This is a genomic window from Kaistia defluvii (genome assembly GCF_040548815.1).
Lineage (GTDB): Bacteria > Pseudomonadota > Alphaproteobacteria > Rhizobiales > Kaistiaceae > Kaistia > Kaistia defluvii_A.
This window is the reverse complement of the sequence record NZ_JBEPSM010000002.1, coordinates 396,581-454,251: the sequence shown is the minus strand read 5'-3', so window position 1 is coordinate 454,251 and position 57,671 is coordinate 396,581. Positions and strand designations below refer to the sequence as shown.

The 57,671-nt window shown below is 65.1% G+C and carries 48 protein-coding genes; 22 read left to right on the top strand and 26 right to left on the bottom strand.

Going from position 1 to position 57,671, the window contains the following annotated elements:
• Positions 1-2 precede the first annotated feature (2 nt).
• The 7 genes from ABIE08_RS15135 (at position 3) to ABIE08_RS15105 (ending at position 5,853) form a co-directional block, all read left to right on the top strand.
• Positions 3-905, top strand: coding sequence for a carbohydrate ABC transporter permease (locus tag ABIE08_RS15135; RefSeq protein WP_354552281.1), 903 nt, complete (start codon positions 3-5; stop codon positions 903-905).
• Positions 906-1,751: a carbohydrate ABC transporter permease gene (locus ABIE08_RS15130; RefSeq protein WP_354552280.1), complete on the top strand. Its 846-nt coding sequence runs from the start codon at positions 906-908 to the stop codon at positions 1,749-1,751.
• Positions 1,752-1,757: 6 nt separating this feature from the next.
• Positions 1,758-2,861, top strand: a complete 1,104-nt coding sequence (locus ABIE08_RS15125) for an ABC transporter ATP-binding protein (protein ID WP_354552279.1) — start codon at positions 1,758-1,760, stop codon at positions 2,859-2,861.
• Positions 2,862-2,883: 22 nt separating this feature from the next.
• Positions 2,884-3,990: a mandelate racemase/muconate lactonizing enzyme family protein gene (locus ABIE08_RS15120; RefSeq protein ID WP_354552277.1), complete on the top strand. Its 1,107-nt coding sequence runs from the start codon at positions 2,884-2,886 to the stop codon at positions 3,988-3,990.
• 30 nt (positions 3,991-4,020) lie between these two features.
• Positions 4,021-4,755, top strand: coding sequence for an SDR family oxidoreductase (locus ABIE08_RS15115; protein WP_354552276.1), 735 nt, complete (start codon positions 4,021-4,023; stop codon positions 4,753-4,755).
• Between the two features lie 203 nt (positions 4,756-4,958).
• Positions 4,959-5,405, top strand: a complete 447-nt coding sequence (locus ABIE08_RS15110; protein ID WP_354552275.1) for a MaoC family dehydratase — start codon at positions 4,959-4,961, stop codon at positions 5,403-5,405.
• A gap of 79 nt (positions 5,406-5,484) precedes the next feature.
• Positions 5,485-5,853, top strand: a complete 369-nt coding sequence (locus ABIE08_RS15105) for a PRC-barrel domain-containing protein (protein ID WP_266330934.1) — start codon at positions 5,485-5,487, stop codon at positions 5,851-5,853.
• A 128-nt stretch (positions 5,854-5,981) separates the two neighbouring features.
• On the opposite strand, the gene ABIE08_RS15100 is transcribed toward ABIE08_RS15105, so the two are convergent.
• The 5 genes from ABIE08_RS15100 to tal form a co-directional block, all read right to left on the bottom strand.
• A complete protein-coding gene (locus ABIE08_RS15100) occupies positions 5,982-7,013 on the bottom strand; it encodes an NAD(P)-dependent alcohol dehydrogenase (RefSeq protein WP_354552273.1) in 1,032 nt (343 codons plus the stop codon).
• A 108-nt stretch (positions 7,014-7,121) separates the two neighbouring features.
• Complete coding sequence (locus ABIE08_RS15095; protein ID WP_354552272.1) at positions 7,122-8,138, bottom strand: 4-hydroxyproline epimerase; 1,017 nt, start codon at positions 8,136-8,138, stop codon at positions 7,122-7,124.
• A gap of 2 nt (positions 8,139-8,140) precedes the next feature.
• A complete protein-coding gene (locus ABIE08_RS15090; RefSeq protein WP_354552271.1) occupies positions 8,141-9,385 on the bottom strand; it encodes an NAD(P)/FAD-dependent oxidoreductase in 1,245 nt (414 codons plus the stop codon).
• A gap of 101 nt (positions 9,386-9,486) precedes the next feature.
• Positions 9,487-11,412, bottom strand: coding sequence for a glycoside hydrolase family 127 protein (locus tag ABIE08_RS15085; RefSeq protein WP_354552269.1), 1,926 nt, complete (start codon positions 11,410-11,412; stop codon positions 9,487-9,489).
• Positions 11,413-11,657: 245 nt separating this feature from the next.
• On the bottom strand, positions 11,658-12,629 hold the full coding sequence (gene tal, locus ABIE08_RS15080; protein WP_354552268.1) for a transaldolase: 972 nt from the start codon (positions 12,627-12,629) through the stop codon (positions 11,658-11,660).
• A gap of 209 nt (positions 12,630-12,838) precedes the next feature.
• Here tal and ABIE08_RS15075 point away from each other — a divergent pair, with 209 nt between their 5' ends.
• Positions 12,839-15,277 carry a beta-mannosidase gene (locus ABIE08_RS15075; protein WP_354552267.1) on the top strand — a complete coding sequence of 813 codons (2,439 nt, stop codon included), beginning with the start codon at positions 12,839-12,841 and terminating at the stop codon, positions 15,275-15,277.
• A gap of 71 nt (positions 15,278-15,348) precedes the next feature.
• On the opposite strand, the gene ABIE08_RS15070 is transcribed toward ABIE08_RS15075, so the two are convergent.
• Together ABIE08_RS15070 and ABIE08_RS15065 are read right to left on the bottom strand one after the other, a co-directional pair.
• Positions 15,349-15,672, bottom strand: a complete 324-nt coding sequence (locus ABIE08_RS15070; RefSeq protein WP_354552803.1) for a twin-arginine translocation signal domain-containing protein — start codon at positions 15,670-15,672, stop codon at positions 15,349-15,351.
• 106 nt (positions 15,673-15,778) lie between these two features.
• Positions 15,779-16,978, bottom strand: a complete 1,200-nt coding sequence (locus ABIE08_RS15065) for a hypothetical protein (protein ID WP_354552844.1) — start codon at positions 16,976-16,978, stop codon at positions 15,779-15,781.
• Between ABIE08_RS15065 and ABIE08_RS15060 the strand changes: the two genes are divergently transcribed.
• On the top strand, positions 16,928-18,529 hold the full coding sequence (locus ABIE08_RS15060) for a thiamine pyrophosphate-binding protein (protein WP_436409558.1): 1,602 nt from the start codon (positions 16,928-16,930) through the stop codon (positions 18,527-18,529). The genes ABIE08_RS15065 and ABIE08_RS15060 overlap by 51 nt on opposite strands.
• Here the strand turns inward: ABIE08_RS15060 and ABIE08_RS15055 are convergent.
• The 3 genes from ABIE08_RS15055 to ABIE08_RS15045 all read right to left on the bottom strand — a co-directional run bounded on the left by ABIE08_RS15055 (position 18,526) and on the right by ABIE08_RS15045 (position 22,330).
• Positions 18,526-20,211, bottom strand: a complete 1,686-nt coding sequence (locus ABIE08_RS15055; RefSeq protein WP_354552265.1) for an ABC transporter permease — start codon at positions 20,209-20,211, stop codon at positions 18,526-18,528. The genes ABIE08_RS15060 and ABIE08_RS15055 overlap by 4 nt on opposite strands.
• 64 nt (positions 20,212-20,275) lie before the next feature.
• Positions 20,276-21,310 (bottom strand): Fe(3+) ABC transporter substrate-binding protein, encoded by a 1,035-nt coding sequence (locus ABIE08_RS15050; protein ID WP_354552264.1) that lies wholly within the window; start codon positions 21,308-21,310, stop codon positions 20,276-20,278.
• Between the two features lie 246 nt (positions 21,311-21,556).
• Positions 21,557-22,330, bottom strand: coding sequence for a 16S rRNA (uracil(1498)-N(3))-methyltransferase (locus ABIE08_RS15045; protein ID WP_354552263.1), 774 nt, complete (start codon positions 22,328-22,330; stop codon positions 21,557-21,559).
• A 187-nt stretch (positions 22,331-22,517) separates the two neighbouring features.
• Here ABIE08_RS15045 and xseA point away from each other — a divergent pair, with 187 nt between their 5' ends.
• Entirely contained in the window at positions 22,518-24,017 is a 1,500-nt protein-coding gene (gene xseA, locus ABIE08_RS15040; protein WP_436409570.1) for an exodeoxyribonuclease VII large subunit, read from the top strand.
• Positions 24,018-24,242: 225 nt separating this feature from the next.
• On the opposite strand, the gene ABIE08_RS15035 is transcribed toward xseA, so the two are convergent.
• The gene (locus ABIE08_RS15035) at positions 24,243-26,156 is read right to left on the bottom strand and encodes an acetoacetate--CoA ligase (protein ID WP_436409557.1); all 1,914 of its coding nucleotides are present in this window, start codon (positions 26,154-26,156) and stop codon (positions 24,243-24,245) included.
• A gap of 269 nt (positions 26,157-26,425) precedes the next feature.
• Here ABIE08_RS15035 and ABIE08_RS15030 point away from each other — a divergent pair, with 269 nt between their 5' ends.
• A complete protein-coding gene (locus tag ABIE08_RS15030) occupies positions 26,426-28,237 on the top strand; it encodes an AsmA family protein (protein ID WP_354552259.1) in 1,812 nt (603 codons plus the stop codon).
• A gap of 5 nt (positions 28,238-28,242) precedes the next feature.
• Here the strand turns inward: ABIE08_RS15030 and ABIE08_RS15025 are convergent, their stop codons facing one another.
• From ABIE08_RS15025 to ABIE08_RS15000, 6 genes are all read right to left on the bottom strand, one after another.
• On the bottom strand, positions 28,243-29,589 hold the full coding sequence (locus tag ABIE08_RS15025; protein ID WP_354552258.1) for an MATE family efflux transporter: 1,347 nt from the start codon (positions 29,587-29,589) through the stop codon (positions 28,243-28,245).
• Positions 29,590-29,609: 20 nt separating this feature from the next.
• Complete coding sequence (locus ABIE08_RS15020) at positions 29,610-30,230, bottom strand: DUF2239 family protein (RefSeq protein WP_354552256.1); 621 nt, start codon at positions 30,228-30,230, stop codon at positions 29,610-29,612.
• Between the two features lie 91 nt (positions 30,231-30,321).
• On the bottom strand, positions 30,322-31,143 hold the full coding sequence (locus ABIE08_RS15015) for an ABC transporter permease (protein ID WP_354552255.1): 822 nt from the start codon (positions 31,141-31,143) through the stop codon (positions 30,322-30,324).
• 63 nt (positions 31,144-31,206) lie between these two features.
• Positions 31,207-32,121: an ABC transporter permease subunit gene (locus tag ABIE08_RS15010; RefSeq protein ID WP_354552254.1), complete on the bottom strand. Its 915-nt coding sequence runs from the start codon at positions 32,119-32,121 to the stop codon at positions 31,207-31,209.
• A gap of 3 nt (positions 32,122-32,124) precedes the next feature.
• The gene (locus ABIE08_RS15005) at positions 32,125-33,294 is read right to left on the bottom strand and encodes an ABC transporter ATP-binding protein (RefSeq protein ID WP_354552253.1); all 1,170 of its coding nucleotides are present in this window, start codon (positions 33,292-33,294) and stop codon (positions 32,125-32,127) included.
• 69 nt (positions 33,295-33,363) lie between these two features.
• Positions 33,364-34,464 carry a polyamine ABC transporter substrate-binding protein gene (locus ABIE08_RS15000; RefSeq protein ID WP_354552251.1) on the bottom strand — a complete coding sequence of 367 codons (1,101 nt, stop codon included), beginning with the start codon at positions 34,462-34,464 and terminating at the stop codon, positions 33,364-33,366.
• Between the two features lie 211 nt (positions 34,465-34,675).
• On the opposite strand from ABIE08_RS15000, the gene ABIE08_RS14995 reads away from it, so the two are divergent.
• The 6 genes from ABIE08_RS14995 (at position 34,676) to ABIE08_RS14970 (ending at position 42,056) form a co-directional block, all read left to right on the top strand.
• Positions 34,676-36,076: a glutamine synthetase family protein gene (locus ABIE08_RS14995; RefSeq protein ID WP_354552250.1), complete on the top strand. Its 1,401-nt coding sequence runs from the start codon at positions 34,676-34,678 to the stop codon at positions 36,074-36,076.
• Between the two features lie 228 nt (positions 36,077-36,304).
• Complete coding sequence (locus ABIE08_RS14990; RefSeq protein ID WP_354552249.1) at positions 36,305-37,687, top strand: aspartate aminotransferase family protein; 1,383 nt, start codon at positions 36,305-36,307, stop codon at positions 37,685-37,687.
• 7 nt (positions 37,688-37,694) lie between these two features.
• Positions 37,695-38,972: an NAD(P)/FAD-dependent oxidoreductase gene (locus ABIE08_RS14985; RefSeq protein ID WP_354552248.1), complete on the top strand. Its 1,278-nt coding sequence runs from the start codon at positions 37,695-37,697 to the stop codon at positions 38,970-38,972.
• Positions 38,973-39,198: 226 nt separating this feature from the next.
• On the top strand, positions 39,199-40,131 hold the full coding sequence (locus ABIE08_RS14980) for a substrate-binding domain-containing protein (RefSeq protein ID WP_266330908.1): 933 nt from the start codon (positions 39,199-39,201) through the stop codon (positions 40,129-40,131).
• Positions 40,132-40,294: 163 nt separating this feature from the next.
• Entirely contained in the window at positions 40,295-41,266 is a 972-nt protein-coding gene (locus tag ABIE08_RS14975) for an ABC transporter permease (protein WP_354552246.1), read from the top strand.
• Between the two features lie 4 nt (positions 41,267-41,270).
• On the top strand, positions 41,271-42,056 hold the full coding sequence (locus ABIE08_RS14970; RefSeq protein WP_354552245.1) for an ATP-binding cassette domain-containing protein: 786 nt from the start codon (positions 41,271-41,273) through the stop codon (positions 42,054-42,056).
• A gap of 76 nt (positions 42,057-42,132) precedes the next feature.
• On the opposite strand, the gene ABIE08_RS14965 is transcribed toward ABIE08_RS14970, so the two are convergent.
• Positions 42,133-43,203, bottom strand: coding sequence for an NAD(P)H-dependent flavin oxidoreductase (locus tag ABIE08_RS14965; RefSeq protein ID WP_354552244.1), 1,071 nt, complete (start codon positions 43,201-43,203; stop codon positions 42,133-42,135).
• 155 nt (positions 43,204-43,358) lie between these two features.
• Between ABIE08_RS14965 and ABIE08_RS14960 the strand changes: the two genes are divergently transcribed.
• The 5 genes from ABIE08_RS14960 to ABIE08_RS14940 all read left to right on the top strand — a co-directional run bounded on the left by ABIE08_RS14960 (position 43,359) and on the right by ABIE08_RS14940 (position 48,460).
• Positions 43,359-44,318 carry an NAD-dependent epimerase/dehydratase family protein gene (locus ABIE08_RS14960; RefSeq protein WP_354552242.1) on the top strand — a complete coding sequence of 320 codons (960 nt, stop codon included), beginning with the start codon at positions 43,359-43,361 and terminating at the stop codon, positions 44,316-44,318.
• A gap of 276 nt (positions 44,319-44,594) precedes the next feature.
• Positions 44,595-45,380, top strand: coding sequence for a CerR family C-terminal domain-containing protein (locus tag ABIE08_RS14955; protein ID WP_354552241.1), 786 nt, complete (start codon positions 44,595-44,597; stop codon positions 45,378-45,380).
• Position 45,381: 1 nt separating this feature from the next.
• Positions 45,382-46,344 carry an HlyD family secretion protein gene (locus tag ABIE08_RS14950; protein ID WP_354552240.1) on the top strand — a complete coding sequence of 321 codons (963 nt, stop codon included), beginning with the start codon at positions 45,382-45,384 and terminating at the stop codon, positions 46,342-46,344.
• 2 nt (positions 46,345-46,346) lie between these two features.
• A complete protein-coding gene (locus ABIE08_RS14945; RefSeq protein ID WP_354552238.1) occupies positions 46,347-47,327 on the top strand; it encodes an ABC transporter ATP-binding protein in 981 nt (326 codons plus the stop codon).
• A complete protein-coding gene (locus ABIE08_RS14940; protein ID WP_354552237.1) occupies positions 47,324-48,460 on the top strand; it encodes an ABC transporter permease in 1,137 nt (378 codons plus the stop codon). The genes ABIE08_RS14945 and ABIE08_RS14940 overlap by 4 nt, the downstream gene beginning before the upstream one ends.
• 186 nt (positions 48,461-48,646) lie before the next feature.
• On the opposite strand, the gene ABIE08_RS14935 is transcribed toward ABIE08_RS14940, so the two are convergent.
• The 8 genes from ABIE08_RS14935 to zwf all read right to left on the bottom strand — a co-directional run bounded on the left by ABIE08_RS14935 (position 48,647) and on the right by zwf (position 57,579).
• Positions 48,647-48,979, bottom strand: coding sequence for a 2Fe-2S iron-sulfur cluster-binding protein (locus ABIE08_RS14935; RefSeq protein WP_354552236.1), 333 nt, complete (start codon positions 48,977-48,979; stop codon positions 48,647-48,649).
• A gap of 6 nt (positions 48,980-48,985) precedes the next feature.
• Complete coding sequence (locus ABIE08_RS14930) at positions 48,986-49,513, bottom strand: DUF934 domain-containing protein (protein ID WP_354552234.1); 528 nt, start codon at positions 49,511-49,513, stop codon at positions 48,986-48,988.
• Position 49,514: 1 nt separating this feature from the next.
• Complete coding sequence (locus ABIE08_RS14925; protein WP_354552233.1) at positions 49,515-50,267, bottom strand: phosphoadenylyl-sulfate reductase; 753 nt, start codon at positions 50,265-50,267, stop codon at positions 49,515-49,517.
• The gene (locus tag ABIE08_RS14920) at positions 50,254-51,912 is read right to left on the bottom strand and encodes a nitrite/sulfite reductase (protein ID WP_354552232.1); all 1,659 of its coding nucleotides are present in this window, start codon (positions 51,910-51,912) and stop codon (positions 50,254-50,256) included. The genes ABIE08_RS14925 and ABIE08_RS14920 overlap by 14 nt, the downstream gene beginning before the upstream one ends.
• 3 nt (positions 51,913-51,915) lie before the next feature.
• A complete protein-coding gene (locus ABIE08_RS14915; protein WP_354552230.1) occupies positions 51,916-52,236 on the bottom strand; it encodes a DUF2849 domain-containing protein in 321 nt (106 codons plus the stop codon).
• A 22-nt stretch (positions 52,237-52,258) separates the two neighbouring features.
• A complete protein-coding gene (gene cysG / locus ABIE08_RS14910; RefSeq protein WP_354552229.1) occupies positions 52,259-53,701 on the bottom strand; it encodes a siroheme synthase CysG in 1,443 nt (480 codons plus the stop codon).
• Positions 53,702-54,020: 319 nt separating this feature from the next.
• A complete protein-coding gene (gene edd, locus ABIE08_RS14905; protein WP_354552228.1) occupies positions 54,021-55,835 on the bottom strand; it encodes a phosphogluconate dehydratase in 1,815 nt (604 codons plus the stop codon).
• A 262-nt stretch (positions 55,836-56,097) separates the two neighbouring features.
• The gene (gene zwf / locus ABIE08_RS14900) at positions 56,098-57,579 is read right to left on the bottom strand and encodes a glucose-6-phosphate dehydrogenase (protein ID WP_354552227.1); all 1,482 of its coding nucleotides are present in this window, start codon (positions 57,577-57,579) and stop codon (positions 56,098-56,100) included.
• Between the last annotated feature and the right edge of the window lie 92 nt (positions 57,580-57,671).

Sequence of the window (57,671 nt, the reverse complement as noted above, 5' to 3'; positions counted from 1 at the left end):
TCATGCGTTTCTTCCGAAGCCGGCTCTCGCCTCCGGTCCTGCTGCTGATGCCGGCCTTCGTCATCATCACGCTGGTGGTGGCAGTGCCGCTCCTGTTCTCGCTCTATACGAGCTTCACCGGCTATCGCCTCGTCAAACCGGACTCGCTCTGGCAGTGGGTCGGCCTGCGCAACTACCAACGGCTGCTGACGGACGTCGATTTCTGGTGGGCCTTCGGCCGCACGCTGGTCTTCCTGACGATCGCGCTCAATCTGGAACTGGTGCTGGGCCTCGGGATCGCGCTGCTGATCGACAAGCTGACCGCCGGCCAGCGCATCATCCGCACCATCATGATGTTCCCGATGATGTTCTCGCCGATCCTGGTCGGCTTCCAGTTCAAATACATCTTCAACGACAATGTCGGCCTGGTGAACAACGCCATCCAGTCGCTCGGCTGGGAGAACGTCACGATCCCCTGGCTGGTCAACCCGGTCACCGCCAACCTCGCCATCCTGATGGCGGAGGTCTGGATGTCGACGCCGATCTTCGCGATCCTGCTGCTGGCGGGCCTGATGGCCATGCCGCGCGATCCGATCGAGGCGGCCAAGGTCGACGGCTGCAATCCGTGGCAGGTCTTCCGCCACATCACGCTGCCCTACCTCATGCCCTTCGTCTACATCGCCATGGCGATCCGCTCACTCGACGTGGCGCGCGCCTATGACATGGTCAAGATCATGACCAATGGCGGCCCGGCCGGTCGCACCGAACTGCTGTGGACGCTGATCGCCCGCACCGGCTACCAGGACGCCCGCATGGGCATGGCCAATGCCATGTCCTACGCCTCGATCCTGCTGTCGGTCTATTTCACCGTCTATTTCTTCCGGAAGCTCGCCGCCGCGCGACGCACCATGGGCGGAGTCGCTTAAATGGAACGCTCCTGGCAACGCTGGCTCATCCGCCTCGCCGTCTTCATCGTCATGGCGATCATCTGCGTCCCGGGCCTTTGGATCGTGATGACGGCCTTCCGCGACAATGTCGAGGTGATGGCACGTCCCCCGGTCTGGATCCCCGAACGCTGGACGCTGGATAATTTCCGCGCGATCCTGGGCCTCTCGGATAGCCAGCAGGGCATCCCGGTCATCCGCTACTTCATGAACTCGGTCATCATCTCGGTGACGAGCACGGTCCTGGCGGTGCTGATCGGCATGATGGGCGGCTACGCCTTCGCCCGCTATCGCTTCAAGGGCAAGAACGTCGCCTTCCTCTGGCTGATGCTCTCGCGCACCGTGCCGGGCATCTCGCTGTCGCTGCCGGTATTCATGATCTGGAGCCGGGTGGGCCTGATCGACACGGATTTCGGCGTCATCCTCGTCTATCTGGCGCTCAACATCCCGTTCACGATCTGGCTGATCGACGGCTTCTTCCGGCAGATCCCGCTGTCGCTCTCGGAAGCCGCCCAGGTCGATGGCTGCACCCGCTGGCAGGCGTTCTGGAAGATCGAATTCCCGCTCGCCAAGTCGGGCATCGCGTCGGCCGGCATCTTCGCCTTCCTGACCTCATGGAACGAGTTCGCCCTCGCCTCCCAGCTCACCCGGACCACGGCATCGAAGACGCTGCCGGTCGGGCTGATGGATTTCACCGCACAGTTCACGGTCGACTGGACCGGCATGTGCGCCATGGCCGTGATCATCATCGTGCCGGCGCTCATCCTGACCTTCATCGTGCAGAAACACCTGATCGCCGGTCTCACCTTCGGCGGCGTCAAAGGATAATTCGATATGGCAGAGGTCAGACTCGAAAAGCTCGTCAAGAGCTACGGCAAGGTCGGCGTCGTTCACGGCATCGATCTCACCATCGCGCATAATGAGTTCGTGGTGCTGGTCGGCCCGTCGGGCTGCGGTAAGTCCACCACCCTGCGCATGATCGCCGGCCTGGAAGAAATCAGCGGCGGCACCATCTCGATCGGCGACCGCGTCGTGAACGATCTGGCGCCGCGCGAACGCAACATCTCGATGGTGTTCCAGAACTACGCGCTCTACCCGCACATGACTGTCAAGGAGAACCTCGGTTTCTCCCTGAAGATCGCCAAACAGGACGCCGCGACCATCGAGAAGCGCGTGGCGGAAGCGGCCGAAATCCTCGGCCTGACGCCGTTGCTCGAGCGCACGCCGGGCGAACTCTCCGGCGGCCAGCGCCAGCGCGTCGCCATGGGTCGCGCCATCGTGCGCCACCCGGACGTGTTCCTGTTCGACGAGCCGCTCTCCAACCTCGACGCCAAGCTGCGTGGCCAGATGCGCGTCGAGATCAAGAAGCTGCACCAGAAGGTCAAGACGACGATCGTCTACGTCACGCACGACCAGGTCGAGGCGATGACGCTCGCCGACCGCATCGTCATCATGAAGGACGGCCATATCGAGCAGGTCGGCACGCCGGCCGAAGTGTTCGAACAGCCGAAGAACACCTTTGTCGCTTCCTTCATCGGCTCACCGCCGATGAACCTGCTCGACGCGACGGTGGGGACCGATGCCGGCCGCAAGGTCGCAAGGCTCGCCGACGGCGTGACGCTCGCCCTCCCCGCCGCAGCCGCCGACAAGGTCACGGATGGCCAGGCGGTCACGGTCGGCTTCCGCGCCGAGGCGTTCTCGCCGGTCGGCTACGGCCTCTATGGCGACAATGAAGTGGCGACCATCGAGCGCACGATCATCCTGCCGGAGCCGCTCGGCACGGAAACCTTGCTTTACACCGAACTCGGCGGCAAGGAAGTTCAGGGTAAGATGCTCAACCCCCGCTTCGTCAAGCCGGGCGAGCAACTGACCTTCCATCTCGATCTCTCCCGCCTGCATGTCTTCGACAGGGCGTCGGGCAAGAGCGTGCTGGTCTAGAAGAGAGATAAGGGGAGGAACTATGGCAAAGATCGTTCGCGTCGAAGGCCTGATGGTCGACCTGAAGCCGAAGGTGAAGCGGGTCGATGCGATCCAGTCCTTCGTCAGCCAGGAAACGCCGATCATCCGCATCACCGATGCCGATGGCGCGGTCGGCACCGGCTACAGCTACACGATCGGCACCGGCGGCCCGGCCATCATGTCGCTGATCGAGAAGACGCTGGCGCCGGCCCTGATCGGCCGCGAAGCCGGCATGATCGAGCAGATCTGGCGCGATCTCCTGTTCATGACGCATGCGACCTCGGTCGGCGCCATCACTTCGCTGGCGCTTGCCGCCATCGATACGGCGCTCTGGGACCTGAAGGCACGCAAGGCGGACCTGCCGGTGCACATCCTGGCCGGCGGCGCACAGGACAAGATCCGCCTCTACACGACCGAAGGCGGCTGGCTGCATTTGCCGGTTGAATCCATCATCGAGGACACGCTGCGGGCCAAGGAGAATGGCTTCGGCGGCGCCAAGATGAAGGTCGGCCGGCCGATCCACGAGGACGTCGCCCGCCTCAACGCCGTGCGCGAGGCGGTTGGCCCCGGCTTCGAGCTCTTCACCGACGCCAACCAGGCCTTCTCGGTCGACGAGGCGATCCGGCGGGCGCGCCACTACGAGGCCGCCGATATTGGCTGGCTCGAAGAGCCGCTGACGGCCGACGACGTCGACGGCCATATCCGGCTTTGCGAATCCACCTCGATTCCGATCGCGGTCGGCGAGAGCCTCTATTCCAGCCTGCATTTCCGCGACTACCTGCAGCGCCGCGCCTGTTCCATCGTCCAGGTCGACGTCGCCCGTATCGGCGGCATCACGCCCTGGCTCAAGGTCGCGCATCTGGCCGAGACGTTCAACGTCGTCGTCTGTCCGCACTTCCTGATGGAACTGCATGTCGCGCTCTGCGCCGCGGTGCCGAATGCACGCTGGGTCGAATACATCCCGCAGTTGGACAGCCTGACGACAAAGGGCATGACGATCGCGGACGGATATGCCATTCCGAGCGCCGAGGCCGGACTCGGCATCGCCTGGGACTTTGATGCCATCGGCCGCCAGACGGTCGAGGGATCGAATTTCCTGACCACATGATTTGACGACGAACCAAAGGGACGGACGACAATGGGCGGCAAGCTCGCAGGCAAGGTCGCGCTGGTCACGGCAGCGGCACAGGGTATCGGACGGGCGATCGCGGAGCAGGCAGCGGCCGAAGGCGCCATCGTCTGGGCGACCGACATCAACGAGACGGCGCTTGCCGAACTCAACGGCGTCGAGAACATCACGACGCGCAAGCTGAACGTGCTGTCCAACGACGACGTGAAGGCGCTGATCGCCGAGATCGGCACGATCGACGTGCTGTTCAACTGCGCGGGCATCGTCCATGCCGGCACGCTGGAAGAGGCTACCGAGACCGATCTCGATTTCGCCTACGACCTGAACGTCAAGTCGATGTGGCGCACCATTTCCGCTGCGCTGCCGGGCATGCTGGCGCAGAAGGACGGCTCGATCGTCAACATCTGCTCGGTCGCCGGCTCAATCAAGGGCGTGCCGAACCGCTTCGCCTATGGCGTGACCAAGGCAGCGACCGTCGGCCTGACCAAGTCGGTCGCCGCCGACTACGTCGCAAAGGGCATCCGCTGCAACGGCATCTGCCCCGGCACGGTCGAAAGCCCTTCGCTGCAGCAGCGTCTGCGCGACCAGGGCGACTATGAAGCCGCCCGCAAGGCCTTCATCGCCCGCCAGCCGATCGGCCGCATCGGACAGCCGAGCGAGATCGCAGACCTCGCCATCTATCTGGCAACCGCGACCTATACCACCGGCCAGATGCACATCATCGACGGCGGCTGGGTCAACTAGGACCAGCAAGTCCTTCACGCTACACGACGGCGGCAGGGCGTCCTCACGGCCAGCGCCCCTCCGCCGTCATCCCCGCGAAAGCGGGGATCCATCCAGACGGAACCTTTACGTCACTCACCCCGGCTGGATGGATCCCGGGTCTTCGCCCGGGATGACGGAGCTTTTTCCGGTACAGGCGCCGCGTATACCGCAAGAGAACCACCATGATCGTCGAGCAGTACTTCGAAGACTACGAAATCGGATTCTCGCGCCGCACGATGGGGCGGACGATCACCGAGACCGACATCGTGCTGCATGCCGGCCAGACGGGCGATTTCTTTCCGCACCACATGGACGCCGAATGGTGCGAGACGCAGGACTTCAAGCAGCGCGTTGCCCACGGCACGCTGATCCTCTCGGTCGCAGTCGGCATGACGGCGACGACGATCAATCCGCACGCCATGTCTTATGGCTATGACAAGGTGCGGTTCGTGAAGCCCGTCTTCATCAACGACACGATCACCGTCGAAGCGAAGATCACCGAGAAGCGCGATCACCCAAAGCGCACAACCCACGGCATCGTTTCGGAACTGGTGACCGTCACCAAGCAGACCGGCGAGACGGTGCTCGCCTGCGAGCACATCTATCTCGTGGCGAAGCGGCCGGCCTGATCCAAAGCTCCGATTTATCGGAACCAAGCTCTTCCATCGACGTTTTACCACCATGGACACGCAAACATGGAGGAAAGAGATGGAACAGATTCATACCACCAACTCCCTGATCGGCGCGACGAAGGTCGACGGTACCGCAGTCTACAATACGCAGGGCGATCGGCTCGGTGATATTCATGACGTTATGATCGACAAGCAGAGCGGCCGTGTGGCCTATGCCATCATGTCCTTTGGCGGTTTCCTCGGCCTCGGCGAGAAGTACCATCCGCTGCCGTGGAATACCTTGAAGTATGACACGACGCAGGGCGGCTACGTCGTCGGCCTCACCAAGGAACAACTCGAAGGCGGACCCGCCTATGACGAGGGCGATGAACCCGCCTGGGGCGACCGCGACTACGAGAAGAAGGTGCATGACTATTACGGCATGCCCCCTTACTGGATGATGTGATCCGGCTTCCAAGCCGACATAAGAAAAGGCCCCGGAGCAATCCGGGGCCTTTTTTGGTTTCGGATAGCGAACTCTTTCTTCACGTCTCCCTGAGGGAGAGATGAAGGCATAGCGCCCTTTCCACCAACCTACAGCGTGATCTGCAGCTTCACGTCGTTCGGGTTGGCCGAGGCGGCACGCTCGAACGCGGCGATCGACTCTTCGAAATCGTAAGTGCCGGTAATCAGCGGCGCCAAATCGACCTTGCCGGACGCGATCAGCGCCAGGGCGCGATCAAACACGTTGGCGTAGCGGAATACCGTCTCCATCCGGACTTCCTTGGCCGAGGCCGAGACGATATCGAGCGCGATCGGCTCGACGGGCAGGCCGACAAAGACGATGCAGCCGCCTGGACGGACATAGTTGAAGATGCCGTCATAGGCGCGCGGGCTGCCCGAAGCCTCGAACACGATGTCGACGCCCCAGTTCTCCGTCTCCGCCGCGATCTTCGCCTTCAAGTCATGCTCGCGGATGTTGACCGGGATGACGCCGTCATATTGGCCGGCGATGGCCAGCTTCTCATTGACGAGATCGGAGATATACACGCGGCTGCAACCCCCGGCGAGCGCCGCCAGCGCCACCATTATGCCGATCGGTCCGGCGCCGATGACCAGCGCCGTGTCACCCGGGACGATCTTCGCCTTGGTCGCAGCCTGCATGCCGATGGCAAAAGGCTCGACCATCGCGCCCTCGGCGAAGGAGACGTTGTCTGGCAGCTTGTAGGTGAAGGCGGCGGGGAACACGACCTGCGGCGTCAGGCAGCCATGCACCGGCGGCGTCGCCCAAAAGGTGACGCTCGGATCGACATTGTAGATGCCGAGCTTGGAAGCCTTGGAATTCAGGTCGGGAACGCCCGGCTCCATGCAGACGCGGTCGCCAACCTTGAGGTTCTTCACCTCGGAGCCGATCTCCAGCACCGTCCCGGAGGCCTCGTGGCCGAGCACCATCGGCTGCTTGACGATGAACGGGCCGATCGCGCCATGGGTGTAATAGTGCACGTCCGAGCCGCAGACGCCGACCGTGTGGATGGCGATGCGAACATCGCGCGGACCGACCTCGAGTGGCAGGTCGATGTCGCGGAGCGAGAGCTTGAGCTTTTCTTCGAGAACGAGGGCACGCATGGCAGCGGATCCAGATTGGCGTCGGGACTGTCGTTTTAGCGAAGCGGCGCCCCGCCCGCTACGAGTGCGATGTCGCGGACATCACACTTCTTTGCAATTCGCGCGCGGCTAGCCTTCGCCGTCGACCACCTGGAAGCCGGCCCAGAAGGGGTCCCGGTCATCCACGAAGATGGTGTTGTAGCCCGTCACCCGCGCCCAGCCCTCGATCGTCGGGATGATCGCCGGCTTGCCACCGACCGTCGTCTGGCGGGCAACGCGGCCTGTGAAGGTCGAGCCGATGATGCTCTCATGCACGAAGGCCTCGCCCTCCTGCAGCCTGCCCGTGGCGAAGAGCTGCGCGACGCGGGCCGACGTGCCGGTGCCGCAGGGCGAGCGATCGATGGCCTTGTCGCCATAAAACACGGCGTTGCGGCCGGACGAGCCCGGATTCTTCGGCTTGCCGGTCCACAACACATGGGTGAGCTTGTTCAGCGCCGGATTCTCCGGATGCACGATGCTATGCCGCGCGTTGAAGGCCGTCCGCAGCTTTGGCGAGAGGCGGACGATATCGGACGGCTCCAGATCCGACAGGTCCGCATAGTTCGGCTGCGGCTCCACGATCGCGTAGAAATTGCCGCCATAGGCGACGTCGACGGTCAGCGTGCCGATGCCCTCTACCTCGACCTCGTAGCCGCGCCCAAGCAGGAAGGACGGCACGTTGGTCAGCGTGACGCTGTCGACATAGGGGCCGTTCTGGACATAGCGCGCCTCGACAAGACCGGCCGGCGTTTCCAGCCGCAGAAGTCCCGGCGTTTTGGGGGTAACGAGACCGTGCTCGATGATCGTCGTCACCGTGCCGATGGTGCCATGGCCGCACATCGGGAGGCAGCCGGACGTCTCGATGAACAGGATCGCGACGTCGTACTCGTCGCTCGACGGCGGATAGAGGATCGAGCCCGACATCATGTCGTGGCCCCGCGGCTCGAAGCAGAGCGACTTCCGGATCCAGTCGAACTCGGCCAGGAAATGCTGGCGCTTGTCGAACATGGTGGCGCCCTTCAGCACCGGGATCGAACCGCCGGTGACGACGCGGACCGGATTGCCGCAGGTGTGGCCATCAATGCAGACGAAGGTGTGACGAGCCATGCTCAGAACCTTTTTACGAAGCGCTCGGGAGAATAAGGGGCAAGGTCGATATCGGGCCGCCGGTCGGCGATCAGGCTGGCGACGAGTTCAGCCGTCGCGGCGGCCTGGGTCAAGCCATGATGGGCATGGCCAAAGGCATAGACGATGCGCGGATCGCGCGAGGCCCGGCCAATGACCGGCAGTGAATCCGGCGTCGACGGACGAAAGCCCATCCAGCGCGTGCCACCGGAAAGCTCGGCCTCGGGCAGGAAGCGCTTCAGCTTGCCCAGTATAGCATCGACGCGCTTGAAGTTCGGAGTGGCTTCGAGCCCGGCAAACTCGACGCTGCCGCCAACACGGTCGCCGCTGTCGAGCGGCGTGGTGACGAAGCCCTCCCCCTCGAACATCACCGGGCGGGTCAGCCCCAGCCGGCCGGAAGGCAGCGTGACGTTGTAGCCGCGCTCGGTATCGAGCGGCACCTTGTCGCCAAGGGATGCGGCGAGCGGCTTCGACCAAGCGCCGGTCGCCACGACCATGCGGTCATATTGCGCCAGCGTATCGAACGAGGTGCGGACCGTCACCAGATCCCCGCCCGCTCGGACATCGACGACCTCGAACTTGCGAACTTCGGCGCCGCGTTCGATCGCGGCCTGGGCGAGCGCGCGGGTGAAGTCCAGCGGGTCGGAGACATGACAGCCGGTGGGATAAAGCGCGCCGGCGACAGCGCGCGGGCCGAAGGCCGGTTCCAAGGTACGGAGCGCCGCAGCATCCAGCCTCTCGACCGCGATGCCGAGCCTGCCCTGGCGCTCGAACAGCGGCTGCGCGGCACGAAAGCCGCGCTCGTCGGCCCAGACCGAGAGCAGGCCCTTTTCACGCAGGTGATGCGCAAGGCCAACGGCCTCCAGCCGCTTCCGCCAGGCTGGCAGAGCCCTTCCATTCAGGGCAGCGATGGCCTGCGTCGATGCCTCGATGCGAGCGGGGCGACTGGCGCTGATGAAGCGGGCAAGCCAGGGCATCAGCGCCGGCAGATAGGCAGGCCGGATCGCCAGCGGCCCGAGCGGATCAAGCGCCCAGCGCGGCAGGTTGCGCCAGGCCTTTGGCGAGGCGAGCGGCAGGATATCCAGGTGCGCGATCCAGCCGGCATTGCCCGCCGAGGTTCCCGCCGCGATCCCCTCGCGGTCGATCAGATCGACGAGATGGCCTTCATCGAGCAATGCATGGGCGATGGCGACGCCGATGATTCCGGATCCGATAATGCCGACGCGCATAAACTCTCCTCAAGATCCGGCCCAAAGGTTTCAAGCTCGACCAACGAAGCGCGGGCAAGGCCTGCCACCCTACCCGCTCCCCGCCGCAAAGGAATCGGGTTTCAGCGTCCGTCGCGCAGCCAGACCAGCATCCCGCCGGGCTCGCGATTGGCCCAGGCAAAATAGGGAATGGCGGTGATGGTACCCGGAACCGTTTCGGCCGGCTTCGGCCGATAGAGGGTGTCCTGCCAGTCGCCAGTCTGGTCGACCGTGGCCGGCACCTCGAGCGTCACGACGCCGCCGAGCAGGTCAGGCTGGTAGGCCGCCTTCGCCTCACCGGAAGCCAGCCGCATGCGCTGCGGCGGCGCGGCATTGTCGGCCTCCTCGACGCAATAGAGCACCGGCCCTCGCTTGAGCGCGACGCGGTCGGCATCCATGCCGACGTCGGGATGGGCATGCAGCGCTTCGACCGGCATGTCGAAATGCAGGCGGACCTCGTCACCGGTGGCCCATTCGCGCCGGATGCCGAGATAGCCCTTTCGTGTCAGCGCATCGACATCGACCGGAGCGCCATTGACGCTGGCGGTCGCGCCGCGGCACCAGCCGGGAATGCGCAGCCAGAGGGTTGCCGACACGGGAGCATACGCCTCGATAGAGAGGCGGATATCACCGTCCCAGGGATAGGCCGTCTGCTGCGTCAGCCGCACCGCCCGGCCCGCGACCTTCATCTCGATCGTCGAGGCGGCGTAGAGATGGACAGCGATGTTCTCGTCGTCATGACTCGCGACATAGCCGCCGAGCGAGGCGAGGAGGCGGGCGAGATTGGTCGGGCAGCACGGGCAATAGTGCCAGCGCCAGCGCCGATGCTGGCCGTGACTTTCCAGCGGATTCTCGTAGAAATACTGGTCGCCGCCCAGCGACACGCCGGACAGCGCGCCATTGTGCAGCACCAGTTCCATGTGATCGGCGAAGCGACCATCGAGGTCGATCGCCGCCATGCGATGGCCCCAGAACACCAGCGAGACGGCGGCGCAGGTTTCCGCATAGGCGGTCTCGTTGGGCAGGTCGAAGGAACGGGTGAAGCCCTCGTTCTCGACGGCCGGCCCCATGCCGCCGGTGACATAGAGCTGGCGGCTGGTCAGGTGCCGCCAGAGCTTGTCGAGCGCCGCCTTCAGGCTGGCGTCATTATCCTCGGCGGCGAGATCGGCCATGGCGCTGTAAAGGTACATGGCGCGGACGGCGTGGCCCACGACCTCGTCCTGCTCGCGCACCGGCTTGTGCGACTGGCTATACTCATAGGTGCCGAAATTGAATGGCTTGCCGCCGGGAAATTCCTTCACTTCCTCGTCGAAATAATGCGGGTTCTGCGCGCCGCGCTCGTCGATGAAATAGCGCGCGAGATCGAGGAAGCGCGCCTCTCCCGTGGCGCGATAGAGCTTGACCAGGGCCAGCTCGATTTCCTCATGCGCGTCATAGCCGTGCCGCTTGCCGGGCTCGCGACCGAACACGCTGGCGATATGATCGACGCAGCGGATCATCACATCGAGGAAGCGGCGCTTTCCCGTCGCCTCGAAATAGGCGACGGCGCCCTCGACGAGATGGCCCATCGAATACATCTCGTGCCAGTCGCGCAGATTGGTCCAGCGCTTCTCGGGCGCCCGGCGGATGAACCAGCTGTTCAGATAGCCATCGGCCAGTTGCGCGTGGTCGAGCTTCTCGACCAAGAAGTCGATCTTCGCCTCGATGCCGGGATCGGGATGGGTGGCAAGGCTGTAGCTCGCCGCCTCGATCCATTTTCCGAAATCGGAATCGAAGAACATCTGCATCGACAGGCCGTATTCATTGATCGGCCGGACCAGCGGCTTGGGCGGCTGGTCGACGTCGAGCACCTCGATGAAGCCCTCCTCCTCCAGCCGCTGGAACTGGGTCGGGATCGTCGTCTCGCGGTTGACCCGCATGCGGTCGGCCCAGAAGCCTTCGGTGAAGGCGACGCGGGTGTGCGGCACAGGCTTGAGGCGGCGGAAAGGAGTCGTTTCAGGCTTCGACATCGGGCGTTTCCATGCGCGATTGAGCGTTAATGACGGACTCCGCCGGCCCAATCTTTGCTGGCCGCAGCCTTTGAGAAAACCTTTGCGCAATCCGTTCCCCGCAACTTGGCTGATTTGTCGACAGACTGCACGCAGAAAATATCCGGGAGTGCGAACGAGGCGGGGGGAGCGCGTTAGGAGGTCCAAAACAAAAAAGGCCGGCAACCCATGGGGGCAGCCGGCCTTGAAAATCACCCAGAAATCGATCAGGCGGGAACGCCGGTTTCCAGGCGCTTGGCGATCAGCGTGCGAAGCGCACGGAGGTCCTTGGCGAACATGCGGATGCCTTCCGAGAGCTTCTCGGTCGCCATCTGGTCCTCGTTCATCGCCCAGCGGAAGCTCTTCTCGTCCGACGCGATCGTCGGGATCTTCTCGCCGGTATTGTTCGGATCAAGCTTGCGCACCAGCGTGCCATTGTCGGCCGCGAGCTTCTCGAGCAAGGCCGGAGCGATGGTCAGGCGGTCACAGCCGGCCAGAGCCTCGATCTCGCCGGTCGAGCGGAACGACGCGCCCATAACGACCGTCTCGATGCCGCGCTGCTTGTAGTAGCTGTAGATCTGGCGAACCGAGATGACGCCCGGATCTTCTTCCGGCTCAAACGTCTTGCCCGAAGCCTTGACGTGCCAGTCGAGGATGCGGCCGACGAAGGGCGAGATTAGGAAGACGCCAGCCTCGGCGCAGGCAGCGGCCTGGGCGAGCGAGAACAGCAGGGTCAAGTTGCAGTCGATGCCTTCCTTCTGGAGGACGGCGGCGGCGCGGATGCCTTCCCAGGTCGAGGCGAGCTTGACCAGGATCTTTTCGCGCGGGACGCCGAGGGCGTCATATTCGGCGATGATCTCGCGCGCGCGCTTTACCGAAGCTTCGACGTCGAAGGAGAGATCGGCATCGACCTCGGTCGAGATGCGGCCCGGGACGAGCTTCGACATTTCGGCGCCGAAGGCGACGGCCAGACGATCGCCGACATGGGCGGCGATGGCGTCCTGCGTGCCGCCCTGCTTTCGGCCCCAGGCGATCGCGCTCTCGATGACGTCCTTGTAGGCGGGAAGTTCGGCGGCCTTCAGCACGAGAGAGGGATTGGTCGTGCAATCTACCGGACGATAGGTCTTGATAGCATCCAGATCGCCCGTGTCTGCAACGACCACGGTCATGGCTTTAAGCTGATCAAGTTTCGAGGTCATCCGACGCTCCTCCAGGCTGGCTGCCGCGCCTTCGCGCGCTTGTACGAGGCATATGATCATCCCGTGGGCCAAATGGAAGCGCGAAAATATCTTCGCAGCCCGAAAACGGTCGACGAAGCTCGCTTCCCACAAGCTCCGGCGTTGCAATCCCGCCCGTTAGCCGCGACGCTCGCCGGCAAAGACCCGCATCGCATCGAGGAAACGCGCTGATGTCGAAACTCTCCCTTGCCGGACCGTGGCAGCTTTCGGATGCCAAAGGCGACGCGATGGGCCCCTGCCCCATCCCCGGTGATGTGCATTCGGCGCTGTTGGCGCAGGGAAGAATCGGGTCGCCCTATACCGGCACCAATGAGGCCGACATGCAGTGGGTCGGCGAGGCGGTCTGGGAGATCGCGCGCGATTTCAACGTGGCGGCGTCGCAGCTGTCCGATCGCTGGGCCGTGCTGGAGCTCGAATTCGTCGACACCTTCGCCGACGTGTTCCTGAACGGCCAGCCGGTGGCGAAGCTCGGCTCCAGCTTCATCCGCCATCGCATCGATGTGACCGAGGCGTTGAAGCCCGGCGCCAACGAACTGCGCATTCGCTTTTCGCCGGCCGGCGCGGAGGCTATCGAGCGCGCGAAGAAGCAGCCCTTCCCGATCCCGTGGAGCGTCTCGAACAACAAAGTTCCCGACCTCAACATGATCCGCAAGGCACAGTGCCATGGCGGCTGGGACTGGGGTCCCTGCCTGATGGTCACGGGCATCTATGCCGAGCCGATCCTGCATTTCTACGAGACGGCGCGGATCGAGGCTGTGCAGATCCGCCAGCGCCATCATGGCGACGGCACGGTGACGGCGATCGCCGAGATCGAGTTGCTGGCGCAAGCCGACATTACGGTCCCCGTGATCTTCGATCTCGCCGGCAAGACCGTCCACGCCGAGGTCAAGGTGTCGGACGAACGGGGTGGCAAGGCGTCCCTGGCCCTGGACATCGAAAGCCCGGATCTCTGGTGGCCGGCCGGCCATGGCGCGCAGCCGCTCTATGAGGCCGTGGTCACGATCCCCGGCGATACGGTTCGCCGCCATATCGGTTTCCGCACGCTCGAAGTGGTCACCGACAAGGACGAGGTCGGCGCCTCGATGTTCTTCCGCGTCAATGGCGTCGACATCTTCGCCAAGGGCGCCAACTGGATCCCGGCCGACTCCCTGCCCGCCGCGATTACGCCGGATCGGATCGAAGCGCTGCTTTCAGCGGCCGTCGAGGCCAATATGAACATGGTCCGGCTCTGGGGCGGCGGCTTCTACGAATTCGACGCCTTTTACGACGCCTGCGACCGCCTCGGCCTGCTGATCTGGCAGGACATGATGTTCTCCTGCTCGCAATATCCCTCGACCCCGGATTTCCTGAACGAGATCGATGCGGAACTGCGCTACCAGATCAAGCGCCTTTCCAGCCGCCCGTCGATCGCGATCTGGTGCGGCGACAACGAGGTGATCGGCTCGCTCAACTGGTTCGAGATCTCGCGCAACAACAGGGACCGCTATCTCGTCAATTACGACCGCTTCAACCGGGTGATCGACAAGGCGGTCCAGGATACCGATGCGGACCGCCGTTTTTGGCCGTCCTCGCCCTGCAATGGCGACATGGACTATGGCGACGCCTGGCACGACGACCGCTCGGGCGACTTGCATTTCTGGGACGTCTGGCACTCGAACAAGAATTTCGACCACTACTATACCGTGCAGCCGCGCTTCTGCTCCGAGTTTGGCTTCCAGTCCTTCCCGTCCATGACCGGCATCCGCGCCTTTGCGGGCGGCCGCGAGAACTGGAACGCAACCTCGCCGGTGATGGAATTTCATCAGCGCGACGGCGCCGGGAATTCCCGCATCATCGACACGATGGCGCGCTATTTCCGCGTGCCCTCCGGCTTCGAGAGCTTCGTCTACCTGTCGCAATTGCAGCAGGCGATGGCGATTGAGACGGCGGTGCGCTACTGGCGCAGCCTCAAGCCGCACTCGATGGGCGCGCTGTACTGGCAGTTGAACGATGTGTGGCCGGCCGTGTCGTGGTCGTCGATCGACCATTCGCTGGCGTGGAAGACGCTGCACTACCACGCCAAGCGCTTCTTCGCGCCGGTCGCGCTGGCCGCCCGCATGCTCGACGGCAAGCTCACTGTCCGCGCCATCAACGACCTGCACGAGCCGGTCGCCATGGAAACGCGGCTGCGGAGTTTCGATCTCGAGGGCACGCTGATTGCCGAGCGCCACGCCAAGGGGAGCATTCCGCCCGACCGCGCGGTCGAAGTCATGGCGATCCCGGCGCCGATCGTCCAGGATCGGTTCTATGTCATCGACGCAATCGTCGACGGCGTCGCGTCGCCGGAGCGTCAGATCGTGGTTTTCCCGGATGTGCCCAAGCGCTTCGAGCTGCCCGAGACCACGGTTTCGGTTCAGGATGTCGGCGCGGGACGCTTCCTGCTTTCGGCCGATGCGCCCGCCTTCCACGTTCGCGCCGAGGCGGAAGGCATTCCCGGCCATTTCGACGACGCCAGCTTCCTGCTTCTGCCGGGCGAACCCCGCATCGTCACCTTCAAGCCCGAAGCCGGCCATGCCTTGCCGAAGGCAGCGGAGCTCACGGTGCACCATCTTGGCGCGACCTATCGCTGAGCACGCAGCAAGGCGCATCAACGAAAAACGGCGCGGAGAGATCCGCGCCGTTTCCGCTTAGAAGCTAGGGCTTAGCGATACCAGCCGCCCGGTGCGTAGACCCATCGGCCGCCGCGCCAGACCCAGTCCGGCCGGCGATAGCGATAGCCCGGACGCGCCGGGACCCAGCCGCCGCTCATCCAAACATAACGACCGCGGCGCCACTGCCAGTGGCCGGGCACCCAGACAAAGCCACGGCGTGGCGGGGGAACGCGTTCGCGACGCGGCGGCGGGGGCCGACGATCTGGATTGGGACCCCACTGCTGCGCCTCGGCCTCGCCGGGCGCCACCGATGCCAAAGGTGCGGCGACAGCCGCAGCCAGCAACCCGGTCAACAGAGAACGTCGAGAAAGCATTATCTTCCATCCCATCAAAATTGAGGACGCGCGAAAGCGCCCGAAGCCACCCGCATAGGCTTCAACGCAGCAGGCAAACATTTCCGTTGCCCGCGATTGCAAAAAATCACAAACGGTAGCCGTTGCGGTCGAGGAAGAGTTTCAGCCGGTCCGGAAACTTCAACAATTTCCGGTCTTTCGCCGCGCAGCTATCGATGTCGCCACCCGTCAGGCAGGTCTCCTCGCCGGGGTCCGTGGCCAGGTTCCAGTGCTTCTGCAACTGCTTGAACGCCTGCTCACCCTCGCCGGCGCGAATGCTCGCCGCGACCCATCCCGCGAGAAAGCCCGGGGACTTCCAGCGCTCGACCGGATCGGAATCGCTCTCAAGCTGGCGCAGCCAGTCGCGATGGGCCTTGGCGAAACGCGGCTCGGTAGTGACGTCGACGAGCTTGCCGTCGCGCACCGACTTGATGACGAGCGGCGCAGCGCTGCAGGCATAGCAGTCGAACGTGTACAGGAAGGCGTTGTCGACCGTGACGATCTCGGCTTCGCCGTCGTCGTTGAGATCCTGGAGGTAGTCGCCATCGCCGTCGAACGAGCCGATCGGGACTGCGACCCAGCCCTTGTCGGTTTCGGTCGCGACCACGACTTCGGAGCAGCAATGCGCGCCACCGGTATAGCTGCTGAAATAGACTTCCTTGCTCTTGTTGGTCGGGTCGATGTCCACGATCGACGCGCTCATCGTCGGCACGGCCATGCCCGAGGCGGTGCCGACATGCTCCAGCACCATCTTGCCGCCAACGCTGACCTGCAGGACAGGAACGTCATCATCCGGATCGATCTTCGGCCGCCGCTCTTGGAAAATACGCGCCGTGATGCCCGAATCGGTGATGGTCGCGTCCTTCGCGCCCTCAGCCAATTCGGCCGTCGGGAAAAGCGGCTTGTCGTCCTCGCCCTCGGACTGCGCGAAGAGCGCCGTCGACGACGCCGTGATCAGGGCCGCCATCGCCATGCCGGCAAGGCCGGTCTTCCAGAGAATTGATCCGCTGCGCAATTTTTCCGTCCCTAGAATGGCCCCGTTACAGCAGTCTAACGACACCGGCTTTCGCCGAACAGAAGTTGATGCCACCATCCCCTCTTTCGCGATCCCGGTTACCGACCGCGGAATCGAATAGACCCGCCTCTCGCAAGGATCTCCTGCATGCCCGACGTCATCCCCTCCCGCACCGGTGGCCGACTCATTGTCGAGGCGCTGGAGGCCAATGGCGTCGAACGCGTGTTCTGCGTCCCCGGCGAGAGCTATCTGGCCGTGCTCGACGCGCTGCATGATTCGGCGATTCTCGTGACGGTGGCACGGCATGAGGGCGGCGCGGCGATGATGGCCGAAGCCTGGGGCAAGCTCGCCGGCAAGCCCGGCATCTGCTTCGTCACGCGCGGACCGGGCGCAACCAACGCCGCCGCCGGCCTGCATGTCGCCATGCAGGACTCGACGCCGATGATCCTCTTCGTCGGCCAGGTTGGCCGCTCCATGCGCGAGCGCGAGGCGTTCCAGGAGATCGACTACCGGAAGATGTTCGGCGACGTGGTCAAATGGGTGGCCGAGATCGATGAAGCCGAGCGCATTCCGGAATTCCTGTCCCGCGCCTTCCAGGTGGCGACGTCCGGCCGGCCCGGGCCTGTCGTGCTGGCGCTGCCGGAGGACATGCTGCGCGAGAAGGCCGCCGTCGCCTCCGTCGGCGCGTCCGAGCCGATCGAGACCTATCCCGGCCTGACCCAGACCGCGCAGTTGCAGAAGATGCTCTGGAAGGCGGAACGGCCGCTGCTGGTGCTGGGCGGCTCGCGCTGGAGCGACGCGGCGATCGCCTCGATGCAGCGCTTCGCCGAACGCTTCGATCTGCCGGTCGGCGTCTCGCTGCGCCGGCAGGGCCTGTTCGACCACGAGCATCCGAATTTCGCCGGCGAGGTCGGCATCGCGATCAACCCCGCGCTCGCCAAGCGGGCGAAGGAAGCCGACCTGCTGATCCTGGTTGGCGGCCGGATGAGCGAGATGCCCTCCTCCGGCTATACGCTGCTCGACATCCCGCAGCCGAAGCAGACGCTGGTGCATGTGCATGGCGGGGCAGACGAACTCGGCCGCGTCTATCGCCCGACGCTTGCCATCAACGCGACGCCGAACGGCTTTGCCGCCCAGCTCGAGGCGGTGCATCCGCCGGCCACCATTCCCTGGAGCGCCGAGACGCGCGCCGCCAACGAATCCTATCGCGCCTGGTCGGAGCCGAAGCCGCGCAATGTCGGCGGCGTCGAGATGGGCGCCGTGATGCGGACGCTTCGGGACCATCTGGACAAGGATGCGATCCTCACCAACGGCGCCGGCAACTACGCCAACTGGGTGCATCGCTATCACCGCTTCCGCGGATCGAAGACGCAACTGGCGCCGACCTCCGGCTCGATGGGCTATGGCCTGCCGGCGGCCGTCGCCGCCAAGCTGCGCTATCCCGAACGCACTGTGATCGCCTTTGCGGGCGACGGCTGCTTCCAGATGACGAGCAACGAATTCGGCACTGCGGTGCAGGAGGGCGCGGCGATTATCGTAATCGTCGTCGACAACGGCATGTATGGCACCATTCGCGCGCATCAGGAGCGCAGCTACCCCGACCGGATCGAAGCGACGAAGCTCGTCAATCCGGATTTCGCAGCTCTTGCCCGCGCCTATGGCGGCCATGGCGAAACGGTAGAGCGGACCGAGGATTTCTGGCCCGCCTTTGAACGTGCCCAGGCAACCGGCAAACCTGCCATCCTTCATGTGAAGGTCGACCCGCAGGCGATCTCCCCCTCCTCGACCATCGACGAGATCAAGGGCAAGAGCCTGAAGGGCTAGCCCGGCGGCTTTCGGCGCTCGCGCGTTCCGGCGCGGGCCAGAAGCGCGACCGGCAGCATGCCGACGAAGACGATGACCAACGCCGCCACCGCGCCATCCTCATAGGTGCCGCGCGCCGCCTCGCCATAGACATAGGTCGCGAGCGTCTCGAAATTGAACGGGCGCAGCAGCAGCGTCGCCGGCAATTCCTTCATACAGTCGACGAAGACCAGCAGGCCCGCCGCGGCGAGCGCCGGCGACAGTAGCGGCATGTGGATGCCGCCGGAGATCCGGGCCGTGCCGGCGCCGAGACTGCGCGCCGCCATGTCGATCGAGGGGGCGATGCGGGTGAAGCCGGATTCGATGCCGCCGATCGAAATCGCCTGGAAACGCAGGCAATAGGCGAGCACCAGCGCGGCGCCGGAACTCATCAGGATCAAACCCGGCGACCGGCCCCAAACACTCTTCACCGCGTCGGCGATCCAGTTGTCGAGGCCGGCGATGGGCACCAGCAGGCCGACGGCCAGCACCGTGCCCGGAATGGCATAGCCGATGCCGGCGAGGCGGATCATGCCATGCAGCGTCTTTCGCCGGGACATCCGGCCGGCCGTAGCGAGGAACAGGCCGACGGCCAGGGTGAGGAGAGCGGCAATCGCGGCGAAGAAGACGCTGTTGCCGGTCCAGACCCAGAGATCGGGCGGCAAGCCGCCCAGCCGGATGCGGCGCACAGCCGAGACGACCAGATAGCTTGCCGGCACCACGAAGCCGAGCAGGATCGGCAGCGCGCAGGCGAGCGTCGCCGACAGCGCCGAGACGCCCGAAAGCGTCTGCGCCATAGCCGGCGTGTTGCCGCGCGGGCCTGAATAATTCATGCCGCTCCGCCCGAGCCGCTCGAGCAGCACCAGCGCAAAGACGATCGCCAGCATGACGAGCGCAATCTGTGCCGCACCTTCGATCGACGAGCGCGTTACCCAGGTGGTGTAGATCGCGACCGTCAGCGTGCGGACGCCGAGGAATTCCGACGCGCCGATGTCGTTCAGCGCTTCCATCAGCGCCAGGCTGACGCCAACCGCCACAGCCGGACGCGCCAAGGGCAAGGCGACAGTGCGAAAGGCGCGGAAGCGGCCCGCGCCCAGCGTGCGCGAGGCTTCCAGCATCGAAGCCGACTGCATGACGAACAGCGCCCGGACCGGCAGGTAGACATAGGGATAGAGGATCAGGCCGAGCAGCAGGATCGCGCCGCCGAGCGAGCGGATCTCTGGAAACGGCAGGCCGCGAGGGTCGCTGATGCCGAAGAGATTGCGAAGGCCTGTCTGCAGGGGGCCGACCGGATGCACGACGTCGAGATAGGCGAAGGCCATGACGTAGCTCGGCACCGAAAGCGGCAGCAGCAGCGCCCACTCAAACAGCCGGCGGCCGGGAAAGCGATAGGCCGTCACCAGCCAGGCCGTGCCGATGCCCAGAATGGTGACCAGGATGCCGACGCCCAGTAGAAGCAGCGCGGTCGTGCGCGCAGCGACGGGCAGGACATTGGCGATCAGATGCGGCCAGAGTTCGCCGGAGCCGCGCGAGGCGAAGAAGACGAGGCCCCCGATGGGCGCCAATGCCAGAAGGGCAACCAGGGCCGAGCCGATGACCCAGGCTCGATCCGAGCGGGCGGGAGCTGCCCGCATCAATGGCGCGGGAAGAACGGAATCACTCATGCCCCGGGGCTTCCGGGGCATGAGGTGTTTCGTGTCGGGCCGAGTGGCCTAAGCATGCGGAGGATCAGCCGTCGAAGCCGACCACGTCGACCAGTTCGCTGGCCTGCTTGCGCTGCTTGGCGACATCCGTCAGCGGCAGCGGGTCGACCGTCAGCGTGCCGAGCTCGGCGATGATCGGGTCGGGCGCGACGCCGGCGCGAACGGGATATTCGAAGTTTGCCTTTGCGTAGATTTCCTGAGCTTCCTGCGAAGCGAGGAATTCCAGCAGCTTGACGGCGTTTTCCTTGTTCGGGGCATTCTTGGCGACGGCCGCGCCCGAGACGTTCACATGCGTGCCGGCCTTGTCCTTGAAGGTCGGCAGGATGACGCGGATCGCGTTGCCCCATTCGACCTGCTCCGGGCCGCCCTTGCCGGACCGCATCAGGCCGACATAGTAGGAATTGGCGATGCCGATGTCGCAGAGATTGGCGAGGATGTCGCGCGCCACGTCGCGGTCGCCGCCGCCGGCCTTGCGGGCCAGGTTGTCCTTGACGCCGGTGAGCCAGGTCTTGGTGGCCTCGGCGCCGTCCTTGGCGATCACTGCAGCGATCAGCGAGGTGTTGTAGGGATGCTGGCCCGAACGGATGCAGACCTTGCCCTTGAAGCGCGGGTCGGCGAGATCCTCATAGGTCAGCGTCTCATCCTTGACCCGATCCTTCGAGGCATAGATGACGCGGGCCCGCATCGACAGGCCGAACCACTGGCCGTTCGGGTCGCGCAGATTGGCGGGGATCGCCTCTTCCAGCACGGCCGACTGGATCGGCTGGGTCAGGCCTCGGTCGGAAAGCTCGATCAGATTGCCGAAGTCGACGACGGACAGCACGTCAGCCGGCGAATTGGCGCCTTCGGTGGCGACGCGCTCGGCGAGGCCTTCCTTGACGAAGATCACATTGGCCTTGATGCCCGTCTCCTTGGAGAACGTCTCCAGCAGCGGCTGGATCAGGCCCGGCTCGCGGGTCGTGTAGACATTCACTTCGCCGGCAGCGGAGGCGGCAAGTGTTGTGGTCGCCAGCAGCGCAGCGGCTGCGGCGCCCTGGATCAGGCGGGTCAGGCTAAGCATAGTGAACTCCGTTCATAGAGGGGGCGGAACCCTGGTCGCCGTCGATGTCCGGCAACTTCTGCCGGCTCCATCCCATCATCGCAAATAGAGGTCAACCGGCAGTCTACGATTTAATCTATAGATTAGATCCGTTCTAATATGGAATGAATCTAGACTAAGGGTGTTTCTCTTGCCGAGACAAGCATACGCTCCAGCGCCCCATCCCAAACCCTTCCAGTCACGATTTCGTGAACTGTGTATTGCAAACTATACACGGGGTCCCGGCGCATCGGCAGTCCAGTCGCCGGCCACGGCCTGCACCAGCGCCAGCGCCGCCACGGCGGCGGTGTCAGCCCGCAGGATGCGGGGGCCGAGCGGGATGGCGGTCACGAAGGGCAGCGCGTGCAGCGCCTCGCGCTCTTCCGGCGAAAAGCCGCCTTCCGGCCCGATCAGCACGGCGAGCGGTCCCTTGGGCAGGCCCCGCAGGATCGAAACCGGGTCCGCGCCCGTCTCATCCTCGTCGCAGAAGATGATCCGGCGCTCCGGCTCGTCCTTCGGCCAGCGCGCGAGCAAGGCCGTGAGTTGCTCCGGCGCTTCGATCTCGGGAATCGACAGCACGCCGCATTGTTCCGCCGCCTCGATGGCGTTGGCGCGCAGCCGCTCGTCGTTCAGCCGCGCCACCTGGGTTCTCCGGGTGATGACGGGGCGGATGTGGCCGACCCCCATCTCGACGGCCTTCTGCACCATGTAGTCGAGCCGCGCCTGCTTGATCGGCGCGAACAGATACATGAGCGGCGATGCCGGCGTCTGCTCGCGCGACAGCGCATCGGCTGTCAGCACGGCGCCCTTGCGGCCGGCCTCGGCGAGCGTCGCCTGCCATTCGCCGTCGCGGCCATTGAAGATCAGCACCGGGTCGCCCTCGCGCATGCGCAGCACATTGACCAGATAGTTGGTCTGCCCCTTGTCCATGACGATGCGGGCGCCCTCGTTGAGCGGGGCGTCGATGAACAGGCGTTGGGTGGTGAAATCATAGCGCGACATCCGCTTCGATTACGCAAAGCATGGCCGCGCCGCAAGGTGGCTGGGCCGTGCGGCTTGACCGGCGCGGGGCGCGGGGGCATTCAGGGCCGACAGCCCCCACCGCCCCCGAGCGGAATCAAGCAAGGCCGCGACCGACTTGACCGATCCCGTCCATAACGCCGGCGAATACTCCGTCTCCGAAATCTCGATGGCGCTGAAGCGCACCGTCGAGGACGCTTTTGGCTTCGTGCGCGTGCGCGGCGAGATTTCCGGCTATCGCGGCCCGCATTCCTCGGGCCACGCCTATTTCGCGCTCAAGGACGACCGCTCGAAGATCGAGGCGGTGATCTGGAAGGGCAATTTCGGCAAGCTGCGCTTCCGTCCCGAAGAGGGCATGGAAGTCATCGCCACCGGCAAGCTGACCACCTTTCCAGGCTCCTCCAAATACCAGATCGTCATCGAGGCACTGGAGCCAGCCGGCGTCGGCGCGCTGATGGCGCTGCTCGAGGAGCGCCGGCGCAAGCTGGCCGCCGAAGGGCTGTTCGACTCGAACCGCAAGAAGCCGATCCCCTATCTGCCACGCGTCATCGGCGTCGTGACGTCCCCGACCGGCGCGGTCATCCGCGACATCCTGCATCGTCTCGCCGACCGCTTCCCGGTGCGGGTGCTGGTCTGGCCGGTTCGCGTGCAGGGGGAAACCTCGGCCGCCGAAGTGGCCGCGGCAATCGCGGGCTTCAACGCGCTTGCCGCCGGCGGCGCGATCCCACGACCCGACGTCTTGATCGTTGCGCGCGGTGGCGGCAGCCTCGAAGACCTCTGGGGCTTCAACGAGGAAATCGTCGTACGCGCGGTCGCGGATTCAGCGATCCCGCTGATCTCGGCCGTGGGCCACGAAACCGACACGACGCTGATCGATTTCGCTTCCGATCTCCGCGCGCCGACGCCGACGGGCGCTGCCGAAATGGCGGTGCCGGTGCGCTCGGAGTTGGTCGGCACGGTCGGCGATCTCGGCCGGCGGCTCGATGGCGCGATGCTGCGGCTGGTCGAAGGCCGCCGCCGCGAGCTGCGCGCCGCGACCCGCGCCCTGCCGCGCCTCGATGACCTGCTCGCCATTCCACGCCGCTCTTTCGACGAGCTCGCCGCCCGCATCGGCCGCGCGCTCGGCGCCAATACGCTGGCGCATCGCGGCCGGCTGGAACGCACCGCCGGACGGCTGTCGCTGTCATCCCTCGACCGCCTCACCCTTCGCGCGCACGACCGGCTGAACGCGCTTGGCGAACGGCAAGGACGCGCGCTTGAGGTTCACGCCGAACGCAAGCGCGCGGGTTTCGCCCGCATCGCCGGCCGGCTGCGCATCGAGCCGATCGCGCAGCGTGTTGCCCGCGGCGGCGCGCAGATCGCCGAGATCGAACGCCGGGGCGATCGCGCCTTTATCCGCATCGTCGAGAAGAACCGTGACCGGCTCGACCGTGCCTGGCAACTGGCCGAGACGCTTTCGTATCGGAGCATCTTGGCGCGCGGCTTTGCGCTGGTGACGGATGCCGAGGGCAGGACGGTGCGCACGGCCTCGAAGGTCGCCAGCGGCGACGCGCTGACGATCAAGTTCCAGGACGGCGAGATCGGTGCGATCGCGGCCGGCGGCGCCGCCGAACCGCGCCCCAAGAAGGCGGCCAAGCCCAAGCCGCCGACGCAGGAAAGCCTGTTTTAGGTCTCGCTCGAGCCATTCTATTCCACACTGGCCAAGATGAGGCGACGCGATCATAGAGAGTCGCCTGCCCGTATCGCAAAGACGCCAAGACCAGCCCCAATCTCGGGCGTCATCCCGGGCGCAGACCCGGGATCCATTCAGCCGGGTTGCGAAGGTGCGAGACTCCCGACGCTCCGGCTGTATGGATCCTCGCCTTCGCGAGGATGACGGCCGGCGGGTGGGTCCTCACGCCAGCTCTGGCAAATCGCGGAAAAGCGCCAGCGCCTCCGGGTTGGCCAGCGCTTCCTGGTTTTTCACCGGGCGGCCATGCACGATCTCGCGCACGGCGAGTTCGACGATCTTGCCGGATTTGGTGCGCGGGATATCGGCGACGGCGAGAATCTTCGCCGGCACATGCCGCGGCGAGGCGCCGATGCGGATCCTGTCGCGGATCGTCTTGCGCAACCCGTCGTCGAGCTCGGCCCCCTGGCGAAGGCGGACGAAAAGCACGACGCGCACGTCGTTGTCCCAGTCCTGGCCGATCGCCAGCGCCTCCAGCACCTCGGGGATTTGCTCGACCTGGTTGTAGATTTCCGCCGTTCCGATGCGCACGCCGCCCGGATTGAGGGTGGCGTCCGAGCGCCCATGGATGATCAATCCGCCATGCACCGTCCATTCGGCGAAGTCGCCATGACACCAGACATTGTCGAAGCGATCGAAATAGGCGGCGTGGTACCGGCTACCGTCCGGATCGTTCCAGAAGCCGATCGGCATGGAGGGAAACGCCTTGCGGCAGACCAGTTCGCCCTTGCCGCTGGCGAGCGGCGTTCCGTCCTCGTCCCAGACATCGACGGCAAGGCCAAGCCCGGGACCCTGGATCTCGCCCTTCCACACCGGCTTGCCAGGAATGCCGAGCACGAAGCAGGAGACGATGTCCGTGCCGCCGGAAATGGAGGCCAGGTGAATATCCCTCTTGATGCCGTCATAGACGAAGGAAAAGCTCTCCGGCGCCAGCGGCGAACCGGTCGAGGCCATCATCTGGAGCGTCGCAAGGTCGTGCGTCTCGATTGGCCTCAGACTCGACTTGTGCAGCGCGTCGATGAACTTGGCCGAGGTCCCGAAGAAGGTCATTCGCTCGGCATCGGCGAAATCGAACAGGATGTTGCCGTCGGGATGGAACGGCGATCCGTCATAGAGCAGCAGCGTTGCCCCGACCGCGAGGCCCGAGGCGAGCCAGTTCCACATCATCCAGCCGCAGGTGGTGAAATAGAACAGCCGGTCGCCCTCCCCGACCCCGGAATGCAGGTGGATCTCCTTCACATGCTGCAGCAAGGTGCCGCCGGCCGAATGAACGATGCATTTCGGCACGCCCGTCGTCCCCGACGAGAACATGATGTAGAGCGGATGCGCGAAGGGGGTGGCCGCATATTGGACCTCCCGCGCCTGGAACGGCGCCAGGAAATCCTCCAGCGCAACGCCGTGCGCAAGCGTCGGGGCGACCGCTGACGCCGTGCCGATATAGGACACGATGACGGCCGCGCGGAGGCTGGGCAGGCTCGGCACGATTTCAGCGAGCTTGGCCGCGATGTCGATGGTCTTGCCGGCATAATAGTAGCCATCGCAGGCAAGGAAAACGGTCGGCTCGATCTGGCCGAAGCGGTCGAGCACGCCGCGCGGGCCGAAATCGGGCGAGCAGGACGACCAGATCGCGCCGATCGAGGCGGTTGCCAGCATGGCCGCGACCGTCTCCGGCATGTTGGGCATCATCGCGGCGACGCGGTCGCCCGCCGTGACGCCGGCATCGAGCAGCGCCTGCTGCAACCGCGACACCAGCGCGTGCAGTTCGTCCCAGCTCAGTCGGCGCTTCACCCGATCCTCGCCCCAGAAGACCAGCGCATCGGCATCGCCGGACTTCCGGAGCAGGTTTTCCGCGAAGTTCAGCGTCGCATCGGGAAAGAACTGCGCCCCCGGCATCCGATCGCCGTCCACCAGCAGCCGCTCTCCCTTCTCGCCGACGATGCCGCAAAAATCCCAGACCAGATCCCAGAATGCCGCCCGGTCGTCGATCGACCACTGGTGCAGAGCCTCATGGTCGGGGAAAGGCAGGCCGGTCCATTCCGCCGCCGCGGCGCGAAAATGCGTCATCGGATGCACGGCCATACGCGCCGCCGACGGCGTCCACAAAGGAGACTCGGAAGCGGGCGAAACAATCGGAGACGTCATGGCGGAACGGCCCTTTCCGAGTAGGTTGCAGTGCGGCAAAATTTCGCTGTCTTGCCATGGATATCCGCAGCCTGCCGCCAAGTCACGCGGGAAACCTTGCCGAGTTTGGCTAGAAAGGCCTTGCGAAATCACGGAATTCTGCCTATCCGGGAGCCATTCGGTCGTGGCACCTTCCGAAACGTTAGGGGCAATCGTCACCGGGTGACATGAAAAAAATCCTATTCGCCCTCGCAACGATTCTGATCCTTTGCGGCGCCTTCGTCCTTCTGGCGCCCAAGCTGGTCACCATCGAAGCCGTTCGTCGATCGCTGACGCGCGAAGTCGCAGGCTGGAGCGGGCGCGCCCTGACCTTTGACGGCACGCCGACCGTCGCCTTCACCCCCTACCCGACCGTCACCTTCTCCAAAGTGCGGATCAGCTCGGACAAGGATCCGCAGCCGCTGGTCGAGATGGACTCCCTGTCGGCTGAGCTGAGCTTCCTGCCGCTGCTGATCGGCCGGGTTCGGCCGTCCCTGCTGGAGCTCGACAATCCGGTGTTCCGCTTCGGGGTCAACGAGAAGGGCCTGCCGAACTGGACGCTGCCGCGGGCGCTGCGCGGGGATTCCGAACTCGGCCGCCTCGTCATCCGCTCCGGCACGCTGCACTATCGGGGCCAGGACCAGAGGGAACTGCTTCTGACCGGCGTCGATGCGCGGCTCGACTGGCCCGATCCCGCCGCCACGGCCAGCATCAAGGGCAGCGCCGTCTGGCAGGACGAGCCATTCGACTTCAACGGCTCGATCGGCACGCCACTCGACCTGGTCAGCGGCCGGCAGACGGCGCTTCGATTCGCGATCGCCTCGACGCCGCTGCGCGCCAGCTTCACCGGAACGGTGTCCAACCTGGCCGACCCGGAAGGGGAAGGCGACCTCACCGTCACCACGCCGTCGATCCGGCGACTTGCCGGCATCTTCGGCATGCCGATGGGCGAAGGCTCGACGCTGGGCAGCGCCTCGATCGAATCCCCGACCAGCCTCGCCGCCCGGACCCTGACCTTCTCGAACGCGAAGATCAGCGTCGATGGCAATGAGAGCGAGGGCGCGCTGTCGATCAACTTCGCGCATGGCCGCCCCGCCGTGCAGGGGACGCTCGCCTTCGAGAGCCTCGACCTCTCCGCCTATGCAGAGGCGCTTGTCAGCATGGTCACGGCGGCCCGCACGACGCCCGACCTGCCCTTCCCGCTTGGCGCGCTCGACAGCAACGACCTTGACCTGCGGGTCTCGGCGGCTCAGGTGCTGCTGGGAAGCGCGCGGCTGGGGCGTACCGCGGCATCGGCGACGATCCGCGACGAAAGGCTGAACCTCTCGGTCGGCGAGGCGCTGCTCTATGGCGGCCGCCTGTCCGCAAGCCTGTCCGCTTCGCTGCAGGACGAGGCCGCCTCCGCCTCGCTCCAGGGCCGCATCGACGGCCTGCCGGTCCGCGCTGCGCTCTCCGACCTGTTCGGCATCAGCCAGCTCGACGGCACCGGCTCGGGCACGGTCAATCTCTCGGCCCATGGCACCAACTGGAACGGGCTGATGGCCTCGCTTGTCGGCAGCGGCAAGGCGACGATCACCGACGGCACGTTCGAGGGCGTCAACATCGCCGCGCTGTCGCAAGCGATCACCGCAGACGGGACGATGAGCGGCAACCTGCTTGGCGGCTCGACCAAGTTCACCCAGGCCGACGGCACCTTCGCCATCAACGCCGACCAGATCGCCGCGCCCTCCATCCTGGTGACGGGCACCGGCTACACCATTGCGCTTTCCGGCGAAGCGCCGCTGCAGGCGACTTCGCTGAGCGCGCGCGGCGAGCTCACGATCGACCGCGCCACCGGCGCAACCAGCACGCCGATCCGGGTGCCCTTCATCGTCGGCGGCAATTGGGAGCATCCGACTTTGGTACCGGACTTCAGCGGTCTATCGCGCAGAAGCGATGCGGCGCCGGCAATAGGACCGGTGCGCCGCATGGCGCACACGCTGCTGCCCGCCATCCGCTGAAGGCTTCAGACCATGCGCTGGATGGTCTTCTTGCGCCACACGAACCAGTAGTAGCTCGCCTGCATCGTCAGCATCGCGATATAGGCGATCGGATAGGCGGCCCAGACGCCGTTGATGCCGAAATGGCCGGAGAGGCCATAGGCCACGGGGAGCTCGACGCAGAGGATCGCGACGATCGAGATCAGCGTCGGCACCAGCACGGTGCCGCTGGCGCGCATGATGCCCGCCAGCACGCTCGAAATGCCGAAGACGATATAGCCCCAGAGCACGATGTGCAGCAGCGTCTGGGCCAGTTCGATGACGGGATCGCTGGTGATGAAGAGGCCGATCAGCGGCCGCGAGAACAGGTAGCAGAGCGCCACCAGCCCGCCGGTGATCAGCAGCGTCAGCTGGATGCCGGTGCGCGTGATGATCCCGAGCGTCTCGGCGCGGCCTGCTCCGATCGCCTGGGCGCCAAGGATCGACGCGGTGATCGCGATCGAGATCGCCGGAAACTGCACATAGTTGACGACCATGTTGACGGTGCCATAGGCGGCCGTCGCATCCGAGCCGAACGAGTTGACCAGCGCCAGGACGGCAATCTCCGCCAGGGAGACGAGGATCAGTTGCACGCCGGAAGGAATGCCGAGCTTCAGCACCGAGAGCAGCAGCCGGCCATCGATCCGCAGATGGCGGATCAGAACGGCATCCGGCGCCAGCGGATGCTTGCGGCGGCGCATGTGGAAGAAGAGCCAGACGAGCGCGATCAGGAACGAGACGATCGAGGCGTAGGCGCCGCTGGCGACGCCCAGCTGCGGCAGTCCGAACCAGCCGCGGATCAGCGCCGGCGTCACCAGAAGCCCGGTGACGGTCGAGATCGTCAGCGCATAGAGCGGGGTTACGGTATCGCCGACGCCGCGCATCATCGAGGTCATCAGCAGGAACACGAACAGCCCCGGCATGGCGATCAGCATGATGCGGGCATAGGCGGTGGCGCCCGGAAGAATGTCCGCCGGTGTTCCGACCAGCTTCAGGATCGGCGCGGTGAACAGGCCGCCAAAGATTGCGACCACGGCGCCGAGCAGGATCGCCACGGTCAGCGTCGTGCCGGCAATCGCCTTGACGGTTTCCAGCTTCTGCGCGCCATAGGCCTGGCCAATCAGCACCGAGGCGCCGGCACCCAGGCCGATGGTGAAGGAAATGAACAGGAACAGGATCGGGAAGAAGGCGGCGACCGAAGCGAGTGCGCTGACGCCCAGCATCTGGCCCAGATAGATGTTGTTCAGAGTACCCGACAGAGCCTGGAGAATGTTGCTCAGAATCATCGGGCCGAGGAAGACGAGAAACGTCCTCCAGAGCGGCGGCAGGGACATCGACAGTCTCCGGATGCGGATCAGACAGCCTCGAAGGCGGGGCCGGCCAGCTTGGCGGCGTGCTCCCGGATGTCCGCGGGCCAGTTGTCGATCATCTGGCGAAACCGGTCTCTGTCGCCGGCAAACAGCGCCCGACCGGCTTCTTCATAGCCGGGCTGATCGCCGGCCATGGCCGTCATGAAACGCTGAGCCGCTTCCTGCGCCCGGCGGGCGCGGTCGCGGCCTTCATTCTCACGCCGGGCCTCATCAACCAGCTTGCGCAACGCTACCGAAGCGCCTCCCGGCTGACTGCCGAGCCATTCCCAATGCCGGGGCAGCAGCGTCACTTCGCGGGCGACGACGCCGAGCTTGGGCCGGCCGGGCCCGCGCGGCGCCGCGGTCGGCGCGACGGGCACCCGGGCGGGTGCGGAGACAGCGGGTGACGTAGATATGCCCTGCCCCAGCCGCGCCAGCACATCGCTGGCCGTGCCTCGGAAATCGACCTCGATCGATCGGCTGGTCTCGTCGTCGAACAGCAGGACGGGCTCTCCGCCCTCATCCACTGCCGCCTTGCTCTTGAGCGCGACATCCGGCAACAGCCCCGTCGCGATGCGCCGAAGGCCTTGAAACGCCGTGCAGTAGATTTGTTGCGGAATGCTCATCACCACGCCTTTCAGGAAGCAGACGCGCTTTGTATCCGGGTAAAACGAACAGAGTCAATATTACCCGGGTATTTTGTGCAGTCCGTCCGTATCAAACGCCCTGAATAGCGAGTCGTTCCGCACGCTGCCGTTCAACTTCGCGTTGTTTGGTAACGACCGAGGCAATGATGACGCCGGTGGCGACGATGGCGATCAGGATCGAACAGATCGCGTTGATCTCCGGCGTCACGCCGAGACGAACCTGGCTGTAGATCTTCATCGGCAACGTCGTGGCGCCCGGCCCCGTGGTGAAGCTGGAGATCACGAGATCGTCAAGCGACAGGGTGAAGGCCAGCATCCAGCCAGCCACGACGGCGGGCAGGATCAGCGGCAGGGTGATGGTGAAGAAGGTGCGGAAGGGCGGACAGCCGAGATCCAGCGCCGCCTCCTCCAGGCTGCGGTCAAAGGTAACCAGCCGCGACTGCACGACCACGGCGACGAAGCACATGGAGAAGGTGATGTGCGCCAGCGTCAGCGTCCAGAAGCCACGGGCAAAGCCGATCGCGACGAAGAGCAGCAGCATGGCGAGGCCGGTGATCACTTCGGGCATCACCAGCGGCGCGTAGACCATACCGGAGAATAGCGTGCCGCCCGGAAAACGGCCGAAGCGCACCAGGGCGATCGCTGCCAGCGTGCCGAGCACGGTGGCGAGCGTCGCCGACAACAGCGCGACGCGGATGGTCACCCAGGCCGCGTCGAGCAGGCCCTGATTGCTCAGCAGCGACACATACCACTTGGTCGAGAACCCGCCCCAGACCGTCACCAGCTTGGAGGCGTTGAAGGAATAGATCACCAGCAGAACGATCGGCAGATAGAGGAAGGCGAAGCCGAGCGTGATCGAGGTGACGTTGAACCAGGAAGCGCCGCGTCGCATCATGCCCCTCCCAGCGCAAGGGTTTCAGACAGGCTCGTCCGTGTGGTTATCGTCCGCATGAGCCTACTCCGACGCTTTCTTCTGGGCATTCTGGAACAGCATGATGGGCACCACCAGGATCGCCAGCAGAACGACGGCGACTGCAGCTGAGACGGGCCAGTCACGATTTGAGTTGAACTCGGCCCACAGCGTCCTGCCGATCATCAGCGTATCGGAACCGCCGAGCAGATCCGGGATGACGAACTCGCCGACGGCCGGGATGAAGACCAGGAAGCAACCGGCGACGACGCCGGGCAGCGATAGCGGAAAAGTGATCTTCCAGAACGCCTGGATCGGCGGGCAGCCGAGGTCGGCGGCCGCTTCCAGCAGCGTCTCATCGAGCTTTTCCAGCGTCGCGTAGAGCGGCAGGATCATGAAGGGCAGGTAAGAGTAAACGATGCCGATATAGACGGCGAGCGTCGATGGCAGGATGTTAAGCGGCTCGCTGATAATGCCAACACTGAGCAAAAGCTGGTTCAGCAAACCTTCAGGCTTCAGGATGCCGATCCAAGAATAAACTCGGATCAGAAATGATGTCCAGAATGGCAAAATCACCAACATCAAGAGCGTCGTACGCCACTCTTTTCTGGAGCGCGCCATTCCGTAGGCGATCGGATAGCCGATGAGCAGGATCAGGAAGGTCGAGATCAGCGCGATTTGAACACTTGAAAGATAGGACTTCCAATAGAGCGCGTCATCCGTAAGTAAAACGTAGTTGGCGAAGCTGAATTCCTGGAGCTGCCCCCACAGAGCGGCTAAACCATTGGTGAAGTCTAGCAACGGTGTGTAGGGCGGCATGGCGATCGCCGTGGCGGACAGCGAGATCTTCACCACGATCAGGAACGGCGCCAGGAACAGCACGATCAGCCACAGATAGGGGATCGCGACGACCAGCCAGCGCAGGCGGGAATGGCCGGAAGAAGAGTTGCTCAGCGCCATCATCTACCTCGTCAGCACGACGCCGCCGTCACGAGACCAGGTCAGCCAGACCTTGTCGTCCCATGTGATCGGCCGCTCGACAAGACGGGTCGTGTTGGTGATGGTGGCCTTGACGGTCGCGCCGGTCGCGAGCCGCACGTGGTAGATCGAAACGTCGCCGAGATAGGCGATGTCCCAGACCTCGCCGGTGACGGCGTTGACGCTCGGATCGGCCGGGGGCGACAGCGAGATCGCGACCTTCTCCGGCCGAACCGCGAACCAGGCATGGTCGCCAAGCTTGGCGCCGCCATCCTGCGTCACCTGAACCTTGGCGCCGGTGCCGTCGCAATCGAGCGTCGTCACGCCGCCTTCGGTCGAGCTGATATGGCCTTCGAGCAGGTTGATGTCGCCGATGAAATCCGCGACGTAGCGCGAATTCGGCTGTTCGTAGATTTCCGCCGGCGTGGCGATCTGGACGATCTTGCCCTGGTCCATCACGGCGATGCGGTCGGCGACCGTCATCGCCTCTTCCTGGTCGTGCGTGACGATGACGAAGGTCATGCCTAGCTTCACCTGCAGGTCGATCAGTTCGAACTGGGTCTCCTCGCGCAGCTTCTTGTCGAGCGCGCCGAGCGGCTCGTCGAGCAACAGAACCTTGGGTTTCTTGGCCAGCGAGCGGGCGAGCGCGACGCGCTGCTTCTGGCCCCCGGAAAGCTGGTGCGGCTTGCGCTTCGCGAACTTTTCCAGCTTCACCAGCGCCAGCATCTCGTCGACGCGCGCGGTGATATCCGGTTTCGGCATGCCGTCCTGTTTCAGGCCGAAGGCGATGTTGTCCCAGACATTCATGTGCGGGAACAGCGCATAGGACTGGAACATCATGTTGGTCGGGCGGCGATAGGGCGGCACGCCGACCAGGTCCTGGCCGTCGAGCATGACATGGCCGCTGGTCGGCTCCTCGAAGCCGGCAATCATGCGCATCAGCGTGGTCTTGCCGCAGCCCGACGGTCCGAGCAGCGCGAAGAACTCGCGTTCGTAGATGTTCAGGGAGAGATCGTCGACGGCGGTAAAATCGCCAAACGTCTTGGTAACGTTCTGGAACTGGATGAACGGCTTGGCCGCCGGATCATTCCAGGGCGCAAAGGCCCTGCGGATCGGCCCCAGCGATTTGCCCGTCGAGAGAGACTTACCAGCCATGCGGCCTCCACCCCGTGTTCCATGCCGTCAAGAAAAGGCCCGGTACAAGACCGGGCCTCTTTTGTCCACTCAGGTGCCGCTCTTGATCTTCGTCCAGAGCCGCGTCACGACGCGTTGAACTTTCGGATCGTTCGGCGTCGTCGTGTAAAGCTTCTTCATCACGTCGGCCGGCGGATAGATCGTTGGATCCTCCATGATCGCCTTGTCGACGAAGGCCTGAGAATCCTTGTTGCCATTGGCATAGGCGACATAGTTCGTTGCCTTGGCGATGACTTCCGGCTTCTGGATGTAGTTGATGAAGGCCAAGGCCGCCTCGGGGTTCGGGGCATCCTTCGGGATCGCCATCGAATCCATCCAGAGCAGGCCGCCCTCCTTCGGAATGGCGTAGCCGACTTCGACCTTGTTGTTGGCTTCAGTCGCGCGGGCGCGGGCCTGGATCACGTCGCCGGAATAGCCGAAGGCCAGGCAGATGTCGCCATTGGCCAGCGCCTGGATATATTCGGACGAGTGGAACTTGCGGATATAGGGACGGACCTTCTCGATCAGTTCGCCGGCCTTGGCGATCTCGGCCGGGTCCTTCGAATCGGGCGGCAGGCCCAGATAGTTGAGCGCAGCCGGGATCACGTCATCCGGCGAATCCAGCATGTAGACGCCGCAATCCTTGAACTTCGAGACCACTTCCGGCTTGAAGAACATGTCCATCGAGTCGACCGGCGCGTCCGGCATGGCCGCCTTGATCTTCTCGACATTGTAGCCGATGCCGGTGGTGCCCCACATGTAGTTCACGGCGATCTTGTTGCCGGGATCATAGGTGGCCAGACGGGTCGTGATCTCGTCCCACATATGCGAGAGGTTCGGGATCTTCGACTTGTCGAGGTCCTGGAACACGCCGACATCGATCATGCGCTTCAGGTTACGGTCCGTCGGCACGACGATGTCGTAGCCCGAACCGCCGGCGAGCATCTTGGTTTCCAGGATTTCCATGGAATCATAGACGTCGTAGACGACCTTGATGCCGGTTTCCTTGGTGAAATCGTCAATGATCGACGTGTCGATGTAATCGGACCAGTTGAAGATATGGAGTTCCTTGTCGGCGGCATTGGCGCCGCTGATCGCTCCGACGGTCAGCATCGCGGAGAGGGCGACGCCGCTGAAGACATGCTTGATCATACAATTCCCCTAGATACAGCCGCGCTAGAGTGAACGAACCGGCCACAATCCTGTCCTAAGATTCAGACGTTAGAAGGCTTTTTGGCCTACCTCAACCGTTTACTGCGCCATTCGCAGAGACCGGAAGCCGCATGCCGAACCCGTCCAAGTTGACTTCGGTTCAGCCATGGCGACACTCCGGAGACAGTCGCCTGCAAGCCGAGGGGAAATCGTGGCAAAACGGAAGAAGGGCACCAAGGGCATCGAGGGTGATGTCCGCGGCGTCAAGTCGCTGGACGAGGCCCGGGACTGGCTCAAGGCGCGCGGCATCGAGGACATCGAATGCGTCGTGCCCGACCAGGCAGGCGTTGCGCGCGGCAAGATGATGCCGGTGCAGAAGTTTCTTGCCGGCCCGACCATGTCGATGCCCGGATCGATCCTGACCCAGACCATCACGGGCGACTATCCCGACGATGACGACCGCTTCGAGAGCGACGCAGCCGACCAGGACGTGATGTTCGAGCCGGACCTGTCGACGCTCTGCGTCGTGCCGTGGGAGGCCGATCCGACCGCCCAGGTCATCCATGACGGCTACCACCGCGACGGCCGCTCGGTCGAGACCGCGCCGCGCCAGGTGCTGCGCCGCATCGTCGAGCTCTATGCGCATCAGGGCTGGCGGCCGGTGGTGGCGCCGGAGCTCGAATTCTACCTGGTCAAGCCGAACACCGATCCCGACTACCAGCTGGAGCCGCCGACCGGCCGGTCCGGCCGGCCCGAAGCCGCTCGGCAATCCTATTCGATCGCCGCGATCAACGAATTCGACGACCTGTTCGACGACATCTATGACTTCTCCGAGCAGCAGGGCCTCGAGATCGACACGCTGATCCACGAGGAAGGCGCCGCGCAGATGGAGATCAATCTCCTGCACGGTGACCCGCTGGCGCTGGCCGACCAGGTGTTCCTGTTCAAGCGGACGATCCGCGAGGCGGCGCTGCGGCATGACATGTACGCCACCTTCATGGCCAAGCCGATGTCGCGCGAGCCCGGTTCGGCCATGCACATCCACCAGTCGGTGATCGACGTCGAGACGGGCAAGAACATCTTTTCCGACGCCGACGGGGACCCGACCTCCAAGTTCTTCGCCTTCATCGGCGGATCGCAGAAATACCTGCCGGCCGTGCTCTGCATGCTGGCGCCCTATGTGAACTCCTATCGCCGGCTGGTGCGTTCGTCCTCCGCGCCAGTCAACACGCAATGGGGCTATGACAACCGCACCGTCGGCCTGCGTGTGCCGAACTCCAATCCGGCGGGACGGCGCCTCGAAAACCGCCTGCCCTCCTCCGACGCCAATCCCTATCTGGCGATCGCCGCGTCGCTCGCCTGCGGCTATCTCGGCCTGGTCGAAGGGCTGAAGGTCGGGGACCCGGTGTCCGGCTCCGCCAATTCGAACGAGATCGACCTGCCGCGCGGCCTGCTCGAAGCCGTCGCCCTGTTCGAGGAACAGGAAGAACTGGCCGAGATCTTCGGCGAGCGCTTCGTCGCCACCTATGGCGCCATCAAGCGGGCGGAATACGAGACCTTCATGCAGGTGATCAGCCCGTGGGAGCGGGAATTCCTGCTGCTGAACGTCTAGTGCCGGGCGACTCCGGAAGAGGGAAAGCCGATCTGGAAAGGACCCTACCCTTCACCTCTCCCTGAGGGAGAGGTCGACGGCCGGAGGCCGGCGGGTGAGGGGTTAGGGAACCATCCGGAAAGGCCGTAAACCCTCACCCGGCTCTTCGAGCCGACCTCTCCCTCAGGGAGAGGTGAAGTACAGGCTGGCGTGCCTGCCGACGCCGAAACAGCGCAACCGGACCTGCTCATGACGAAGCCATCCAACGCGACTGCCGACTACCGCGCCCGCGACGCGGCGCACCACATCCATGCCTTTTCCGACATGAAGAGCCTGAACGCCGAGGGCAGCCGGGTGATCGTCCGGGCCGAAGGCTCCTGGATCTGGGATTCGGAGGGCAACCGGATCCTCGACGGCATGTCCGGGCTCTGGTGCGTGAATATCGGCCACGGCCGCAAGGAAATCGCCGAGGCCGTGCAGCGGCAGATGGCGGATTTCTCGTTCTACAACACGTTCTTCAAATCGACCCATCCGCCGGCGATCGCGCTGGCCGAAAAGCTCGCCGAAATCACCCCGCCGCAGTTCAACCGGGTCTTCTTCGTCGGCTCCGGTTCGGAGGCCAACGACACCGTCATCCGCATGGTCCGCCACTATTGGGCGAGCCTCGGCCAGCCGAACAAGACGGTGCTGATCGCACGGAAAAATGCCTATCACGGCTCGACCATGGGCGGCGGCAGCCTCGGCGGCATGACCTCGATCCATAGCCAGGGCGGGTTGCCAATCCCAGGCATCCACCACATCGCCCAGCCCTACTGGTTCGGCGAGGGCGGCGAGATGAGCGAGGCCGAGTTCGGCAACTTTGCCGCGCGCGAGCTGGAAAAGGCGATCGACGAAATCGGCGAAGACAATATCGCCGCCTTCGTCGCCGAGCCGATCCAGGGCGCCGGCGGCGTCATCATCCCACCCGCCACCTATTGGCCGGAAGTGAAGCGCATTCTTGCGCAGCGCGACATCCTGCTGGTCGCCGACGAGGTCATCACCGGCTTCGGCCGCACCGGCAACTGGTTCGGCTCCGAAACCTTCGGGATCGAACCGGACCTGATGTCGATCGCCAAAGGCATCTCGTCGGGCTATCTGCCGATCGGCGGCGTCATGGTCTCCGACAAGGTCGCGGACGTGCTGTATGACGCCGGCGAGTTCCACCACGGCTTCACCTATTCGGCGCATCCCGTCACCGCGGCCGCAGCGCTCGAAAACCTCCGCATCATCGAGGACGAGAAGCTGGTCGATCGGGTGCGCGACGATATCGGCCCCTACCTCCAGCAAGGCTGGCGGGCGCTCGGCGATCATCCGCTGGTCGGCGAAGCGCGCATGACCGGCCTGATGGGCGCCATCGAGCTGGTGCCGAAAAAGCCATCGCGGGCGGCGAAATTCGCCGATACCGGCAAGGTCGGCACGATTGCCCGCGACATCTCGCTGGCCAACAACCTCGTCATGCGCGCGGTTCGCGACAGCCTGATCATCGCGCCGCCGCTGACGCTTTCCCATGACGAGGCCGACCAGTTGCTCGCCTCGGCCCGCAAGACACTTGACGACACACAGGCCGAATTGAAACGGCTGGGCCTGCTGTGAGGCGCGCATGAACAAGCTGCATGCTCCCTCCTGGTATGCTGAAACGGCCGACCCGACGCTCGCCTTCCCGCCGCTCGACGGCGACACCAGCGCCGACGTCGTCATTGTCGGCGGCGGCTATACCGGCCTGTCGGCCGCGCTGCATCTGGCAGAGGCCGGCATCGACACAATCCTGATCGAGGCCGAGAAGGTCGGCTGGGGCGCTTCGGGGCGCAATGGCGGCCAGTTGCATACCGGCCAGCGCCGCGACCAGGATTTTCTGGAGAAGCGCCTCGGCAAGGGGGCGGCGCATGAATTGTGGGACCTGGCGGAAGAGGCGAAGGCGCTCGTCCATCACCTGATCGCCAAGCACAAGATCGACGCCGAATGGCGGCCGGGCCTGATCGAGACGGTGCACAAGCAGCGCCTCGTCGACGAAGAACGGCACTATGTCGACAAGCTGAACCGCGATTACGGCTATGCGCCGGCCGAATGGATCGACCGCAAGCAACTGGCGCCGATGATCGGCACGGACAGCTATTTCGGCGGCCGCCTCGACCGCACCGCCGGCCACCTGCACCCGCTCAAATTCGCGCAAGGGCTGGCGCGCGCCGCCGCGAAGGCCGGCGCCCGCATCCATGAGGGCACGGCGGCGACCCGGCTCATCGATGGCGCGACGCCTGTCCTCGAGACACCGCGCGGCCGCGTTCGCGCCGAAACCGTCATTCTCGCCGGCAACGGCCTGCTCGACGGCATCGACCAGGAGGTCGAAACCCGGGCGATGCCGATCAAGAACTTCATCCTCACCACCGAGCCGATCGGCGCGGGTGGCGCGGGCGGGCTCATTCCCGGCGGCGAGGCCGTCTCGGATTCGCGCTTCGTCGTCTATTACTGGCGCCCCACGCCCGACGGCCGCATCCTGTTCGGCGGCGGCGAGACCTATTCGCGGACCGACCCGACCGACATCTTCGCTTTCGTGCGCCGGCATCTGCTGAAGATCTACCCGCAGCTGGCGCGGACGCGGATCGACCATGCCTGGGGCGGCACGCTCGCTGTCACGGTCAATCGTCTGCCCTTCCTGCGCAAGGTGCGCCGCGGCGTCTACGCGGCATCCGGCTATTCCGGCCAGGGCGTGGCGCTGGCGCCGTTCGGCGGCAAGATTCTCGCCGAGGCCATTCTCGGCAATCCCGGCAAGCTCGACGCCTTTGCCGCGCTCCCCTGCCCGCGTTTCCCGGGCGGCAAGCTGCTGCGCTGGCCGGCGCTGGTCGCCGGCATGAGCTGGTATGCCCTGCGCGACCGTATCTGACGCGAGGTCAGAGCTGCCAATACGGGCGTCTATGACAGCGATGTCATTTTCCTGGACAATCTGTCGCACCGCCAGTTGACGCCAACTGCGGTTGTGTCAGTCTCCCTCCGAGACCGCCGTCACCCAGGACGGGAAACAACCCGACGGGGGCGAGCGCGCCGCGCAACGCGGCGGAACGGCAACCATAGCCGTGGTCACGGGAACAAAGTTCACTGGGAGGACGACCATGTTCAAGAAGCTGACGATACTCTTGTCCGGCGCAATGCTAGCGCTAGCAATTCCCGCCGCCGCCAATGCCAAGACCTTCTACTGGGTCTCGCACGGCACGCCGGCCGATCCGGTCTGGACCTACTTCCTCGCCGGGGCGCAGCAATGGGCGAAGGATACGGGCAACACCGTCAACACCTCGTTCCACGGCAATGACGTGCCCTCGCAGCAGGAAGCGCTGCGCGCCGCCATCGCCGCTAAGGCCGATGGCATCGTGACGTCGAGCCCCGATCCGGGCAGCCTCGTCGAGATCGCCAAGGAAGCCAACGCCGCCAAGATCCCGATCATCAACTTCAACACGCCCGATCCGAAGGCTTCGTTCAACGCCTATGTCGGCGGCGACAACGTCGTGTTCGGCCGTCACTGGGCGCAGTATCTGGTCGACAAGGGCCATGTGAAGGCAGGCGACTTCGTCTGGATGCCGGTCGAAGTGCCCGGCGCCACCTATGGCGTGCAGGAAGAAGAAGGCATAGCATCCGTCTTCAAGCCGCTCGGCATCACCTGGGAAGTCACGGATACAACGCTTGACCAGGGCGAGATCATCACCCGCATGTCGGACTACCTGACCACCAACCGCGCCAAGATCAAGGCGATCATCGGCATGGGCGACCTGGTCAACGGCTCTATCAAGCGCGTATTCGACCAGGTCGGCGTCAAGCCCGGCGAAATCCCCGTCGTCGGCTGGGGCAACTCGCTCGACACCACCCAGGAAGTGCTGCAGGGCTATGTGAACGCCGCCCAGTGGCAGGACCCGCAGGCGACCTCCTACGTCGCCCTTTCGCTCGCCAACATGGCGGCCAGCGGCATTCCTCCGGGCTTCAACGTCATCACCGGTGCCCTCTACGAAAAGGATACCGCGCAGCTCTATGACGACATCCTCTCGGGCAAGTAGCCCCCGCATCCGGGCGTTCGCGGCGGCTGACCGTCGCGAACGTTCTTCCTGACCCGCTGCATGACCGGTTGCCGCCCCGCTTTTGTGGCCGCGACTGCTCCATGCTTGCCATCCGACGCGACGCCTTCGCGGCATCGACGGTTCGAGCTTCAAGGAAATCCCGATGCTGCGACGCCTGATCGCCAGGCCTGAATTCGGCCCCCTCATCCTGCTTGTGCTGGAACTAGTCGTCTTCTGGGCGATCAATCCCGACTTTCTCTCGCCGCTCAATATCGGCAACACGCTCGCCTTCACGGTCGAGCTTGGCCTGATCGCCCTGGCGATGACGCTGCTGATGACGTCTGGCGAATTCGACCTTTCCGTCGGTTCCGTCTTCGGCTTCACGCCGGTGCTGATGTGGACCTTCGTCAATGGCGGGCTGATGCCGATGGAAATCGGCTTCGTCATCGCCATGGTGGTCGCGGCGCTGATCGGCCTGGTCAATGGCTGGTTCGTCACCAAGCTCAAGATCCCGTCCTTCCTCGTGACGCTCGGCATGCTGCTGGTGGTGCGCGGAACGGCCTTGTTCATCACCAACGGCTTCCCGCAGCGGACCTGGGATGCCGGCGGCCACTGGCTGGCGCAGGTGCTGGTCGGCGACTTCTATGTCGGTCCGTTCCGCATCTACATGTCGCTGTTCTGGTTCATCGCCGCGGTGATCATCCTCGGCTACGTTCTGAACCGCACCCGGGTGGGCAACTGGATCCAGGCCGCTGGCGGCAATCCGAACGCGGCGCGGGCGCGCGGCGTGAAGGTCGACCGCACCAAGGTCGCCTTGTTCATCCTCTGCTCGACGCTCGCGGGCTTCGCCGGCATCATCTCGTCAGTGCGCACCTCCGCTGCCAATCCGAACAGCGGCATGGGCTACGAGCTCGAGGTCATTGCCATGGTCGTCATTGGCGGCACGGCATTGACCGGTGGTCGCGGCACCATCATCGGCACCGTGCTCGGCATTTTCATCCTGCGCGTCATGCGCAACGGCATCGTGCTGATCGGCGTACCCGGCCTCGCCTACAACATCTTCATCGGCGCCATCATCCTCGGCATGATGGCCCTGCATTCGTGGCTTGAACGCCGCCACCACGCGGGGACGTAAGATCATGAGCGAACCACTCATCCGCATGGACAATGTCAGCAAGTTCTATGGCCGTATCCAGGCCCTGGAGAATGTCAGCTTCACCGTCAATGAGCGCGAGATCGTCGGCCTGCTTGGCGACAATGGCGCGGGCAAGTCGACGCTGATCAAGGTGCTTTCGGGCGCCGTCCCGCTGACCTCCGGCTCGATCTATGTCCGCGGCAAGAAGGTCGAGATGAAATCGACGACCGACGCCATCGCCGCCGGCATCGAGACGATCTACCAGGACTCGGCGCTGGTGACCCAGCTCTCGATCGCGAGGAACCTGTTCCTCGGCCGCGAGCCGATCAAGGGGCCAGCCTTCCTCAACCGGATGGATACCGAGATGATGAACCAGGTCGCCCGCGACCTGCTCAAGCAAGTCGGCATCAGCAAGAACATCCCGCCGGAGACGCCGATCGGCTCGCTCTCGGGCGGCGAAAGGCAGGCGGTGGCCATCGCCCGCGCCATGCATTTCGACAGCGATCTCATCATCCTCGACGAACCGACCAACAATCTCGGAGTCGCCGAGACGCAGGGCGTGCTGCGCTTCGTGCGCGGGGCGCGGGATTCCGGCCACTCCTGCATCTTCATCGCCCACAACATCCACCACGTCTTCCAGGTCGTCGACCGCATCGTCGTGATGCGGCGCGGCAAGGTGGTGGCGGACGACATCGACCCGAAGAAGACGTCGGTCGAGGCGGTGGAGCGTGTGATCACCGGCATGACCGACGAGGAACTGGCGCACGCGCTCGGGCCGAACACGCACTGAGGGCGGCTCCCGTAAAAGGTGGAGGGGCGGCCTCAAGCCGCCTACCTCTTTGAGTTCTACGTCCGGGTCCGCAAGCTCACCCGATCTTGGCCAGGACTTCAGCAGCGAGCGAGCGGACGAGGTCGCCGGCCGGCATCGACCGGGCGAGGCGAGCGGACTGGCCGGACCAGAGCGGCATGAAATCGCGCGAGCCGAGCGGCTCCGTCTCGGCCCGCAGCGGCGCCAGCGCGCCGGCGGCCAGCGGAAAGGCGGGCGCGTCGGCGGAGAAGCGGCCGAGCTCGCGCATCAGCCGGTTGACCACGCCGCGCGCCGGACGGCCGGTGAACACATTGGTGATCGCCGTCTCGTCGGCCTCGGCCGTCTCGAGTGCCCGGCGATGCTGCGGCGAGATCCTGGCCTCCGGTGACAGCAGGAAGGCGGTGCCGATCTGCACCGCCGAGGCGCCGAGGGCGAGCGCGGCGACGACGCCGCGCGCATCGGCAATGCCACCGGCGGCAATCACCGGAACACGGACCGCGTCGACCACCTGCGGTACCAGGGAGAAGGTGCCGATCTGGCCGGAAACATCTGCGGTCAGGAACATGCCGCGATGGCCCCCGGCTTCCGCGCCCTGCGCAATGATGGCGTCGCAGCCCTCCGCCTCGAGGTGACGCGCCTCGGCCACCGTCGTGGCGGAGGAGATCACCTTGGCGCCCGTCGCCTTGACCCGGTCGAGCAAGCGCCGCTCCGGCAGGCCGAAATGGAAGCTAACGACTTCCGGCCGGTAGGCCTCGACCATTTCGCAGTAGACATCGTCGAACGGAGCCCGGCTGGATGGCGCCACGGCCATGGAAGGATCGAGGCCCAGTTCGCGATAGTAAGGCGAGAGCCGCGCCCGCCAGCCCGCCTCACGCTGCGGGTCGTCCTCCGGCGGTCGGTGACAGAAGAAGTTCAGATTGATCGGCTTCGCGGTCGCCGCGCGGATCCGGTCGAGCGCGGCGCGTGCCTGCTCTGGCGTGATCGTCGCGCAGGCCAGCGCGCCGAGCCCGCCCGCCTCCGCCACCGCGATCGCCAGTTCGGGCGTGCCGAAGCCCGCCATCGGCGCCAGCAGCACGGCGTGCTCGATCCCGAACAGGTCCAGAATGCGGCGATCGGGCCAATCGGTCATCGGGCGACTCCTGTCATGCGCGGGATTTCAACGATAGCACCCCACCGGGCCTCAACATAAACATGCTGGCAACCACTCCGGAGCTTGTCGCCCCTCTGGCTTGCCCCCGCGCTTTCGATAACATCCTCGCCAGGCAAAAACGGGAGGACAGGTCCATGACACGGGTCATCGTGATCGGAGGCAGTGGCCATGTCGGTACCTATCTGGTGCCGCGCCTGGTGACGGCAGGGTTTGAAGTCGTCAATGTCACCCGTGGCCAGCGCGAAGCGTACCAGCCGAACGCGGCCTGGTCGCAGGTCGAGACGGTGACGCTCGATCGCGAGGCAGAGGACCGCGCCGGCACCTTCGGCGCCAAGATCAGCGATCTACGGCCCGACATCGTCATCGACATGATCTGTTTCACGCTGCCGAGCGCGCAGCTGCTGGTCGATGCCCTGCGCGGCCGGGTGGAGCATTTCCTGCACACCGGCACGATCTGGGTGCATGGGCCGAGCGTCGCCGTGCCGACGCCGGAGACCGTCGCCCGTCGTCCCTTCGGCGAATACGGAACCCAGAAGGCGGCGATCGAAGCCTATCTGATGCATGAGGCGCAGCGGAACGCCTTCCCCGCCACCATCGTGCATCCCGGCCATATCGTCGGCCCCGGCTGGGCGCCGCTCAATCCGGCCGGCCATTTCGACCCCACGGTTTTCTCGACGCTGGCGCAGGGCCAGGAACTGGTGCTGCCGAATTTCGGCCTGGAGACGGTGCACCACGTCCATGCCGACGACGTGGCACAGATGTTCATGAAGGCGATCGGCAACTGGAGCATGGCGATCGGCGAGGCTTTCCATACGGTGTCGTCGCAGGCGGTGACGCTGCGCGGCTATGCCGAGGCGGTATCCTCCTGGTTCGGCCACGAGGCGAAGCTTGCCTACCTGCCCTGGGAGCAGTGGAAGCAAACGCACAGCGCCGAGATCGTCGAGCAGACATACGACCACATCGCCCGCAGCCCGAACTGCAGCATCGACAAGGCAAGACGCCATCTCGACTACCAGCCCCGCTACACCTCGTTCGAGGCGGTGCGCGAGTCTGTCGACTGGCTGATCGCAAAGGGCATCGTCACGACAGGCTGACCGCTGCAGGTCCCGGCGAGGCGACCGTACGAGCTCGCCGGGGACGACCGCCGGGCGGTGACGAAGGCGGCAAACGGCACGCGCCGGTCCGTAAGCTGCCGCTACGTCGCTAGGAGCATTGGCCGCTGGTGTTGTTTTCCTTGGTGATTCAGAGCCCGGAGTGCAAGCCCCTGGCTCACAACTTATAGTCCTGCATAAATTCAGTCGATCGATTGACTCTATCTCGCCGTTGCATGATTTTGCCCGTTGGGCGGAGTCAATCGGAGTCAGGCGCGAATGAACGCGGAATCTGTAACCATGGAACGGCCGGAATTCGACTCCGCGCCGATCGACGGGGTTGTCTTCGAAGCGGATGCGGGCGCCGATCTGCCCCAGCTTCCCGCCTCCCGGCACTACCGGCGTGCGCGCCAGGACCGGGGCGCCGAGACGCGCCACAATCTCCTGATCGCCGCCCTCGACGTGTTTGGCCGCTACGGCTTCGAAGGCGCGGCCACCCGCGACATCGCCAAGCGAGCCGGCGCCAATCTCGCGGCCATCGTTTATCATTTCGGCAGCAAGGACGCCCTCCACCGCGCCGTCGCCGAATATGTCGTCGAGCAGATGCAGAAGCGGATCGGCGACAGCATCGACACCGCGGATGAGGCGCTGAAGGGCGGCATCGACCGTGCGACGGCCCGTCGCCTGCTGCAGCGGATCGTGGATGTCCATATCGATTCCATGCTGGGCGAAGCGGAAGCGGAGCTTTGGGGACGCTTCATCATGCGCGAGCAGATGGAGCCATCTTCCACCTTCGACATCATCTACGACTTCATGATGAAGTGCCAAAGCACGACCACGGAACTGATCGCGTTCCTTTTGAACCTGGATCCCCGCTCGGAAGAAGCCACGTTCCGTGCCTTTGCGATCTCGGGCCAGTTCGTCATCTTCTGCGTCGCCCGCCCGATGGTGGCGAAGAAGCTCGGACGCGATACGCTGGCCTGTGGCGACCGCGATCAGATTCGCCGCGTCGTCGCCGAGCACATCGACCTGTTGGTCGGAGAGACCCTGATCGACGAGGAATGACATGCGGGCAGGCCAAGCGCCCTGGATCGTCGCGCTGCTGCTTTTGGCCGGTTGCGGCGATGGCGGGCGAAACGCCCCTCTGCATGGCTACGTCGATGCCGACTATGTGCTCGTCGGGGCCGAAGCCACGGGGCGCCTGACGACGCTCTCCGTCCGGCGCGGCGAACCGGTCGAGGCCGGCGCCGCGTTGTTCACCCTCGACGATCGCGACGAAACGGCCGCGCTTTCCCAGGCGAAGGCGCAGCTCGCGCAAGCCAAGGCGAGCCTCGCCGATCTTCAGACCGGCAAGCGGCCGGAGGAAATCCGAGTCCTGGATGCGCAGCTCGCCGACGCCGAGGCGTCGATGACGGTGGCGCAGAAGACCTACGACCGCAATCGCGACCTCTCCACCCGCGCCGTCGTCGCGGTGGCGACCCTCGACCAGTCGAAGGCCGATCTCGATTCAGCCCGCGCGCGGGTCGAGGCGGCGCGGGAGAACCGGGCCGTCGCCAACCTCCCGGCCCGGCCCGACCAGATCGCCGCCGCCGAACAGCAGGTCCAAGCGCTCGCCGCCGCCTTGACCGCTGCCGAGACCAAGCTCGCGCGGCGGTCCCAGCACGCCAGCGCCGCCGGCCGTGTGGAGGAGGTCTACTATCAGGTGGGCGAGCTTGTTCCGGCTGGCCAGGCCGTCGTCTCGCTCCTGCCGGAAGGCGCCCGCAAGATCCTGTTCTACGTGCCCGAAGCCAACCGCTCCGCCGTGCATCCCGGTCAGACGGTCCGCATCCTCTGCGATGGCTGCGCCGAGGGACTGACCGCCACCGTCGCCAGCATCGCCACCGATGCCGAGTTCACGCCGCCGGTGATCTATTCGAAGGAGAGCCGCGCCAAGCTGGTCTTCCGCGTCGAAGCCAGACCAGAAGGCGAGGCCGCGCGACTCGATCCTGGCCAGCCCGTCGACGTTCAGCTCGCGACGGCGGCGCAATAGGCATGGCGGCGGACAGGCCCGAGGAAATCGTCATCGACATTCACGGCCTGACCAAGCGCTTCGGAAACAAGACCGTGGTCGACGACGTTTCGCTCGACGTGCGGCGCGGCGAGATCGTCGGCTTCCTGGGGCCCAACGGCTCGGGCAAGACGACCACGATCCGAATGATCTGCAGCCTGCTCCGTCCCGATGGCGGCAGCGGCACCTGCCTCGGCCTCGACATCCTGCGGGATGCCGACCGCATCAAGCGCCAGGTCGGCTACATGACGCAGCGCTTCTCCTATTACGAAGACCTGACGATCCGAGAAAACCTCGATTTCGTGGCGCGGATCTACGCCCTGCCCGATCGGGCTGCCATCGTGAAGCAGACGCTGGAACGGCTCGGCCTGTATGAACGCCGAGATCAGCTCGCGGGTTCGCTTTCCGGCGGCTGGAAACAGCGACTGGCACTCGCCGCCTCGGTCATGCACCAGCCGAAGCTGCTGCTGCTCGACGAGCCGACCGCCGGCGTCGACCCGCAGGCGCGCCGTGAATTCTGGGACGAGATCCATGCACTCGCGGAGGACGGACTGACCGTCCTCGTCTCGACCCATTACATGGACGAGGCGGAACGCTGCCACCGCATCATCTACATCGCCTATGGCAAGATCGTCGCGCGTGGCACCGTGGCGGAAGTGATCGAGCGCTCGGGGCTCTCGACCATCGTGGTCAGCGGCAGCGATGTCGCCGCGATCGCGCGGCTCGTGCGGGAAAAGCCGGGCGTCGAGCAGGTGGCGCCCTTCGGCAACGATCTGCATGTCGTTGGCCCCGATGCCGCGGCCCTGAAGCAGGCGGTCGACGCCGCACTGGCGGAAGCCCATTCCGACGCCGTGGCCGAGCCGGGCGAGACCAGCCTCGAGGATGTCTTCATCCGCCTGATGCAGGAAGCGCAGGCGCGCGACCGCTCGGCGAATGGCGATCCCAGCCCAGAAGCGCCGTCATGAAAACCGGCTTCTCGCTTTCCCGCATCGTTGCGCTGATGGTGAAGGAATTCATCCAGATGCGGCGCGACCGGCTGACCTTCGCCATGATCATCGGCATTCCGATCATCCAGCTGGTGCTGTTCGGCTATGCCATCAACCTCGATCCGAAGCGCCTGCCGACGCTGATGGTGGCGGCGGAAAGCGGTCCGGCGACCCGAACCATCGTCGCAGCGATGGAAGCGTCGGGCTATTTCTCGATCGCACCAGGCCTCGCCAGCCCGGCGCAGGCGAACGAGGCGCTGATCGACGGCTCGGCCAGCTATGTGATCACCCTGCCGCCCGGATTCGAACGCGACCTCGTGCGCGGCACCCGGCCGCAACTGCTGGTCGAAGCCGACGCCACCGATCCGGCTGCGACCTCGAACGCGCTGGGCGCCCTGCCCCAGATTCTATCCAGCGCGCTGAAGCGGGAGCTGAGCGGGCCGCTCGCGACGCAAGCGAGCCCACCCACGGCGGTCGATCTCGTCATCCAGCGCCGCTACAATCCGGAGGGGATCACCGCCTACAATATCGTTCCGGGCCTGCTCGGCACCATCCTGACCATGACGACCATCCTGATGACAGCGCTGGCGCTGACGCGCGAGATCGAGCGCGGCACGATGGAAAACCTGATGGCGATGCCCGCGACGCCGCTCGAGATCATGATCGGCAAGATCGTGCCCTATATCGGCTTCGGGCTGGTGCAGGTCGCGGTAATCCTGGTCTGCGCGCAGATCCTGTTCCATGTGCCGATGATGGGGTCGTTCGCGGTCCTGCTCTGCGTCACCTTCCTGTTCATCGGCTGCAACGTGACGCTCGGCTACACCTTCTCGACGATCGCCCGCAACCAGATGCAGGCGATGCAGATGACCTTCTTCTGGTTCCTGCCGTCGATCCTGCTGTCGGGCTTCATGTTCCCGTTTCGCGGCATGCCGGACTGGGCGCAGGTGATCGGTAGCGCGCTGCCGATCACGCATTACATCCGCTCGGTGCGTGGCATCATGCTGAAGGGCAGCGGACCGGTCGATCTCGTCAACGAGATCTGGCCGCTCGCTGCCTTCTGGCTGGCCGTCGGCACGCTGGCCTTGTTCCGCTATCGCAGAACGCTGGACTGAGGGTCGACACAGAAACCAATCAAGCCCCTCACCCACCCCTCTCCCGCAAGCGGGCGAGGGCTTTTCAGCCGGCAATCTTCATTGATGCGGCCCGGCGCTAGGCAAGAATTCGATGACGGGCGCAGGCGAACTCCCTCGCCCGCTCGCGGGAGAGGGCTGGCGTGAGGGTCTGTTCTAAGCCCTGCCTTACGCCGCCAGCTCTTCGGGCTCGCTGCCGGGCGCCAGGCGGACGCGGAGGCCGTCCAGTTCGTCGGACATCAGCAGCTGGCACGACAGGCGCGAGTTCGACTTGACCGCCATGGCGTCGTCGAGCCGCTCTTCTTCCTCGTCGCTCATCGGGATCAGCCGGTCGACCCATTCAGGATCGACATAGACATGGCAGGTGGCGCAGGCGCAGGCGCCGCCGCACTCGGCCTTGATGCCGACATTCCAGTCGCGAATGACTTCCATCACCCGCCAGCCCTCCAGGGCCTCCAGCTCATGCTCGACGCCCGCATGATCGGTGACGAAGATCTTCATGAAACCCTATCCTTGCTCGGCAACCGGCGCCGAAGGCCGCCGCGCCCACGGGCGGGTTCCGGCCGGCACCTCGCCATGATCGGCGATCGGCTGCAAATATTCGGTCACTTCGGGCCAACGCCCCTCGCGCAGTCCCTTTAGCACAAGCGGGTCCTCGGTCGAAAACGCATCGAAGCCGACGCGCTTCAGGAACGGGATCTGGTCGAGGAAGAATGCGCCGACGGCGCGCAATTCGCCCGTAAAGCCATCGCGGTCGCGCAGCAAGCGGCCGATCGAAAAGGCCCGGCCATCGGCGAATTTCGGCAAGTCGGCGGCGACCACCGCGAGACGCGGCAGGTCCTCGACGATATCCGACCAGTCGGCGCCGGGCTCGATCACCACGCCAAGCGGCGCCGAGCGGGCGAGCAATGCATCGCGCTCCGCGCGAAAGCGCGCCAGGCTGACCAGCACCGCATCGCCTGCGCCGATCGCCTCATCGTCCGCGACGCGGCGAAAGTCGTCTTCGACAAAGGATCCGTTTTTCCAGAGGCTCATGTCAGATGCCGCTTCCGTCGTTCTCGAGACCTAGATGGATGCCGCACTCGGTCTTTTCCAGACCCCGCCAGCGCCCGGCCCGCGCATCCTCACCGGGCTTTACCTTCGATGTGCAGGGCTGGCAACCGATCGACGGGTAGCCCTGCGCCACCAGCGGATGCGGCGGCAGATCGTGCTCGGCCATATAGGCCTTCAGTTTGTCCACACCCCAGGAGGCCAGCGGGTTGACCTTGATCCGCGCACCGTCCTGCTCGAACGACTGGATGGCGGCACGGGTTGCAGCCTGGAAACGCTTGCGCCCGGTGAACCAGGCATCGAAACCCTCCATGGCGCGCGCCAGCGGCTCCGTCTTGCGGACATGGCAGCAGGCGTCCGCGTCCGTCATCCACAGTGCCTTGTAGGGATCGACGCTTGCCAGCTTTTCCGGCTCCGGCTTGACCGTTCGCATGTCGGTCAGCCCCAGCCGATCGGCCAGCGCGTCACGATAGGCCAGCGTCTCTGGAAACAGGCGCAGCGTATCCACGAATACCACCGGCACATGCCGGTCGATCGAGGCGACGAGGTGCAGCAGCACGGCCGACTCGGCGCCGAAGCTGGAGACCAGCGCGATCTTGCCCGGGAAGATCTCCTCGAGCGAGCGCGCCACCAGTTCCTGGGCGCTCAGGCCGATGAAGCGCGCATTGAGGATGGCCGCTTCCTGCAGCCCCGCGCTTTCATGATCGAAGCCGAAGGCTACCGGTTCAAGCCGTCCCATAGAGAGCTTCCTTGAAGGGTGCCTGGCCAAGGCGGCGATAGGCGGCAAGGAAGGTCTCGTCGTGGCTTTCGCGCTTGGCGATATAGGTGTCGACCACCGTCTCGATCGCGTCGACGATCTCTTCGGTCGAGAAGCCGCGGCCGATGATCTCGCCGATCGACGAGTTCTCGTCGCCGGAGCCGCCGAGCGAGATCTGGTAGAACTCCTCGCCCTTCTTCTCGACGCCGAGAATGCCGATATGGCCGACATGGTGGTGGCCGCAGGCATTGATGCAGCCCGAGATCTTGATCTTGAGATCGCCGATGTCGCGCTGGCGGGCCATGTCGCCGAAGCGCTGCGAGATCCGCTGCGCCACGGGGATCGAGCGAGCGTTGGCGAGCGCGCAATAATCGAGGCCCGGGCAGGCGATAATGTCGGTGACGAGACCCGCATTGGCCGTGGCTAAGCCCGCTACCAGCAGTTCGTCATAGATCGCCTTCAGGTCGCTCTTGGCGACATGCGGCAGGATCAGGTTCTGCTCGTGGCTGACGCGGATCTCGTCGAAGGCGAGACGCTTGGCGAGGTCGGCCACGACGTCCATCTGCTCGGCGGTCGCGTCGCCCGGCGTACCGCCGATCGGCTTCAGCGAGATCGTCACCGAGACATGGCCGGGGACGCGGTGGGGGTGCGTGTTGCGCTCGACCCAGGCGTTGAATTCCGGGTCACGCGCCCGCTCGATCGCCAGCGCCGGGCTCGGCGGCAGGGCCGTCAACGTGGCGGGAGCGGCGAAATATTCGCGGATACGCTCTACTTCGCCCTGCGGCAGCTTGAGCGCGCCGTGGCGGATGCGCTCCCACTCTTCCTCGACCTGGCGCGCGATCTCGTCGGCGCCCGTCTCGTGGACAAGGATCTTGATGCGCGCCTTGTACTTGTTGTCCCGGCGGCCGTTCAGGTTGTAGACGCGCAGGATCGCCTCCGAATAGGAGAGCAGGTCCTCTTCGGGCAGGAAGTCGCGGATTTTCTTGGCCACCATCGGCGTGCGGCCCTGGCCACCGCCGATATAGACCGCGAAGCCAAGCCGGCCTTCCGCATCCTTCTTCAGATGCAGGCCGATATCATGCACCTGGATCGCGGCGCGGTCGCGCTCGGCGCCAGTGACGGCGACCTTGAACTTGCGCGGCAGGAAGACGAATTCCGGGTGCAGCGACGACCACTGCCGCAGGATCTCGGCATAGGGGCGCGGATCCGCGACCTCGTCCTCGGCGGCGCCGGCGAAATGGTCGGCCGTGACATTGCGGATGCAATTGCCCGAGGTCTGGATCGCGTGCATCTCGACCGAGGCCAGTTCGGCCAGCGCATCGGGGATCTCGGAAAGCTTCGGCCAGTTGTACTGGATGTTCTGTCGCGTGGTGAAATGGCCGTAGCCGCGGTCGTACTTCCGCGCCACATGCGCCAGCATCCGCATCTGCTCGCTGTTCAGCGTGCCATAAGGCACGGCGACGCGCAGCATGTAGGCGTGCAGTTGCAGATAGACGCCGTTCATCAGCCGCAGCGGCTTGAACTGGTCTTCGGTCAACTCGCCGGAAACGCGCCGACCGACCTGGTCGCGGAACTGCGCGACGCGGGCGGTCACGAACTCATGGTCGAACTCGTCGTAGCGATACATCACTCAACCTGCATGCTTCAAAGTGGCGGCGCGTTCGGCGATCTCGGCCTCGCCATAGGTGACGGTCGGGCCGCCGGCGGCGCGGATGCGCTCGCGCAGGCGGACCGGAACGGGAATGCCTTCAACGACCGTCGCCTCGATCTCGTAGGGATCGACGACAATGCCGGCCTCGTGCTGGCTCTTGGCGAGGGCGAGCGCGGCTTCCAACTCGGCATCGGAAATGACACGGGCGTCGGCGAGCTTGTAGGACCAACCGCCCTGGGCGGTCAGGAACACGACGAGCCCGTCGCCGAGATGGTTCGCTGTGATGAGCTTGTCAGTCATTGCGCTTTCCAGATGCTTGTCTTCACGCCGCCATCGCCACGAGCGGCAGCGGCGAAACGCCCAATGCGCTCTCGGCGACCACGCGGCCGACGATGATGACGACGGGGCCGTCGAGTTCTGGGCGGTCGGCGATTTGAGCCAGTTCGTCGAGCCGTCCGGCAAAGGCTCGGCGATCGGCGCGCGACGCGTTTTCGATGACGGCGACCGGCGTGGAGGGCGGCAGGCCGTTCTCGATCAGCTTGCCCGCGACCTTGGTGGCGACGCTACGACCCATATAGACGGCGACGGTGGCCCCCGAGAGCGCCAGGCCCGCCCAATCCGGCAGCGTATCGCCGCGCATGTCGTGGCCGGTGGCGACCACAAGGCTCGAGGCGACATCGCGCAATGTCAGCGGAATCTCGTTCTCGGCGGCGGCGGCGAAGGCGGCGGTAATGCCCGGAACGATATCGAACGGGATGCCGGCGGCGCGGAGCGCTGCCATTTCCTCGCCGGCGCGGCCGAAGATCAGCGGATCGCCGGACTTCAGCCGGACGACGCGGCGGCCATCGGTCGCCTCGCGAACCAGAATGGCGTTGATTTCGTCTTGGCTGGCGGCATGCGCGCCCTTGGCCTTGCCGACATAGATCCTGAGCGCATCGCGGCGGCCCATGGCGACGATCGCGTCCGGCACCAGCTTGTCGTAGACGATGACGTCGGCTTCCTGCAGCAGCCGCTGGGCGCGCAGCGTCAGCAGGTCTTCCGCACCCGGACCTGCGCCGACGAGGCTGACATGGCCAACGCCAGCCGCCTTCGAAGCATCAGCGGCGCGATCGATATCCACGACGGCATCCGCCGCGCCCTCCTCCAACTGACCGGCCAGCACCTTGGCGGCGGTCGTGCCGGTGAAGAAATGCGCCCAGAAGCGACGACGCCCCTCGCCCGGCGCGATCTTCTCGGCAACCCGCGAGCGCAAGCTCTCGGCCAGATTGGCGAGATCGCCAAGGCGGGGCGACAACATCGCCTCGATCCGGGCGCGCACATGCCGCGCCAGAACGGGCGCTGCGCCTTCGGTCGAGATGGCGATCGAGAGGGGTGCGCGGTTGACCAGCGACGGCGTATAGAAATCGCAGAGATCGGGGCGATCGACGACATTGACCGGCACGCCGGCCGACTTGGCGAGATCGCGCACGGCGCGGTCGGCTTCCAGCTCGCCGGTCGCGGCAAACACCAGCGCCGCGTCGGTGAGATCGGCAGCGATCGGCGCCCGAGCAATCCAAGACGCGCCGGCGGCTTCCAGATCGCGGCGCGCCTCGTCTTCCAGCTCGGCCGCGAACACGACGAGATCGGCGCTGGTCTCGGATAGCAGGCGGATCTTGGCCGCCGCTTCCCCGCCGCCGCCGACAATCACGACCCGGCGACCCTCGACCTTGTGGAAGGCCGGAAACGTGCCGAGCTTGCGCTGAACCGAACGATGGACCGGGGCCATCCGTCTCTCCCTGGGCGCGACCCGAGGGATCGCAAAGTCTGGAACGATTGCAGACTTTGTAGAGAGTTGACGGAAGGAAGACGACGACGGGCGTTCCAATCTCTGGAAGAGACTTGGAAAAACATTCCACGCCGACGCCAGGATGCGGCGGCGCCTGCGTATTCACCGCTCAGGGGCCGCCGCGCGCCAGATCTCGCGCGGATGCTGGACAAACGAGGTCTTGGCCAACGGCCTGCGCAGCCAAGATCTCCGCCCCGAATACACGACTTACTTTGTCGCCTTAAACGAGTTCGCTACCCCCGCCGCCTCCGGAGAGCCGCTAGAATACGCCCGCGCCGAGCTCGGCCGGGGCGGCATTGGCGCGGAACATGGCGAACAGTTCGCGGCCGAGACCGAATTCGTTGCCGGTCATATCCGCCACCGCCAGTTCGCGCGCCGCGAAGGTCGCGGAATCGACCAGCACTTCCAGCGTTCCCGTCACAGCGTCCAGGCGGACCATGTCGCCGTCGCGAACCTTGCCGATCGCCCCGCCGGCGGCCGCCTCGGGCGTGACGTGGATCGCCGCCGGGACCTTGCCGGAGGCGCCGGACATGCGCCCGTCGGTGACCAGCGCCACCCTGAGGCCCCGATCCTGCAGCACCGCCAGCGTCGGCGTCAGCTTGTGCAGCTCCGGCATGCCATTGGCGCGCGGGCCTTGGAAACGGATGACGGCGATGAAATCCTCGGTCAGCTCGCCCGCCTTGAAGGCGGCCAGCAACGCGTCCTGCGTGTCGAACACGCGGGCCGGCGCCTCGATGACGTGACGATCGACCTTCACGGCCGAGACCTTGATGACGGAGCGGCCGAGATTACCTTCCAGAACCTTGAGGCCACCGGACGCCTGGAATGCCTTGGAGACCGGCGCCAGTACCTTCTCGTCGAGGCTGGTGGTCGCACCCTCGCGCCACGCGATCACGCCGGCTTCGTCGATCTTCGGCTCGACCGTGTAGCCGCTCAGTCCCGCGCCCCAGACGGTCTTGACGTCCTCGTGCAGGAGGCCCGCCTGCAGCAACTCGCGGATCAGGAAGCTCATGCCGCCGGCGGCGTGGAAATGGTTCACGTCGGCCAGGCCGTTCGGATAGACGCGCGTCAGCAGCGGCACGACATCGGAAAGGTCGGAGAAATCGTCCCAGGTCAGCTGGATGCCGGCAGCCTTGGCCATCGCCACCAGATGCAGCGTGTGGTTGGTCGAACCACCGGTGGCGTTGAGGCCAACCACGCCGTTCACCACGGCCTTCTCGTCAATGATCTCGCCGATCGGCGTGAACTCGTTGCCGAGCGCAGTAATCGCCAGCGCGCGCTTGGCGGCGGCCTTGGTCAGCGCGTCCCGCAGCGGCGTGTTCGGGTTGACGAAGGACGAGCCCGGCAGATGCAGGCCCATGATCTCCATCAGCATCTGGTTGGTGTTGGCCGTGCCGTAGAAGGTGCAGGTTCCGGGGCCGTGATAGGAGGCGCTCTCGGCTTCCAGCAGGTCGGCGCGGGTCGCCTTGCCCTCGGCATAGAGCTGGCGGATGCGCGCCTTCTCGCTGTTCGGCAGGCCGGAGGTCATCGGGCCGGCCGGGATGAACACTGCCGGCAGGTGGCCGAAGGAGAGCGCCGCGATCAGCAGACCGGGCACGATCTTGTCGCAGATGCCGAGGAAGACGGCGGCATCATAGGTGTTGTGCGACAGGCCGATCGCCGCCGACATGGCGATGGCATCGCGCGAGAACAGCGACAGCTCCATGCCGGTCTGGCCTTGGGTGACGCCGTCGCACATGGCGGGAACGCCGCCAGCGACCTGCGCCACGCCGCCGACTTCCCGCGCCGCCTGGCGGATCAGCTCGGGATAGGTCTCGTAGGGCTGATGCGCCGACAGCATGTCGTTATAGGCGGTGATGATGCCGAGATTGGGCGAGATATCGCCCTTCAGCACGGCCTTGTCGCCGGGTCCGCAAGCCGCGAAGCCATGGGCCTGGTTGCCACAGGCGAGCGAGGCGCGACGCGGTCCGGCTTCGCTGGCGGCCGCTAGGCGATCGAGATACAGCCCGCGCGTCTTTTCGCTGCGGTCGCGGATCCGATCGGTCACTTCGAGGACCTTGGGGTGGATGGTCATGATGTGGTGTCTCCTGGACGTCCGTAACGGGTGAGAAGCAGGGTGGCGCCTGCTCGCTCCAAACCCCTCGCCGAACCCCCTCCATGAGCGGGAAGAGGGTTTCCCGCTCGGTCGATTTCTGGCCTGGAGCCCCTCACCGTCCGGAAACGACGAAAGGCTCCCCATTCCTGCCTTGACCCGTCTTCATGCCGCGAACGCCAGCCGTTCGCTTGGAGGACGTTCAGAGCCCCTCGCCTTCTATCAGGACGGGCGAGGTGGCTGCTCAGGCGCCTTCTTCGTGCCAGGTGCGTCCGTCGCGCTCGATCAGGGCGATCGAGGAGGACGGCCCCCAGGTACCCGCCGTATAGGCCTTCGGCGCCTCGCGCGAATTGGCCCAGCCGTCGAGGATCGGATCAATCCACTTCCACGCCGCCTCGACCTCGTCGCGCCGCATGAACAGCGTGGCGTTGCCGCGGATGACGTCCATGATCAGTCGTTCATAGGCTTCGGGACTGCGGATCTTGAAGGTCTCGGCAAAGCTCATGTCGAGGGGCACATGACGAAGACGCATGCCGCCCGGGCCCGGATCCTTGATCATCAGCCAGAGACGCACGCCCTCATCGGGCTGCAGGCGCATGATCAGCTGGTTGGAAGCAAGCTGGCCGGCAGCGCCTTCGAAGATCGAATGCGGGATCGCCTTGAAGTTGACGACGATCTCGGACAGGCGCGAGGGCAGCCGCTTGCCGGTGCGGATATAGAAGGGCACGCCGGCCCAGCGCCAGTTCTCGATCTCCGCCTTGACGGCGACGAAGGTCTCGGTCGTCGATTCCTCGTTGCCGAGCTCCTCGAGATAGCCCGGAACCGGCCCGCCGGCGGAGGCGCCGGCCTTGTACTGGCCGCGCACGGTAACGGTCTCGACATCGCCATCGACGATCGGCTTGAGCGAGCGCAGAACTTTTAGCTTCTCGTCGCGCAGCGCATCGGCATCGAACCGGCCCGGCGGCTCCATCGCGACGAGGCAGACAAGCTGCAGGATGTGGTTCTGCACCATGTCGCGCAGCGCGCCGGCGGTGTCGTAATAGCCCGCGCGACCCTCGACGCCGAGGCTTTCGGCGACCGTGATCTGCACATGATCGATGTGGTTGGCATTCCAGACCGGCTCGAACAGCGCATTCGCAAAGCGAAGCGCCATGAGGTTCTGCACCGTCTCCTTACCGAGATAATGGTCGATACGGTAGATCTGGCTTTCCTTGAACACCTTGCCGATCGAATCGTTCAGGGTGTTGGCGGAAGCGAGGCTCTTGCCGATCGGCTTCTCGATGATGACGCGGGTCTTCGGCGTCACGAGGTGATGGGCGCCAAGCCCCTCGCAGATGATGCCGAACAGGTCGGGCGCCACGGCGAGATAGAAGGCGCGAATGCGATCCTTGCCGCCTTCCAGCGCCTTGGCGAGTTCGGGCCAGCCGGCCTTTTCGGCGGTGGCGTCGACGGCGACATAGGTGATGCGCTTCAGGAACGAGGCGACCTGCTCGGGCTCGCGCTCGTCGGCCGGCACGAACTTCTCCAGCGCCGCTTCCGTCAGCTTCTGGTAGTCCTCGTCGCTCATGGGACGGCGCGAGACGCCGATGATCCGCGCAACCTCGGGGATCTGACCGTCGCGATGGCGGTGATACAACGCCGGCATGAGTTTGCGGTAGGCGAGATCGCCGGTAGCGCCGAAGACGACGAGATCGAAGGGGTCGACGGCGATGATACGACTTGTCATGAAATCCCTCTTTCCGGAGTCAGCCGGACCTCAACTGGTCTGTTCAGTGTCCTAATCAAATCCGCTTCATAAGTTGAGGGAAAAAATTAGAG

Bases quoted from the DNA above. Each gene is read 5' to 3' on its own strand.
- ABIE08_RS15115 (WP_354552276.1), top strand. From the start codon at position 4,021: ATGGGCGGCAAGCTCGCAGGCAAGGTCGCGCTGGTCACGGCAGCGGCA.
- ABIE08_RS15135 (WP_354552281.1), top strand. From the start codon at position 3: ATGCGTTTCTTCCGAAGCCGGCTCTCGCCTCCGGTCCTGCTGCTGATG.
- ABIE08_RS15045 (WP_354552263.1), bottom strand. From the start codon at position 22,330: ATGTCGCGCTATGATTTCACCACCCAACGCCTGTTCATCGACGCCCCG.
- ABIE08_RS15070 (WP_354552803.1), bottom strand. From the start codon at position 15,672: ATGCTTTCTCGACGTTCTCTGTTGACCGGGTTGCTGGCTGCGGCTGTC.
- ABIE08_RS15065 (WP_354552844.1), bottom strand. From the start codon at position 16,978: ATGCAGCGCGTCGAGCACGGCCAGATAGCTCTCGCCGGGGACGCAGAA.
- ABIE08_RS15015 (WP_354552255.1), bottom strand. From the start codon at position 31,143: ATGCGACGCGGCGCTTCCTGGTTCAACGTCACCTCGATCACGCTCGGC.
- ABIE08_RS15090 (WP_354552271.1), bottom strand. From the start codon at position 9,385: ATGCGCGTCGGCATTATCGGATCCGGAATCATCGGCGTCGCCATCGCC.
- ABIE08_RS15000 (WP_354552251.1), bottom strand. From the start codon at position 34,464: ATGATCAAGCATGTCTTCAGCGGCGTCGCCCTCTCCGCGATGCTGACC.
- ABIE08_RS14955 (WP_354552241.1), top strand. From the start codon at position 44,595: ATGAACGCGGAATCTGTAACCATGGAACGGCCGGAATTCGACTCCGCG.
- ABIE08_RS15005 (WP_354552253.1), bottom strand. From the start codon at position 33,294: ATGGCTGGTAAGTCTCTCTCGACGGGCAAATCGCTGGGGCCGATCCGC.
- ABIE08_RS14975 (WP_354552246.1), top strand. From the start codon at position 40,295: ATGCTGCGACGCCTGATCGCCAGGCCTGAATTCGGCCCCCTCATCCTG.
- ABIE08_RS15055 (WP_354552265.1), bottom strand. From the start codon at position 20,211: ATGAGTGATTCCGTTCTTCCCGCGCCATTGATGCGGGCAGCTCCCGCC.
- ABIE08_RS14915 (WP_354552230.1), bottom strand. From the start codon at position 52,236: ATGACTGACAAGCTCATCACAGCGAACCATCTCGGCGACGGGCTCGTC.
- ABIE08_RS15035 (WP_436409557.1), bottom strand. From the start codon at position 26,156: ATGGCCGTGCATCCGATGACGCATTTTCGCGCCGCGGCGGCGGAATGG.
- ABIE08_RS15020 (WP_354552256.1), bottom strand. From the start codon at position 30,230: ATGAGCATTCCGCAACAAATCTACTGCACGGCGTTTCAAGGCCTTCGG.
- ABIE08_RS15120 (WP_354552277.1), top strand. From the start codon at position 2,884: ATGGCAAAGATCGTTCGCGTCGAAGGCCTGATGGTCGACCTGAAGCCG.
- xseA (WP_436409570.1), top strand. From the start codon at position 22,518: ATGGCGCTGAAGCGCACCGTCGAGGACGCTTTTGGCTTCGTGCGCGTG.
- ABIE08_RS15100 (WP_354552273.1), bottom strand. From the start codon at position 7,013: ATGCGTGCCCTCGTTCTCGAAGAAAAGCTCAAGCTCTCGCTCCGCGAC.
- ABIE08_RS14970 (WP_354552245.1), top strand. From the start codon at position 41,271: ATGAGCGAACCACTCATCCGCATGGACAATGTCAGCAAGTTCTATGGC.
- ABIE08_RS14950 (WP_354552240.1), top strand. From the start codon at position 45,382: ATGCGGGCAGGCCAAGCGCCCTGGATCGTCGCGCTGCTGCTTTTGGCC.
- ABIE08_RS14945 (WP_354552238.1), top strand. From the start codon at position 46,347: ATGGCGGCGGACAGGCCCGAGGAAATCGTCATCGACATTCACGGCCTG.
- ABIE08_RS15075 (WP_354552267.1), top strand. From the start codon at position 12,839: ATGTCGAAACTCTCCCTTGCCGGACCGTGGCAGCTTTCGGATGCCAAA.
- ABIE08_RS15010 (WP_354552254.1), bottom strand. From the start codon at position 32,121: ATGGCGCTGAGCAACTCTTCTTCCGGCCATTCCCGCCTGCGCTGGCTG.
- ABIE08_RS14985 (WP_354552248.1), top strand. From the start codon at position 37,695: ATGAACAAGCTGCATGCTCCCTCCTGGTATGCTGAAACGGCCGACCCG.
- ABIE08_RS15030 (WP_354552259.1), top strand. From the start codon at position 26,426: ATGAAAAAAATCCTATTCGCCCTCGCAACGATTCTGATCCTTTGCGGC.
- edd (WP_354552228.1), bottom strand. From the start codon at position 55,835: ATGACCATCCACCCCAAGGTCCTCGAAGTGACCGATCGGATCCGCGAC.
- ABIE08_RS14940 (WP_354552237.1), top strand. From the start codon at position 47,324: ATGAAAACCGGCTTCTCGCTTTCCCGCATCGTTGCGCTGATGGTGAAG.
- ABIE08_RS15130 (WP_354552280.1), top strand. From the start codon at position 906: ATGGAACGCTCCTGGCAACGCTGGCTCATCCGCCTCGCCGTCTTCATC.
- ABIE08_RS14930 (WP_354552234.1), bottom strand. From the start codon at position 49,513: ATGAGCCTCTGGAAAAACGGATCCTTTGTCGAAGACGACTTTCGCCGC.
- ABIE08_RS14925 (WP_354552233.1), bottom strand. From the start codon at position 50,267: ATGGGACGGCTTGAACCGGTAGCCTTCGGCTTCGATCATGAAAGCGCG.
- ABIE08_RS14920 (WP_354552232.1), bottom strand. From the start codon at position 51,912: ATGTATCGCTACGACGAGTTCGACCATGAGTTCGTGACCGCCCGCGTC.
- ABIE08_RS14960 (WP_354552242.1), top strand. From the start codon at position 43,359: ATGACACGGGTCATCGTGATCGGAGGCAGTGGCCATGTCGGTACCTAT.
- ABIE08_RS15125 (WP_354552279.1), top strand. From the start codon at position 1,758: ATGGCAGAGGTCAGACTCGAAAAGCTCGTCAAGAGCTACGGCAAGGTC.
- ABIE08_RS14980 (WP_266330908.1), top strand. From the start codon at position 39,199: ATGTTCAAGAAGCTGACGATACTCTTGTCCGGCGCAATGCTAGCGCTA.
- ABIE08_RS15095 (WP_354552272.1), bottom strand. From the start codon at position 8,138: ATGGCTCGTCACACCTTCGTCTGCATTGATGGCCACACCTGCGGCAAT.
- ABIE08_RS15105 (WP_266330934.1), top strand. From the start codon at position 5,485: ATGGAACAGATTCATACCACCAACTCCCTGATCGGCGCGACGAAGGTC.
- cysG (WP_354552229.1), bottom strand. From the start codon at position 53,701: ATGGCCCCGGTCCATCGTTCGGTTCAGCGCAAGCTCGGCACGTTTCCG.
- tal (WP_354552268.1), bottom strand. From the start codon at position 12,629: ATGACCTCGAAACTTGATCAGCTTAAAGCCATGACCGTGGTCGTTGCA.
- ABIE08_RS15025 (WP_354552258.1), bottom strand. From the start codon at position 29,589: ATGTCCCTGCCGCCGCTCTGGAGGACGTTTCTCGTCTTCCTCGGCCCG.
- zwf (WP_354552227.1), bottom strand. From the start codon at position 57,579: ATGACAAGTCGTATCATCGCCGTCGACCCCTTCGATCTCGTCGTCTTC.
- ABIE08_RS15085 (WP_354552269.1), bottom strand. From the start codon at position 11,412: ATGTCGAAGCCTGAAACGACTCCTTTCCGCCGCCTCAAGCCTGTGCCG.
- ABIE08_RS15050 (WP_354552264.1), bottom strand. From the start codon at position 21,310: ATGCTTAGCCTGACCCGCCTGATCCAGGGCGCCGCAGCCGCTGCGCTG.
- ABIE08_RS14935 (WP_354552236.1), bottom strand. From the start codon at position 48,979: ATGAAGATCTTCGTCACCGATCATGCGGGCGTCGAGCATGAGCTGGAG.
- ABIE08_RS15110 (WP_354552275.1), top strand. From the start codon at position 4,959: ATGATCGTCGAGCAGTACTTCGAAGACTACGAAATCGGATTCTCGCGC.
- ABIE08_RS14990 (WP_354552249.1), top strand. From the start codon at position 36,305: ATGACGAAGCCATCCAACGCGACTGCCGACTACCGCGCCCGCGACGCG.
- ABIE08_RS14965 (WP_354552244.1), bottom strand. From the start codon at position 43,203: ATGACCGATTGGCCCGATCGCCGCATTCTGGACCTGTTCGGGATCGAG.